Genomic DNA, 55,319 nt, shown 5'->3' with positions numbered 1-55,319 from the left:
GTCACGCACGACCAGCTGGAAGCGGCCGAGATCGCCGATCGCACCGCGCTGCTGCTCGACGGGCGCATCGCGCAGGCCGGAACGGCGGCTGACCTGCACTTACGTCCTGTGTCAGCGACGGTGGCGAGGTTTATGGGCCCTGCACTGCTGGTGCCCGGCCGCAACGACGACGGGGTGTTCACCGGCTCGCTGGGCGCGGTCCCGGTGCCACCCGGCGCGCCACGCGGTGACGTGCTGCTCGTCGTGCGGGACACCGCTGTCCAGCACGATCCCCACGGCGATCGCACCGCGACCGTGACCGCTGTGCATGACCTCGGCAGCGCCATTCGGGTGCGGCTGCGCGCCGCAGACGGAAGGGAATTGACGACCACCGTGCGACCGGGAGCAGAGCTGCCAGGGGTCGGTGCGGCCATGACCTACCGGTTGGGCCCGCACGCACTATGGACCGTCCCCGCTGAACACGGCGCCCCGTCCGACACCAGCCACCTGGAGCCGGCACTGATCGAGCACTCATCCGGACGAAGGAGCTGATCGTGGCCACCACAGCACGTCGTCACATCCGGCGACTCACCACACTGGCCCGGCGATTGATGGAAACGTTGAGGGGATGGGAGATCGCCACCCGCGCGGTGAATCCCGAGGCGGCCGACGCGCTGTCCCGGCGCTGGGTGGAACTGCCCGAATCCGTTCGTACCCCGGCGCAGACTCTCGGCCGGCACGCGATCGGCTGCGAGGGTACGCACGGGGTCTTCCCGAAGTGCAACCTGACCTGCAGTCCGTGCTATCACTCGCGCGACGCCAACAAGGTCCGCGTCGACGGCGCACACACCGCCGCGCAGATTGAGCAGCAGATGGCCTACCTGCGGCAGGTTCGCGGACCTCGCGCGCACGCCCAGCTCATCGGCGGCGAAGTCACCCTGCTCTCACCCGAGGACCACGCCGAATCCTTGCTGATCATGCGCCGCTACGGCCGCGAACCGATGAGCATGACCCACGGCGATGTCGACTACGAGTACCTGCGGGCACTGGCGATCGGCGAGGACGGGCAGCCCCGGTTGCGCCGTCTGTCGTTCGCGGCGCACTTCGATTCCCTGATGCGCGGCCGACGCGGTATTCCGCGCCCGCGCACCGAGGCGGAGCTCAACCCCTATCGTCAGCAGTTCTGTGATCACTTCGTCCGCCTGCGCCGTGAACACGGCATCCGCAACTACCTCGCCCACAACATGACGGTCACCCCCGCCAACATCTGCCAGGTCGCGGACGTCATCAGAGACTGCAAGGACATGGGATTCTCCATGTTCTCCTTCCAACCCGCCGCCTTCATCGGCGACGACCGCCGCTGGAACGAGGACTTCCGCGACCTCGGCGCGGACGAGGTATGGCGAGAACTGGAGGCCGGTGTGGGCTGCCGGTTGCCGTGGCGCGCTGTGCAGTTCGGCGACGAACGTTGCAACCGCACCGCGTTCGGCTTCTTGCTCGGCCCACGCTGGGTGCCGCTCATCGACGACGAGTCACCCGCCGATCTAGCCGCCCGCGACGCCTTCTACCGCCACCTCGGGGGAATGCAGTTCACCGGCGCCCCGGTGCCGATGGTGGTGCTGCGGCTGCTGCGCGTGCTACTGCGGCATCCCGGTATAGCCGTGGTCGCCACGCGCTGGGTCAGCACGCTGCTGCGCCGGGCAGGTGGGCTCACAGCCATGCTCCGTCACCGGATCAGGCCCATGACCTTCGTGATGCACAGTTTCATCGACGCCGAACAGGTCCGCCCGGCGTGGCAGCTCATGCAGCAAGGCCGCATCAGCAGCGATCCCGCGATCCGAGCTGCCCAGGAACGGCTACAGGCCTGCTCCTACTCCATGGCACATCCCGAGACAGGACAACTGGTCCCAGCGTGCGTGCAGCACTCCGTGCTCGATCCGGGTGAGAACGCGGCCCTGCGCAACCTGCTCCCGATCGTGGAGGTACGCACGCCTGGAAACGCGCGCGGCTAGTAGTGCTGTGTCCGTGAACGTTGGCAGGGTTGGCGACACACAGGTCGCCATTCGGGCCTGGTGATCCTGGGCGGACGAGTGTGGGCGCAGCAGTTCGAGCGCGACGGCTGACCGATCAAGAAGGTCAGCGACTGCGAAGATCGTGCGACGAAGCACCGATCCGGCTGCGACGTGCGATGACCATCATGGCCTCGGTCGGCGGAAACACCGGTCCCGCCATCGCTCGCCTGGTCCGGGGAGAAAGTCAGTGACCCCCGGTGAGTTCGCCGGAAAGCTTGCCGTGCATCGTCGCGCTGGGAATGTTCAAGCCGATGATATCCACGGACTTGCCGCGGCGTTCGTATCTGGTGGTGATGGCGTCGAGCGCGGCGACCGAGGAGGCGTCCCAGATGTGCGCGGCGGTCAGGTCGATCACGACCCGCCCTGGGTCGTTCGTGTAGTCGAATTGGTAGACGAGGTCGTTGCTGGAGGCGAAGAACAGTTCGCCGGTCACGGTGTAGACGACCTGTTCGCCGTCGGGGTCGAGCAACGCGCTCACGTTGACCAGGTGCGCGACGCGGCGGGCGAAGATGACCATCGCGGTGATGGTGCCGACCACGACGCCGATCGCGAGGTTGTCGGTCGCCACGACGACGGCGACGGTGATGACCATGACGCTGATCTCCCCGGTGGGCATCCGTTTGAGGGTCGCGGGGGCGATGGAGTGCCAGTCGAAGGTGCCGAATGCCACCAACATCATCACCGCGACCAGCGCGGCCATCGGAATGTCGGACACCAGCGGGCCGAACGCGATGCACAGGATCATCAGGAACGTTCCGGCGAGGAAGGTCGACAGGCGGGTACGGGCGCCGGAGGTCTTCACGTTGATCATGGTTTGGCCGATCATGGCGCAGCCGCCCATGCCGCCGAAGAACCCGGTGACGATGTTGGCGATGCCCTGGCCGATGGACTCGCGGGTCTTGTTCGAGTGGGTATCGGTGATGTCGTCGACGAGTTTGGCGGTCATCAACGATTCCATCAGGCCGACCAGCGCGAACGCGAGCGCATAGGGAGCGATCAGGGTCAGCGTCGCCCCGGTGAACGGCACGTCCGGAATTCCTGGCACGGGCAGGGACGACGGGAGTGTGCCCTGGTCGCCGACGGTGGGCACGGCGATCCCGGCGCCGATGGTCAGCGCGGTCAGCGCCACGATGGACACCAGCGGCGCGGGGACGATCTTGGTGAGTTTCGGGAAGAACACCATCAGCAGCAGGCCGCCTGCCAGCAGCGGGTAGACCGCCCATGGCACGTCGATCAGCTGGGGCAACTGGGCGATGAAGATGAGGATGGCGAGGGCGTTGACGAAGCCGACCATGACGCTGCGCGGGACGAAGCGCATCAGCTTCGCGACGCCGAGCGAGCCGAGCACGATCTGGATCAGGCCGCCGAGGATGACCGTGGCGATCAGGTAGCCGAACCCGTGCTCGCGGGCAAGCGGTGCGACGACCAGGGCGATAGCTCCGGTGGCCGCGGAAATCATCGCCGGGCGGCCACCGACGATGGAGATGACCACGGCCATCGTGAACGAGGCGAACAGCCCGACGCTGGGATCGACTCCGGCGATGATGGAGAACGAGATCGCCTCGGGTATCAGCGCGAGCGCGACCACCAGCCCGGCGAGGACCTCGGTGCGCAGCGTCTTCGGGGCCGGCCACGTGGGGCGAGTCAGCCGGAGGCGGATGGACGGGGAACTCGGTGAGGTGGTCAAGAACAAGCCTGTCGTGCTCGGGCCGTCCCTCTCCGGGGCGGCGGGTGGACCTGCGGATGCTCAGAGCCGGAGGTGAACACGCCAGCGGTGGCTCGTGTCTGACAAGGTGGGTACTGAAACCGGTACTGGCTCCGTCGCCCAGGGGCGGCCGCGATCGCAGCAACCGGCCAAACCTTACCCTTACGTTAGAGTAGAGATCGTCCAGGGCAAACGACGTGTGACCGGAGGCACCGCTCTCCGCGACGAGAATGAGAATGGCATGACCGGCGAGCACATGCACATCGGCGAGGTCGCCACCCGCACGGAACTGTCGCTGCGCACCATCCGGCATTACGACGACGTGGGCCTGGTCGTGCCTTCGGCTCGCAGCCAAGGCGGTTTCCGGCTCTACACCGAAGTCGATGTCGCGCGCCTGATGGTCATCCGCCGGATGAAACCCCTCGGGTTCACCCTTGAGCAGATGCAGGAACTACTCGCCGCCACCGACCGTCTCGACAGCGGCGCGCTGATCGACACCGCCGAACGACAGGTGCTGACCACGACCCTGCGCGAGTTCGAACACGTCGCGCAGCAGCGCTGTACTGACCTGCGCACGCAACTTGGGCGCGCCGAGGAGTTCGCGGACACCCTGCGCCGACGGCTTGGCGACATCGCGGCACCCAGCCGCGCGCTGCTTTGCTGACTGGGAAGCCACCTCTGTTCACGTGCGGACGTCCGGCGTGACACCGTCCGTCCACACCTACCGCGCTCCAAAGTCAGTGGTGCCCGCGAGTTCTTCGGGGAGCTTGTCGCGGGGGCCTGGGTCGGTCACCGTGGCTGCCGTTCGGCGAGGGCGACGAGCATCTCGTTGTCGGCGTCAAGGGCCGCTGGGTCGTCGTCGACGTCGTCGCTGACGGCGATGGCCTTTTGCGCAGCGGCACCCGGACCCGTGCGGGCCAACGTGGTGCGTCGAGCGGAGTTCAAGAACTGGCCGAGGTCATTGCCTCGCACGGCATCGCCCAGCCACTGGTTGATGACGAGCACGGCCAGGGCGGCCATCAGGGCGTCACCACCCACCCACATGGCGGCGCCGCCCCAGTGCAGGTCGTCGAGCAAGGACGGACCCCACGCGCGATGTTGTGCCGCGTACGCGGGGAACGGTTCTGTGGTGGTCATCAGGAGCGTGACGCCGACGACGGTGTCGACGACCATGCCGATGAGCAGGATCGCGAGGCGCAGCAGGTAGGGAACCCGCCAGCGCAGTGGCTCGTGTGCCAGCAAGGGGAGCAGGAACAGGTAGCCGCTGCCGAGGTAGAGAAGCGTTTCGACGTGGTGCAACCACGGATGGAGAAGCATCACCTGCATGAACGGCGTCAGATGGGTGCCGACCAGGACCGCCGTGTACCCGGCCAGCGCGACGAGCGGATGAGTCAGCACAGCGACCGCCGGGCTACCGCGTAGGGCCGCCAGGGTGTGTCGCCGTCGTGGGGAACTCGCGCGGCGCAGCAGTTCCAGCGGTTGCCCAAGCACGATCAGCGCCGGGATCACCGTGATCAGCAGCAGGTGCTGCGCCATGTGCATCGAGAACAGCACCGGAGCGTAAACGCCCACCGCCCCGTTGAGTGCGAGCACGAGGATGGACAATCCGAGCAGGAACCATGCTGTGCGCCGCCAGGCCCACTTCGGAGATCTGCTGGCAAGTCGCAGGTACAGCACCGCGGCGATGAGGATCGCGATATCGGCTACTGGTCTGAACGTCCACGCCGTCATCGCAGTGTCCCCAGGACAGCGGAGTCGATGGAGGTGTCACGACGAGGGGATCCTCGGGCTGAACGCGACCGCGCGCAGTCGCTCCGCGAGCTCGCGCCACGCTCGCTCGTCGGGGTCGCGCGGTGCTCCGATGAGCGGGGACAGCCGTTTCCACAGATGTGGGTGCGCAATTCGGTAGTTGCTCAGAAGCCGGACAGTTTCATCGAGACCGAGTACGCGGTGTGCCGGTGCGTGCCAGGTGTGCGCACCGATCCGGACTTCGTCGGCAGGGGCGGCTTCGAGGTTTCGATACCAGTCGCTCGACGACCCCCGGCCCGAGACCACGACGACTTCTTGAGCCGAGGGATCGTAGCGATCGTCTCGAGGACGGTTTCGCGGCGTCGTCCGCTTGAGCGTCCGATGTGGACGATGCGGACAAGACGGTGCCCGATGACCCTGCCCAGCCCGACGCGGTAGAGCGCGATAGGGGCACGGAAGATCAGGTGCAACCACAACGGCGGCTTTTCGTTGAGCAGGCCCATGTTCAGTCCACCTTCGCCGTGGTCGCTGGTTGCAGGGTGGTGAGGATGGTCTGGTGGGTAATCCAGCCGACGAGCGCGTGTGTCCCGGGGTCGAGAACGGGAAGCCCGTTGCCCTGGTCCGCGACGAGGGCGGACAACGCGGCGCTCAGGGTGGAACCTGTGGTCACCAGCGGTGGCAGCTCGGCGAGGTCCGCGATCGTGCGCGTGGCCGTCTGCTCGTCGTCGAGGGATTCGGCGACGGCGCGGGCGGTGACGCAGCCGTGGTAGCGGCCGTCGGCGCCGGTGACCGGCAGGATCCCGTGGTCGGACCGCGCGAGCGAGCGGGCCGCGTCGTCGAGCGTAGTGTGTTCGTCGAGCGGTTCGGGCAACGGCTCAAGCACGGTGCCCACCCGCGTCCCGTCGAGGCGGGGCGAGCCCTTGGGCTTGTCGAGGTCGATACCGCGACGGCGGAGTTTGAGGGTGTAGATGGTGTCCCGGGACAGTGCTTTGCTGGTGAGCGTGGCGATGACGATCGCGGTGAGCATCGGCAGGATGATCGTGTACTGCCCGGTGAGTTCGAACAGGACGATCACCGCGGTGATGGGTGCGCGGGCCGCCCCCGCGAAGGCCGCGCCCATCCCGATCAACCCGTAGACTCCTGGTGACGCGGTCATGCCGGGCAGCCAGGCGTGCACGAGGATCCCGAACGCGGTGCCCGCCATGGCCCCGAGGAACAGCGACGGCGCGAACACCCCGCCGGAGCCGCCGATGCCGATGGTCAGGCTGGTCGCGATCATCTTCCCGATGAGGAGGACCAGCAGGAACCAGAACACGTACTTGCCTTCGACGGCGTTCTCCAGCACCGGGTAGCCGACGCCGTACATCTGGGGCAGCACCAGCAGAACGACACCCAGTAGCAGGCCCCCGGCCGCGGGGCGGAGCCATTCGGGGCCGCGCCAGGCCCAGTCGCAGGCGTCTTCGATCCAGTAGAGCACCCGAGTGAACAGGACGCCGACCACGCCGACTACCACACCGAGCGCGACGAACAGCAGATATTCGACCGGGCTGCGCAGAGTGAACGGCGGCAGGTTGAGGAAAGCGGCGCTGCCGAGTACCGCGCGCCCGACGACGCTGGCCGCGACGCTGGAGAGCACGACCGCGCCGAAGGACTCCATCGCGAAGTCCCGCAGGATCAGCTCCATCGCGAAGAACGGCCCGGCGAGCGGCGCGTTGAACGTCGCCGCGATCCCGCCCGCGGCACCGCACGCGACGAGCACCCGCAGGCGTGACTCCGGCAGCCTGGTGAGGCGTCCCAGCGTTGAGCCGAGTGCCGAGCCGATCTGCACGATCGGGCCTTCGCGGCCGACTGAGCCGCCGGAGCCGATGCACATCGCCGACGCGATCGCTTTCACGACCGTGACCTGCGCTGGAATCCGGCCGCCACGTTCGGCCACCGCGTACATCACCTCGGGGACCCCATGACCGCGTGCTTCCGGGGCGAACCTGGCCACGAGTGGTCCGTAGACCAGACCGGCCAACACTGGTGCGATCAGGACGAACCACGGCCCCAGCGCGGGTAGCCAGGGGTGGGCGTCGCCGCCGGCATCGGAGTAGTCGGCGTGACCCGAGAACAGCTGGGTGAAGGAGCCGATCAACCAGCGGAACGCGATCGCGCCGAGTCCGGCGCCCGCGCCGATGGTGATCGCGAGGGCGACCAGCCCGGTGGAGCTTTCCCGCAGCCAGCGGCCGATCGGCTGGCGGGCCGGGAGCGGGAGGGACCGTCGCGGTCCAACGTTTGCTGACACCATATGTTGCAGTATGGAACAGTTGCCTAGTGCTTGTATACGTGACACGACATACACGAGCGCGTCCGCCAGGCTGTCCAGGGGATGAACTGAAGCCTGGTTGACTGGGTGTTCAGGCAGGCTTTACCGCGTCGCTCTCGTCGATCGCAAGGTTTTCGCAAGGCGCGAATGCCGATTCGTGTCAAGTCGGCCGATAACCTGGCTGGTGACGGTCGGTGTCGGATTCGACGCTGCCCAGGTGAAGGAGGAGGTCTGAGGCGATGTCCGTTCACGTGACCTCGAGCTTGGTGGAGCAGATGATAGGCAGGATGCTCGTGGAATTTCGCGGGCAGGTGCCACTGGGCGTTGTCGCCGCCACGGTCGAGCGTGCGCACCGGGAGCTTTCTGGTCGGATAGAACCCGAGGCCGCGGAGGACATGCTGGGCAGCCTGTCGCGACATCGCCTGATCCGCTATCGCCGTGCCCGTGCCAACGGCGCGGTCGTCGACGGGCCACTGTGGTTTGACGCGGGCTGGTCGGAATGACGGTTATTTTCGCGGAGAGGGTGTTGTCGGACATGGCTTCCGCACAGTGTCGAGAAGACGCGAAAGGAGCTGTGGTCACCGTGACCGGTGAGATCGACATGATTTCGGCTCCGGATCTGGCGGACCTGTTGAGTGCGCTTCTTCCTGAGTCACGCAAGACTTTGGTGGTCGATCTCACCCGCACCTCGTTTTTCGGTGTTTCCGGGCTTGCCGTTCTTGTCGAGATCCGTCAGGCGGTCAAGGACCGGGGCGCCGGTCTGCGGATCCTCAGCCGAAGCCGGCATACCCGCGGATATCTCTGCCTTGCCGGCCTGGCTTCCGCCGACGATCAGGCTTTGGACGGTGCTGCGTCTTGACGGCCACCCCGGAATCCCGGTCGCCGCTGGTCCTCACCTTCGGGCATGACGAACTGGTGATCCGTCGAAGGTACGAGGCGCTCAGCATCGTCAACGACATCCTGATCGCGATGTGGTTCGTGGTCGGCAGCATTCTGTTCTTCTTCGGCGCGACGACCACCGCGGGAACCTGGTTCTTTCTCGTGGGTAGCGTCGAACTGCTGATCCGTCCGGGTATCCGGCTCACCCGGACTGTCCACCTTCGTCGTATCCAAGGCGAGCCGACGTTCGGTGCTTCCACGGAGTTCTGAGGCACTGAAGAAAAGGTGAGGTGGGGTATGCCGTTCGTGCTGTCCCGGCTGCTCGCCCGTCTTGCCGCGCTGCGCACCTGGCTGACCCCGGCGGCGGTCATCGTGGTGGTGTTCGGGACGAGCTGGCCGTTGATGGCCTTGTTCGAACCCGCGGGAAGCGGGCTCGTGCGGCCGGAAAACTACTGGTGGTATTTCGTCGTCACCGCGGCGACTGTGGGGTACGGCGACTTCGCTCCGGAGACGGGTGCCGGGCATGTCGTGGGTGGCTACGTGATCATTGGTGGCATTGTCGCGCTCACCACGCTGTTCACCAAAATGGTGACCGCGGTCGAGCAAGCGAGAGGACGACGAATGCGAGGTTCCGGTGAGGTGGATTCGACCGATCACGTGGTGCTACTGGGATACACGCCGGGGAGGACGGAACGCATGGTCCAGCAGCTACTCGCCGACGGTGCCTCCACCTTGGTCCTCTGTGCGTGGGAAGAGGTTGTCACCCACCCGATGCCGGACCTGCCGGTCACGTTCGTCCGAGGCGACCTCGCCGCGCGTGACGTCTTGTATCGCGCCGGGGTGGAACGGGCCAAGACGGTGCTGATCGATGTCCGCGACGACAACGAGGCGCTGGCCGTGGCGGTGACCGTCGACCACGTGAGTGTACGGTCGCATGTCGTCGTCACCTTGCGGGACCTGGAAAGAGCGCCTCTGCTGCGTTATGTCGATGAGAACATCCGGTGCGTGCAATGGCACAGTCCTCGGATGGTCACCGAAGAGCTGAGCTCGCCGGGCATCAGCGAGATGTACGCCGAGCTCATGACCCAGGGCGGGGCGAACACGTATTCCGTCACGCTGCCCGAAGCCTTCGGTTCGGTCAGGTTCGGCTTCTGCCAGGCGACGTTGGGTGACAGGCACGGGGTGATCCTGCTCGCCGCCCGTGTCGGCGGAGTGCTGACCGTCAATCCCGGCCGGGATGTCGAACTTCCGCCGGGCGCCGTGCTCTACTACGTCGGCGAGCGACGGCTCATGCCCGAGCAGCTCGAGCAAGCTCTGCGACCCTGATTCGCGCGCTACGTCGTCGCCGCATCCAGGGTGGCGAGGTAGCGGTTCGTGCCGAGCATGGCGATGGCCGCCCTGATGTCGCCGGAACTGCCGGCCAGGATGATGTTCCGGTCGCGCAGTGCGTCGAACCACTGGGTGTGCCCGAGCCAGACGTTGGCCAGCGCGCTGAGCGTGCACTTGATGCGAACCGGTGTGGGCAATCTCGGGTCTTGGTGAGTGGCTGTCGCGTTTCCCCCGATAAGACCAGCCACCACCAGCGAGGCTGGGGTACTTCGGTGAATCGCACGTGCACCGCTGTCGGCCGGTCCGGCCACGCGGGCTGGTCGATTCCGCGGCAGATGTCGTGCAGGAGCAGGCCGGGGTCGAGGTCTCCGACGCGTGGTGGTGGCAACCATCGCCTGCCCCACCGGCCAAGCTGCTCGACCAGCGGCTCGAGTTCACGGCCCGCGGGCGTCAGTTCGTAGCGGGCTTGCCGGGAGGACGGCGATGACTCGGTGACCAAACCCACGTCGCGAAGGCGCCGGAGTCTTGACGTCAGCAGCGCGGCCGACATGCCCGGCACACCCGGCGCGATCTGATTGACCCGCGAATTTCCGTACAGCAGTTCGCGAACCACCAGCAGTGTCCAGGGTTCGCCGAGGACCTCGGTCGCAGTGGCGACGGGACAGTGCTGGGCGTAGCGCATCAGCGGTGCAGCACCACCTTGGACGGGCAGCCCGAGAAGTCCACGGTCACGGTTCTCCCTGGCTAGGTGTGCTGGCCGTTACTCATTCTGGGGGAAGACAGGAAGGTTGAACCTGACGAGTGTCTGACGTTTTCGTCGGCTTTGCCGGTGACGAGGTGCTCGGCGACGCACAGGTGGCCACGGGTTCTGTGCGCTGGGTGATCGTCGGCGACGTGGCGGCGGGAGGTGTGGTCAGCGGCTCGGGTTCGTCCTCGGCGGTCACACCGCATCCCGCTGCGCTCAGAGCGCAGGCGAGCAGACTCGCCACGATCCATCTTCTCATCAGCCTGCCTCCGGCAGCTCTACGACGAAGCGGGCGCCGCCGCCAGGGCGGTCTTCCACCCAGACCGTTCCGTGATGACGTCTGACGTGATCGGCCACGATGGCCAGGCCGAGGCCGCTCCCGGTGTCGGGGCCGCGCCGTCCGGCGAACGCGCCGCGAGCGAACCGTTCGAACACCTGGTCGCGCAGGTCCGGGGGAACTCCGGGGCCGTTGTCGTCGATCTCGATCCTCGCCTTCCCGTCGTCGCGCAGGACGGCTGCCCTGACGGCGCCACCGCCGTAGCGTTCGGCGTTGTCCAGGAGGTTGTCCACGACGCGGTCGAGCCGGCGCCGGTCAGCGGCCACGAGCGGCGGTGGGCCGTCGCTTTGCACCTCGAGATCCGATGCCCTCCTGCTGGCCACGATGTTGCGTACCAGCTCCACCAGGTCGACGACTTCCAGTGAATGGTTCGCCGCCTGCTGGTCGGCGCTCGAGATTTCGAGCAGGTCGACCACCATGCGCCGGAATCGCCGCACCTCCGCCAGTAGCAGCCTCAAGGCGCGTTTCGCCGGGTCGGGCAGCGCTTCTTGGCGACGCTCCAGGACTTCGGCGACGTTGACCATCGTGGTCAGCGGTGAGCGGAGTTCGTGGCTGACGTCGGTGGCGAACCGGGCGTCGCGTTTCACCCGCTGTTCGAGAGCTTCGGCCGTGGCGTTGAACGTCGTCGCCAGCGGTGCCAGGTCCGGGTCCGCCTGCTGCGGTAGCCGAGCGCCGAGGTCGCCGGCGGCGACCCGGGAAGCGGCGGCGGTGAGCGCGGTGAGTGGGCGAAGGGCCCTGCGGCTCGCCCAGGCTCCCAGAACCACGCCGAGCAGCGCGCACGAGAGGGTTCCCGTCACCAGCAGTGTGCTCAGGTAACGGAAAGTGCGATCGAGTTCTAGCAGGGGATAGAGTTCGATGTAGACGCCGTCGTCGGCATTGACGGGAAGGCTGACCGCGAGCACCGGTATTCCGTCCGAGATGAGTCGCTGCCGCGCAGGGCTGCCATGGTGTGCCAGATCCAGCAGCGCGGGCGGAAGTGACGCACTGCCCACTTGACGACCGCTGGTGAGCCACCGACCCCGCCGGTAGAGCAGGATCGTCGAGTCGGGTCCGGTCGCCAAGCCGGTCAGCAGCTCGTCGAGCCCGCTGGACTGGGCGTTGATGGCTCGCTCCACCAGCCGGACGTTGACTTCCGCCTGCTGGGTGGCGCTCTGCTCCCGCTGGGCGAGCATGTATCCCGTGGACAGGTTCCACGTGGCGATCGCGAGGGCGCTCACCACCAGCAGCAGCCCCATGCCGAAAGCGGCCGAAAGTCTCCAGCGCAGTGAAAGCCTGCTCAGCCCCGTCCGGATTCCCCGCCGCATGGCCAGGCTCACGAGTCCATGCTGGTCTTGTAACCGACGCCGCGGACGGTGAGCACGACGACCGGATCGTCGGGATCGGGCTCGATCTTGCGGCGGAGCCTGCGGACATGGACGTCGAGCAGCCGTGTGTCGCCGAAGTAGTCGTGCCCCCAGACCCGCTGCAGCAGCTGCTCGCGAGTGACCACCTGCCCGTCCGCGGAGGCCAGTTCGACCAGAAGGCGGAACTCGGTGCGGGTCAGGTGGATTTCCCTGCCGTCGCGGCGGACCGCTTCCTCCAGCGGGCTGATGCGCAGGCCGCCGACGCGGAGTTCGGCGCGCCGGGCCGGGGCGCTGCGGCGTAACAGCGCGCGGATCCGCGCGGCCAGCTCGCCCGCGATCAGCGGTTTGGTCACGTAGTCGTCAGCGCCCGCCTCGAGACCGTTGATCACGTCGGCGGTCTCGGTGCGAGCTGTGATCACGATGATCGGGAGGTCGCCGCGCGCACGGAGCGTGCGGCAGACGGCCAGCCCATCCATACCGGGGAGCATCAGGTCGAGCAGGACGAGATCCACGGTTTCGGACTCGAGCAGCTTGAGGCCCTGCTCGCCGGTGGCGGCCGGCAGGACGTCGAAGCCCTCGTCGGCGAGGGCCAAGCCCAACGCCTGGCTGATGAGCTCGTCGTCCTCGACCAGCAGGACGCGGACACCGACGCCTGTCTGGTCCATGTTCACTTCAGCCGTCATCGGTCACCTGTTTTCGCCGTCGACTTCGTTGCTGCCGACCAGGCTTCCCGGCACACCTGGTCGCAGTGTAGACCACCGATGGGTGTTGTATGTCGCATCACTGTTGTGAACAATTATTGCATCATGCAAGGGTGAGATCTCGGAGGTCATGACGAAGAGGTGTCGGCCCGCCAAGGAGATGATGACGATGATGAGCAGACGCCCGCTGATGGGGTTGCCTGATCCGTACTGCTTTCTCGCGATCGGGCCGTTGGCGCTGATCGCGGTGGTGACCATCAGCTCGGCTTCGCCGGTGATCGGCTTTGCCGCCATCGTTCTCGCGGTCCTGATCTTACTGTTCGAGTGCTGGGTCAACCGGCCGGAGGTGGCTCCGCCCCGGCCGGTCCGGCGGCATGCCGCGGCGGCGCGGCGCCCGATCGTTCGCGACGGCCGCGGGCCCGCGAACCGGATTCCGCCGGGAATACGCCCGCACCCGCGACGGTGAATTCTGCCTTCTACTACTCGGCGGCCGCGCGGCAATCGTTGCTCTGTGCAATAATCTGTTCGAGCTGTCGGTGATCGGCAGAGGAGGTCACGTGGTTGATCAGCAAGCTGAACGCTACTTGTGGATCGGGCCGGGCACGGACAGTCGCGTCAACCCCAGCCTGCCGAGTTCATTCGTCTTCCTGGACGCACTCTGGCTCGGGTTCGCGCCGTTCGTCTTGCACCACGGCGTGGCCGCGAGCGGTTTCGCCGCCACGAACGACGTGATGATCGCCATCATCGTGGTCGCCTCGGCGCTGGCGCGGATCGTCGCGCCCAAGAACATGCCGTGGCTGAGCCTTCTCAACGCGGCGCTGGGATTGTGGCTGATCGTCGCCGCGCTCGCCCTGCGTCCGGCGGGGATGGGCGTGTCGAAGATCGACGACCTCGTCATGGGAGCGTTGCTGCTCGCGCTCGGCGGTGTGAGCGCGGTACTCACCTACCGGCAGCGTGCCGACGTCGGCCCGCGTTGACCTTCGCCTGGCGTCGACCCAGGTGATCCTGCGCGTTTCGCAAGCAGTTCGTCAGGTACATCCCGGCCCAGATGGTGCATCCTGGTATCAACGCGGGCTGTGAACACCGCGAAAACGGGTGACGGAGGTCGGGGACAATGTCGACAGACGTGAGCGACCAGTTGTCGGTGGAATTCGCCGGCCGCGTTCCGCGCAGCGTCGTCGACCGCACGGTGGAGGCCGCTCGTCACGACCTCGACGGTCAGACTCCGCCGGGTGCGCTCGAGGAACTCTTGCATCGGCTGGCGCACTACCGGCTTGACTTGTATCGGGATACCCAAGGCGAAACCGGGTAGGTCACCACCGGACAGCGACGTCAGGACCAGATGGCCTCGAGGGTGGTTTCCGCCGGTGGCTCGCCGCCTGCTTCGGCGAAGGCGCCGAGGACCTCGACCATGCCGGTTCGCGCGCTCTCCGGCATCTTGGAGACGATCTTCGCGATTTCCTTTCGCCTGCGCGCGGTGACCTGCCGGACCATGCGGGCGCCTTCCGGTGTGAGTTCCAGCGTGATTTCGCGCCGTGACGAGGGATTGTGCTCGCGGTGCACCATCTCGACGGCGATCAGCCGATCGACCATGCGGGTCGCCGTCGAGGGGTTGACCGCGAGGTGTTCGGCCAGTGCCGCGTGCTTGAGTGGCCCGCGGGTGTGCAGGATGACCAGCAACCGGAACTGCGGCAGGGTGATCAGGTCGCCCGCGGCCGAAATCGAGCGGGCGGAGACGGCTACCAGCAGCCGCGACGCGGTCAGCACGGCATCGGTGACGGCGTCGACGTCGGTGGCGGTAGTGCGGGTCATGTCTCCAGTGTGCCTCACGGCCGCCTCGCGCGGGTGACAGGTCGCTTCGCGGTTTCCAGGGCCGACGCCAGTCACGGTGAAGGGCCGGTTGCCGGTTTTCCCGCCGGTTCTCCGTTGTGACGGTGCACAGGGCAACACTTGCCTTGACTGTGATTTTCCGGACTCACGACGGTGCGATCGTAAGGTGGTCGTCAGGTCCGGCCGTCCAGGTTCATGTCAACCTGGACTGGAGCCCATCCCGCTGCGCGCGCTCGGCGACAGACGCGGCGTCGCACCGTTGTGGGCATGGGAACCGGAGAGGTGGAACGTAGTGAAGACCAGCGTTGCCGTAACTGCCGAAGTGTCCATTGTCGACGGGGGCGGCCAAGACACGCGCGGGCATTCGGCGAACGCCGAGCGTGTTCGCGCCATCGCCGCGAAGCACCGGGAAAGCGCGATAGAACTGGCCGCCTGCGGCGATTCGGCAGGTCTGGCGGAGCTGGAGCTGGCCAGGGTCGCCGAGTTGCATGCGATCGCCTACGACGAACTGGCGCTCGCGGCCACGGCTTGTGCTGAGATCCGCCTGCACACGCGTCATTCCCCGCCGTGGATCGACGCGCTGGTTCGTGCGTTCGTGGCGGCCAGGCATGCGGAAGCCAGCCGAGAGCGCGCGGCGGCGATCGTGGCGCCGACCGCCGTCGAGATGCGCCGGCACGAGCAGGCCGCCGCAGCCGCCGAACGGCGCGCTTCGCAGGCCTGGCAAGAACCGTGGGCTGCTTGAGACCTGGCTGGTGGTCGTGGCCATCGCCGTCTCACCCCGCGGGAAGCACCGCCACCGGCCCGGGTGAACGGCGTGAGGACGGTGCGGCTCACTGAGCCGAACAACGCGCGGTGAAGTGCTCCACGGCTGTGGCTGCCCACCACGACCAGTGCGGAGTCCACGGCTCGTGAGATCAGGGCGTCGGCGGGACGCTCGCGGACGAACTCGCACTGAATGAGCACCCCGGGGTAGCGGGTTTGCCACTCGCGTAACTTGTCAGTGAAGACGGTGTGCGCGGGAGTAGCGGTGTTCGCCACGAGTTCGGAGAGTGCCTTGTCCAGCTCGACGTCGGTCCAGGCGTGGACGAGCTGAACCCGGAGGCGGTGTCGTTGGGCGAAGTCGAGAGCGAACCCGACCACCTCGGCACTCGCCTCGGGGTGGTCAACGCCGACCACCACTGGCCGCTTTCGGCCATCGGGGTGAGGCTGAGCCGGATGATCGGTGCGGAGCACCACCAGCGGGCACCGGACGAGCCTGGCCAGTTCCGGCACGATTGTCGCCTGCGTGGGTTTCACCCGCGCAGCACCGCCCTGACGTCCAGGTCGGGCTGGGCATGACGCAGGGCTTCCGCTGTCGCGCGAACGTCCGGCAGTACGAGTTCGCGCTCCGGTCGGGTATCGAAGACCCAGGGTGCGGCGGGGGCCGCGGTCACGGCCGAGGGCCAAGGCTGGTCGAAGACCTGGGCGATCAACAGGGCGGCCTTGCGCCTGCTGCTTCCCCAGCGGCCCAGTGCACTGCTTCCCAGGCGGCTTCCGAGCCGTCGAATCCGGCGATGACCGCGTTGTGCGGGTGGTGGTCGGCCTCGATATCGAACAACTGTCCTCCCTCTGGCACGGCGGCGTTACACACGTCGCCCGGTGCGCTTGCGTTCGAGGACCCCGCTGAGTCCGAGTGACAGCGCGATCGCGCCCGTGACGATGTCGTTCGTCGTTCCGCTCGCCATGGGGGTGTCCGTGTAGCCGACGACGAAGGGGGTGGTGATCAGCCAGGCAGCCAGCGGAATTCTGGCCGGAAACCAGCCGTGGCCGACGCCCGAGATCAGTGATGAGGCACCCAATACGGCCAGGCAAGTACCGACCAGCCCGTCGTTCCAGGGATTGGTGAAATCGTGGTCGAGGTCGATCGTGAACGACGACAGCGCCAACCAGACTCCGACCGCGAAGGTGAGGCCGTCGATGACGGCGAGCACGACGTTGCTTTCGGTCCCGTTGCCGCCACTGGCTTTCGCCGAGCGACGAGTGTGTGCCTCTGTCACTGCTTGCTTCCTTGACTGGGTGGGAATCGCGCTGCCCAGCATCCCGCATTCAGCGCGTGTCGGACCTGACGATCAGCTTGCGATCGCCGGTTCGTCGGTGAAACCGCGGCTATTCGTGTTCGGCGTCGGCGGCGACGTTGCGGATGCCTCGTGGACGGCCGGAGCGGACCCAGAGCCGGTAGAGCACGAAGGAGATGAGCAGCGCTCCGGCGATGGAGATGATCGGGTCGCCCCGGGTGAGGTTCACCGCGAGGGTGAAGCCGACGGCGACAGCGCCGATGACGTTGATGGCGAGAAAGCCGAACCGCTTCTCTCGCAAAGAGAATCGTGACATGGCCAGAAGCCCGGCGAGGAAGCTGACGAACACCGACGCGGCGTAGAACAGGACGAGTTCCTGATCGCGCCCACCGGCGGCGGCCGTGACGATCGCGGCGGCGAGCATGAACACCACGACCCCCCAGTACGGGGTGTGGTGGCTGTTGGTGCGGCCTAGCCAGGTGGGCAGGATGCCGGTGCTGACGCCGTTGGTGTCACGCTGGCGAGCCAGGGCCTTGAACAGGCCTGGGCCCGCTTGGAACGACGAGCTGGCGGCGGAGAGCAGCAGGAGCGCGGTAGTGAGCTGGAAGGCGGCGAAGACCGGGGTGGAAGTGGCTGCCCTGGCAAGTTCGGCGATCTGGGTGGTGTCATCGTGCGGGACGCCGATGCCGAGCCGCACGGCCTGTGCGGTCAGGCCAAGGGTGATGGTGCCGACCACACCGAGGGTCAGCCACAGCGTGACCCGGCCGAAACGCCGACGCCCAGGATCGTCGAGCTGCCCGAGCTGCGCGATCGCCGAGGACGGCGCCTCGATGCCGGTCGCCAGCGCCATCGCCACCGGGAAGGCCAGTGCCACGGCCAGCACCGGGGAGTGCCCGGGATCCGCCGACGAGGCGACAGCCGGGTGAGGCTCGACGAACAGGCCGGAGACGAGCACGGCGACCGCGAGCAGGATGAACCCGACGGTCATCACGGCGAACACGGTCCGGCCGAGGTGCCCGAACCAGGTGCCGCCTGCCACCGCCACGACCAGGAGCACCGCGATCAGGACCCGCCACGGTGCCAGTGCGGGGACGAACGCGATGATCGCGGAGGCCCCGGCGGCGGAGCTGATGGCGATGGTAAGGACGAAGTCGACGATGAGCGCACCGATCGGGATGAACGCGGCACCTTCTCCGAACGCTTCACCGGTCGCCGCCGCGGCGCCCCCGCCCTGGGGGTAGCGGGCGACGAGCTGGTGGTAGTTGACGATGACCAGCACGACGATCGCCACGACCAGGCCCATCGTGGGCAGGAGCAGCGCGAGGTCGCCATGCAAGGCGCGCAGCGCGGCTTCGATCGCGTAGGCCACCGACGAGACCGGGTCTGCCATCACCGCGAACGCGAACGCGAACAGCAGCACGGGGCGGCTGTTCATCAGCCCCGAGCCCTTCGGCGAGTTTGTCACCTGACTCAATGCCCGAACCTCCGTCGATCCTGTGTGTCAACCCGCCGCGTGCCCTGTTTACGCTTCCTTAGCGTCCAGCGCTGGATCACCTTGGCAGAACGTGACCGAGGTCGGTTTGCCCCCGCGCGCCCTTTGCGGCATCTTTACGCGTGGAGCGCCGGGAAGTCTGGTCGGCACCCCGCCTCGGGACCGAGGTGGGGTCACCCGACTTGAGGACGAATTTTCATGGCGCTCGTGCTCGCATTCGGCGTGGTTCTGCTGGTCAGCGTGTCGCTCTCGGGTGTCGCCGCTCGCACGGTCCTCTCAACCGCGCTGCTGTTCCTGCTCGCCGGAGCGCTCATCGGGCAGGGCGGCTTCGGCCTGGTCGGCATCGGCCCACACGATCCGCTGGTCACCGCGCTGGCCGACATCGCCCTGTTCACCGTGTTGTTCACCGACGGCCAGCGCGCGAGCCTTCCGGCGTTGAAGGAAGGCTGGAAGCTGTCCGGCCGGGCGCTGGGTCTTGGCATGCCGCTGACGATGGTCGGTATCGCGGTCCCGGCGCATTTCCTGGTCGGGCTCGACTGGCCGGTCGCGCTGCTGCTCGGCGCCATCCTGTCGCCGACCGATCCCGTGTTCGCCGCGGCGATCGTCGGCCGGACGGACGTGCCGTTGCGCCTGCGGCGGCTGCTCAACGTCGAGTCCGGCCTCAACGACGGGCTCGCCCTGCCGTTCGTGCTGATCTTCCTCGCCACGGCCACGCACACCTCGACGGGGCTCGCGAACATCGGCGTCGAACTGCTGCTCGGCCTGGTTCTCGGCATCGCGGTGCCCGCGCTGGTGAGCTGGGCGTGGCGGCTGAAGGTGCTGACCGCGGAACCCCGGTTGCAAGCGCTGGGTCCGCTGGCGATCGCGGTGATGCTGTACGCGGGCTGCCACCTCACCCACGCCAATCCATACCTGGCCGCGTTCGCCGCCGGGTCGACCTTGGCGACGCTCGACCGCACCGCCGCCGAGCATTTCGAACCACTGGGCGACCTCCTCTCGGAGATCACCAAGTTCGCGGCGCTGCTCGTGTTCGGCGCCCTCATCACCCCGGATCGGCTGTCCCATCTCACCCCCGGCGGGTGGATCCTGGCCGTGGTGGCGATCGTGCTGGTCCGGCCCGCGGCCATGATGCTTTCCCTGCTCAGGACGCCGCTGGGCAAACGAGAGCGGTATGCGGCCGCGTGGTTCGGCCCGAAGGGTTTCGCCTCGGTGGTGTACGGGCTGCTGGCGCTGCAATCCGGCATCGCCGAGAGCCAGCAGGTGTTCGACCTGGTCGCGGTGACCATCGCGCTGTCGATCGTGCTGCACTCCTCGACCGACGTCCCGGTGGCCAAAGCCCTGAGTTTCGAACCTCCCGACAACCTGCCCACCGGACGGCCCGATCGTGGTGACGGGCATCAACAACACGACAGGAGTACGGAATGACCCTCGGCACGACCGCCCGGCGCGTCGTAGCCTGGCCAGATGCACGCAGGAGAGATGGCCGAGGAGTTCCCGGTCGTAGATCTGGATTCCCATGCGCTGGACGCCGCGCGGCTGCTGGCCGAGCATCGGCTCCCCGGCATCGTGGTGACCGACCGGACGGGCTGTCCGCAGTCGATCCTTCCCGCGTCGGAGGTGGTGCAGTTCCTGGTGCCGAGTTACGTGCGAGACGACCCGTCGCTGGCCCGGGTGCTCGACGAGTCCATGGCCGACCGTGTCGCGGACAAGCTCGGGGGCAAGACCGTCCGCAGCCTCCTGCCCGACGAACCGGCCGAGCTGCCGCGGGTCGACGCCGACGACACGATCATCGAGGTCGCCGCGATCATGGCCCGGCTGCGCTGCCCGCTGGTCGCGGTCATGGAGGGCAAGACGCTGCTCGGGGTGATCTCCGCGTCGAGGCTGCTGCAGCTCGCACTCTTACCGCGCTGACGCTCCGCGCGCTGAATGGGCCGGGCGAGCGATGAGCACAGTCGCCGCGATCGCGGTGTTCGTCGTGGCGTACCTGTTCATCGCGACGGAGAAGATCCCGAAGATGGTCGCCGCGCTGGCCGGGGCCGGGATCGTGCTCGCCCTCGGCGTCGTCGGATCGGAAGACGCGTTCTACTCCCACGACACCGGGATCGACTGGGACGTCATCTTCCTGCTGCTCGGCATGATGATCATCGTCGGGGTGCTGCGCAAGACCGGTGTCTTCGAGTACGTCGCCATCTGGGCGGCCAAACGTGCCAAGGGCTCACCGCTGCGGGTGATGATCCTGCTGGTCCTGATCACAGCGGTCGCGTCGGCGTTGCTGGACAACGTCACCACCATCCTGCTGATCGCGCCGGTGACGTTGCTGGTCTGCGACCGCCTCGACATCAACCCCGTCCCGTTCCTCATCGCCGAGGTCCTCGCCTCCAACATCGGCGGTGCGGCCACGCTGATCGGTGACCCGCCGAACATCATCATCGGCAGCCGTGCCGGGCTCACGTTCAACGATTTCCTGGTCAACCTGGCGCCGATCGTGGCGATCGAAATCGTCGTGCTCGTCGTCATCCTGCCGCGCCTGTTCCGCGGATCGTTCACCGTCGACCCCGACCGGGTCGCCGACGTGATGGCACTCAACGAGCGCGAGGCCATTCAGAATCCGCGCTTGCTCCTCAAGAGCGGCCTGGTGTTGCTCGCGGTCTTCGTCGCGTTTGTCGCGCATTCGGTCATCCACATCGAACCGTCGGTGGTCGCGTTGCTCGGCGCCGGAGTGCTGGTGTTGATCTCGAAAGCGCAACCCAAGCACTATCTGGCCAGCGTTGAATGGGAGACGCTGCTGTTCTTCGCCGGTCTGTTCGTGATGATCGGCGCGCTGGTCAAAACCGGGGTCATCGGCGAACTGGCGAAACTCGCCGCCGACGCCACCGGCGGCAACGCACTGCTCGCGGTGATGCTGATCCTCGGGGTATCGGCGTTGTTGTCCGGCGTCATCGACAACATCCCTTATGTGGCGACGATGAGCCCGCTGGTACTCGCGTTGACCAACGACATCCCCGACCCGACACATTCGGAGGCGTTGTGGTGGTCGCTCGCGCTCGGCGCGGACTTCGGCGGCAACATGACGGCTGTCGGCGCCAGCGCCAACGTCGTCATGCTCGGCATCGCCGCCCGAGCCGGCTCGCGGATCTCCTTCTGGGAATTCACCAAGAAAGGCGCCGTCGTCACTGTCGTCACAATCCTGGTTGCGGCCCCGTACCTGTGGCTGCGCTACTTCGTACTCGCCTGACCGGGCACCCGCTGAACCACCTTGTGCCAGCTTCGGCCTGGCCCCCGAAACTACTCACTACCCGGCCGTGAAAGGACGGAATCATGCCGCACCTCGTTCCCGTCATTGTCCTCATCGTCGTGTTCGCGCTAGCCGTTGTCGCCCTGCGCGCGGCCCATCGACGACGAGATCGCTGAGCCGAAGGCAGTGCTGCCTGCCCGTCGTTATCGCGTCGGGACTGTGCGGCGGCCTCCCGGCCACCGGCGCGATCGCCCGCACGGCGGTCAACGCCCGATCCGGAGCACAGACCAGGGTCGCCGCGCTGACCCACGCGCTCCTGCTGGCGGTCATCTACGCCGCATCCGAGCTGGTGGGCAGGATCCCGCTGGTCGCGCTGGCCGGGGTCCTGCTGGTCGTCGCTTACCGCATGGTGGAGCGTCACACCGTCCGGGCCGTCCTCCGCTCCACTCGCGCCGACGCTGTCGTGTTCGTGATGACCGCCGTCTGCACAATGGCTTTCGACCTCATCACGGCCGTCGAAGCGGGGCCGGCCGTCGCGGTGCCTGGTCGTGGCGCGGATGGCGAAGACCGCTCGAGCGGTGCCGGAGTCGTTGAGCCCGACGGCATCACCAGCGACACCGAGCACGCGCTGCTCACCAAACACGTGCCACACCCGAACACACCCGACTCTTGGCCACCGTCGGCACCCTGGCCCCGATTCTCGCCCGTGGCCACGTGTTCGCCACTTTGCCCGAGGCGGTCACACACGCCGCGAGCACGTCACGCGCTGGGTGAACAACCGCCCGCCTGCCGTCTCGTAGTGACAGCCTAGCCATCGCGGGGGTCCGCCCGTACGTCAGTCGCGCGCGCAGCGCTGTCCAGGGAAAGGTCGGTCGGAGCAGCCCTTGCTGACCGTGGAAGTTGCCATCCTCGGTGTCGCGGACGCTGGTGTCCGTCAGCGTCTCCTCGCCCCGGCCGAACATCGCCGACCGCGCCACCGCGATGAGCTTCTTCGCCTGCGGCGCGCGGACCGGAAGGTTCACCGGCCCGATGCAGGCGACCTCAGTTCAGCGCTGAACGACCCGGTCGGTTCGGCATCGCCGAACAGTCCGGCCAGTCGTTCCCGTGCCGTGGTCGCCGTGTTCTTCCGCGGCCAGACTGTAGCGGCGACCGGCGGAGACGCCCGAGCCCGCTCGCTCAATCAAGTGCCGTCGACAGTCCACAGCCGCCGTGGCGTTTTCGACCGCGCCGACCGATAATGTGACCGTGCGTTACCGTCAAGCTGTAGAGAAGCTCCGCTTCCTGGTTGACCGCTCAGCCCGGTACGCGTGGACGGATCACGTGTCGACGTTTCTGGTGGCGCGCCAGCGGTCGATGACGGCGGGCAGTTCGCGCATGACGTGGGCGTAGAAGTCGCGCATGGTGGCCAGCCGACGACCGGCGATGCTGTCCTCGCCGGCGGCCTGGATGCCTTTGTCTGCGGCGTCTTGCATCATCTGCACGACCGTGTTCTGGGTGGACATCAACGTGGCCCAGCCTTCGTCGGGCACGCGGAAGTGCTCGCGGCGGCTGCCGGGCGCCGGGACTCGCTCGATCAGTCCGACGCTGATGAGGGACTTGATGGCGGTCGACACCGATCCGGGGCTGATGCCCAGTCGTTCGGCGATCTCGCCCGCGGTGCCGGTGTCCTGTTCGGCGAACAGGAACGCCGCGAGGACGCGTGCGGTCATCCGCTGCAGGCCGCTCTGTGTCAGCATCAACGCCAGTTGCTCGGCCGCGTCGGTGGTGTCGGACATGCCCCTCCTCGGTTATCTTGACACGATCCTAACAGTTCGCAGTGTTTGGAGATTTGCGAAAATTCAGTACAGTGTGGGGCATGGAATCGGTCATCCGGCTCGACCAGCTCACCAAGACCGGGCGCCGCCGCGGCCTGGCCGGTCTGTCCCTCGACATCGCCCGCGGTGAGGTATTCGGCTACCTCGGCCCCAACGGTGCGGGCAAGTCGACCACCATCCGGCTGCTGGTCGACCTGATCCGGCCCACCGGAGGCACGGTCCGCGTGCTCGGGTCGGACCCGCGATCCGACGCGGTCGCTCCGCAGCGGCGGATCGGGTATCTGGCGGGTGACTTCGTCGTCGACACCCGCCAGACCGTCGACGACTGCCTGACCTTCCTGCCGAACCTGCGCGGCGGCATCGCCCGCACACGGATCGCAGGATTGACCGAACGCCTCGACCTCGATCTCGGTGCACGGATCAAGACGCTGTCGAAAGGCAACCAGCAGAAGGTGGGGCTGGTGCAGGCGTTCATGCACCAGCCCGAGCTGACCTCGGGCCTGGATCCCTTGGTGCAGCAGACGTTCCTGCAACTGGTGACCGAAACCAGGGCGGCCGGTGTTCATGTCCTCGCACATCATGAGCGAGGTCGAACGGGTCGCCGACCGGGTCGGCATCATCCGAGACGGCCGACTGATCACCTTCGACACCGTGGCCGCGATGTATGCGAGCTTCTATCCCCCAGCTCGCAGGTGGCGCCATGGCCGACGTCCTGGCCAACTTTCCCCAGGCACTGCGGGATGCCTTCCGGCTCGACGACATCTCCTCGGCGGCGGGCTACCTGCAGTCCACCGCCTTCGGGCTGCAGGTCCCGCTGCTGAACATGATGTACGGGATCACCACCGGCACCCGCGCCATCGCGGGCGACGAGGAAGCCGGCTACCTCGACGTGCTGATCACCCACCCGATCAGGCGCTCAGCTCGACACCGTGTCGATTGGCGGGTTCGTCGGCCAATGCCTCAACGCCGCACTGCTCGCCATGACCTTCGGTGCACTGGCCCTCGTTCTCGGCGCGGCGGGTGCCCGGCGCGGCCTGGTACCCGGCGCCAGCGCCGTGATCGGCGTGCTGGCCTATGCGGCCAGCACGTTCGGCGCGCAACTCGACGCCCGGTGGGCAGTCAAGCTGCGCGCCGTTTCACGACTACCTCGGTGTTTGAACCGTTGAAGAACGGCGTGCAGTGGGCCGACGCGAGCATCTTGGCCGCCATGACCGCGGTCCTGCTCGCGGTGGCCGTCTGGGCATTCGACCGCCGTGACCTCACCTGAGCAGGGAGATCCACCGATGAAGGTTCTGATCTTGACGTTGGGGACGCGCGGCGATGTCCAGCCGTTCGTGGCGCTGGCACGGGGACTGCTGGCCGCCGGGCACGAGGTGGTGCTTACCGCGCCGCACCGGTTCGGCGGGTTCGTCATCGAGCGCGGGGTGCCGTTCGCCGGAGTGGACGACGGCCCGATGCGGTTGATGGACGACCCGGCGGGTGCGGGCGCCGTGATCGAGGGCGGGATACGTGCCAGGCTCCAGCAGGCACGGACCATGCCGGGAATGTTCACCCAGGTGCTGGAGGATTGCTGGGCTGTCGCGTCGCACGGCGCGGGAGCGGGTGCGGATGTCGTGGTGCACAACGGCCAGATCATCGCCGGGCAACACGTGGCCGAGGCGCTGGGCGTCCCGGCGGTCCTGGCACTACCGATCCCGATGTACGTGCCAACCCGGCAATTCCCCTGGCCGGGGGTGGGTGTCCCGGCGTGGCTGCCCGCAGCGGCCAATTGTGCCACCTTCCTCGGGATGAAGGCCCCGGCGGCGATGTTCGGCCGGGTCGTCGACCGATGGCGCGAGCACACCCTCGGGCTACTGCGCCGGCGCGGACGGCACGATCCCTTGCGCCGATCGGACAACGGCCAGGGTCCGGTGCTGCACGCGTTCAGTCCCGCGGTGCTGCCCCCGCCAGCAGACTGGCCCGACTCTGTGCTTACCACCGGATACTGGGTCCTGCCGCCGTCGGACGAATCGCTGCCCGTGCGGGTCGAGGAGTTTCTCGGTGCCGGTGACCCGCCGGTGTTCGTCGGGTTCGGCTCGATGTCCGGCCAAGACCCCGCTCGCAGCACCGCCACAGTCCTGGAAGCCGCACGTCGAGCGGGAACCCGCCTGGTCATGGGCACCGGATGGGGCGGACTCGCCGGCAGTGCGCACGGCGATGACGTTCTCGTCGTAGACGAGGTCGACTATCAGCAGTTGTTCCCGCGCGTCGCCGCCGCGGTCCACCACGGCGGAGCCGGCACCGCGGGCGTCGCGTTCGCCGCGGGATGCCCGCAAGTGGTCTGCCCTTTCGTCGCCGACCAGCCGTTCTGGGCCCGCCTGGCACACCAGCGCGGCGTCGCGCCCACGCCACTGCCACAACGCCACCTCACGGCCTCCAGCCTCGCCACCGCCATCACGATCGCCCGCACAGATCCGGACATGGCACACACCGCCCAGGAGTTGGGCCAGCGGGTGCGCGCGGAGGACGGGATATCAGCTGCGGTGACCGCGCTGGAGCGCATCGCGTCGGCGCACCACCGGAGGTGACCCGGCTCCCCTTCATCTAGAACGCGAATGACGCGGGATTGGCCACCGCCGCGAACGCGACCAGCGGCACCGGGCCGCTTCGTCGATTCGGTTTGCCCCGGTCGGCATCTACGACATCTTTAAGCACGGAGCGCCGGGAAGCCTGGTCGGCGCTCCGCTTCGACACCGAAGCGGAGTCACCCGACTTGGGGACGGAACTTGATGGCGCTGGTACTCGCGTTCGGCGTGGTGCTGCTGTTCAGCGTGTTGCTGTCAGGCGTCGCGGCTCGAACCGTCCTGTCGACGGCATTGCTGTTCCTGCTGGCAGGCGCGTTGATCGGGCAGGGAGGGTTCGGCCTGGTCACGATCGCGCCGCATGATCCGCTGGTCACCGCACTGACCGACATCGCCCTGTTCATGGTGCTGTTCACCGACGGCCAGCGGGCAAGCGTGCCCGCGCTGCGCGAGGCTGGCGGCTCGCCGGTCGCGCGGTCGGCTTGGGGATGCCGCTGACGATGGTGGGCATCGCGGTCCCGGCGCATTTCCTGGTCGGACTGGACTGGCCGACCGCCTTGCTGCTCGGGGCGATCCTGTCACCGACCGACCCGGTGTTCGCCGCCGCCATCGCCGGCCGCAGCGATGTGCCGTTGCGGCTACGCAGACTGCTCAACGTCGAGCCCAGGGCTCAACGACGGCCTCGCGCTACCGTTCGTGCTGATCTTCCTGGCCACGGCCGCCCACAACTCCTCCAACCTGGGCATCGTCGGCATCGAACTGGTGCTCGGACTCGTGCTGGGGATCGCGGGCCTGGTGCTGATCACCCTCGCGTGGCGACTGAAGGTGCTCACCGCCGAACCCCGACTGCAAGCGCTGGGGCCGCTGGCGATCGCGGTAATGCTCCACGCGGGCTGCCACCTGACCCACGAGAACCCCTACCTCGCGGCGTTCGCCGCGGGCTCGACACTGGCCACCATGGACCGGGTCGCCGCGGAACACTTCGAACCACTCGGCGATCGGCCTCGCACTTCTGTCGGCCGTCGCGGGATTCGGTGGTTGCTTACTGCTCCTGCCCGCGTTCACCGTCCTGTTCGGACTCCGCACTGCCGTCCCGATGCTCACCTTGACCCAGTTGCCCGGCAACGGATCGCGGTTCTGGCTCAACCGTCGCGATTTCCGCTGGTCGATGATCGCCTGGTTCGCCCTGGGCGCCGTACCGTGCGCGATGATCGGCGGGTTACTACTCGCCGATCACCGCTGCCCCTGAAACGGGCATTCGGGGGTTCCTGATCAGCGTCGTGATTCTGGTGTCTTCCGAGACCTGCTCGCTCAGCACGACCTCTCCATCGGGTTGAGGTGAGCGCCGAACCGCGGTGATCGTCCGACCTCACACTCCGGCCTGGACCGGCAGCTGGTCGTAAGCTGGTCGTCCTTGCGAGTCAGCCCGGATGATCGCCACGAGCAGCCTGGAGCGGGCAGCGCCGATACGGAGCTTCTTCCGGAGGGTGTTCGCGGAGATTGGTCGGCGATGCGCATCCCAATGACGTGCGTCCTCCTCCCTCGCCCGCTCAAGCAGATCGTCGTCAATCATCCTGGAAGCTGGCCGATTGCACTGCGTGCCGGCCGAAGTGCAGCCGGGCTTCGCGTCTTCCCTGGACGACTCCGGCGCCGTCTGTCCGAAAGCGGTTGGTTCGCCGGCGCACGGAGTCTGCATCGGCATCGCGTCGTCGGGCGTTGCGTCGGCCGGTCGACTTGCCGTGGTCAGCGCCCTCAGCAGATCTGGGCCGACCTCTGCCCAGCCGATCAGCAGCAGCGGGCCCACGGAGTCGAACGCAGCCTTGCCGTACTCACCGGCTGCGACCGGGTCGGCCACGTTCAGTGCCAGGGTCACCACGCTGGCGAAGATCAGCAGTCGGCGGGCTGGCTGCAGTTGCACCGGTGTCACCCCGGCCAGGGCCAAGTGCCGACTGCCGAGTAGCAGCCCGAGGATTGAGAGATCGACAGCAGGTGCGACGAGTGGAGCCACCCAGACCGGCACGCCAAGACGGAGCGCGAGGTTGAGGACGTTGCCGAAGCCGAACAGGAAGGTCAGGCCGACGACGACGCCCATGATCACGGTGACGGTCTTGACGACAGCAGCCCCTTCTGAAGCTGGCCGAGTCGACATAGCTGCGGGCCGGGTCATCGAAGATCACCTGCTTCGATGCGCGGACGCCCGTGGGTGTCCCGGGTGGGCACGCCGCGTTCACGCAGCTTGTTCAGCACGGTGACGTGGTCGACACCCAGGCGTTGACCGACTCGCGCCAGTGACCAGCCGAGGTTGTAGAAGTGGATGGCATCGTCGACCTGCTCAGGCGAGAGCCCACGGCGGCGCATCGGTACCCCGTGCCGCTGGAGGATGCTGCTGACCGTTCGCCGTTCGATACCGAACCGATCACCCAGTTCGTACACCGTCGAACCGGACTGGTAGCCAGCGATCAGCTCCTGGATCTTGTCGTGGTCGAGTTGCCGGGCACGCCGAGGACGGTCATGTTTAGCTGGCGTCGGTTCGGGCGTATCGAGGCTGGGGAGCTTCTCGCGGAGCTGTTCCAGCACTCTGACCTGGTCTTTCGGGTTGTAATAAGCTCCCCTAAGGTCCACTCCCGTTACAATGCGTAATTGTCTGTTTTTTGGACAGGTACAGACAAAAGTTGTCTAGTTTGTTATCGAGGGTGCCTGGATGGGCTGCTCGTTCGGGCGGCAGTTGGGGTCGTTCATGAACGCCTAGTGGCTGGTGTTGATCAACTGGTCCAGCAGCGATTCGGGGGCGACGGCGTTTTGGGAACAACGGATACCAGTCCACCGGTGACCGGTTGCTGGTCAGCAGCAGCGAACGCCCAGCACGTTCGCTGATCGCCGGCGCACGGGTGGATTCGATGCGACAACACCCACGCTGACCAAACAGGGCTCTGCCCAACAACGTCGACAGCAGGCATCGTCGTTTGGGCATTGTGCCGGGTTGACTCAGTGTGGCTTCGATCAAACTGGCCGATCGATGTCACGTGAACCCCACTGTGTGGTCACGCGTCGGGCATCATTGACCCCATGCCTGACTCTGGCCCCGAAGACAACGCCGCAGTTGATCCGCCCCTGGACAGGGTTCCACGAAGGTCGTGGTGGCATGGGCGCTCGATTCACTGGACTCGGACTGGCTCAGTCGCTGGCGTGGTGAGCGCTGTCCTCACTTTCAGTGGGATTGCCGTGACCATTGCCCTAACACCGTCTAGCCAGACCAGCAACGCCAGTCCGGACAAGCCGTCACAACAAGTCACCGTCTCCTTGCCGCTAACGAGCAGTGGAACGGCGGCGCCGGCCAGTCAGAAGGCGGGTCCAGACTTCGAGGTCGCTTTGGAAGCGCGCGCCAATGGGCAGCGTTTTCAACCTTCGGTGAATGTCCTGCCGGCGACGGGCTTCCAGCTGCGACTGCTGTACAAAAATTCAGGTGACATCACTGAGAACAATGTCCTGATGAAGTTACAATTGCCAGAAGCACTGACATTCTTGTCCGGTAGCACGCACCTTCTCAACTCTAACAACCCCCACGGTGAACCGTTATCTGACGGAATCACCGGAGCAGGAGTCAACATAGGCCACTACTCGCCTGCAGCCAACGCGATCGTGATCGTTTCGGTTGTCTCGTTACGCAATCAGGATCTAGCCTGTCCTCTGCAATTTTTCACGCCGACGCTTTCTGTGGAGACTGCATACGGGACGAGGAGCGCTGGCGCAGAAATTACTCTTGAGCGGTCCGGATGTTAATGAAAGCTCGGTTAGCCGAGCAGCTCACCGTCCTGTCGAATGCCCCCGTTCCTCGTTCCGGTCGCTTGTACGCCCGTTTCAGCACTTGCCTTATGCGCTTCCCCAGGAATTCGCTACCTCCGCCAAAGCTGGATATTCAGAGTATTCTTTATACTCTTCAGGTTCTCGTCCTTCCTGCATCTTCGCTTTGACGTCGATAAGGAACTCCCGAAAGGCTCCGATACGCGCCCCGTCAAGGTGGTTCGCGTCCTGGAACACCACTACGGCAATTTCAGGCATTTTGGATGCATATCGACACTGCGAGTTATCCGCCCAGTTTGACAGCGCCGTACGCAGGTCGTTCGGATCAAGACAGGGCGCATGCTTCAATAGGAGTTGGCCAGCGGACTCGCCGCCGCGCCAACTACCCGCTGTCCGGAGGGCATCAACTACGGTCGGCACGAAGTAGCGCGGGGGCCAGTTTCCCGCGATGGTCATCTGATCGTTTATGTGCAGTCTACCGAAGAATTCTTCGAGCTTGGGCAGCCGTTGCCGTGCCAGATCGAACCGCACCACTGCGAGGTGGAAGAACGCGCCCGCCGTGAGTCTCGTGAGGGGCGGAACCGGGGACTTGGTATTAAAGGAGTCCTTGGAGCCGTGTAGCGAGTGAATCGTCCACCATGTTCCAGAAGTAGTCCTGGCCGCCCAGTCGACTGAGCGTTCCAAGCATGCTGATTGCAAGCGCAAATGGCCGCCAGCCTTCAAGTGATCAAATAGTTCCGATCTTCGCCGCACGCCTCGGTGGCGCCAAGCTGCTCCGCACCTACCTGACCGGAACGGGCCTCGGCACCTCCGTCGGCGTCACAGCGGAGGGTCTTCGAAAGGCGATAATCGACTTGGTCACTTTTCTTCCCTTGGAGCTGGGCGGCCATTCGGCGCGTCCGGCCGGTATTGGTGAGTAACTTGGGTAGATTGACTCGATGAGCGGGAAGCGGCAGAAGACGCGCCGGGCGAGACAGAAGCGTGATAAGGCGCAGCGTCAGCGTGCTGCTGCCCATGCCGTACCAGGCGTGGTCGCCGAAGTCGCCCTGATGGTCGACCGGTTCGCCGAGTACGCCAAAAATTACGATGACTACTCGGGCGCCGCGGAGGCCGCTCGCCGTCAGCTGCGTGAGCTGGCCCGGACGATCGAGCAGCGAGCCTGCGGCTTTGACCTGCTCAAGGCGGTCTCCGCGGTGCGCGTCGGAATGATGATGCGGCAAGGAAACTACGGGATCGAGCAGTCCGCAGCCGCTCTCGAAGTGATCGCGCTGGTGCTGGCGTGTCGCGATCGCTCTGTCGAGCCGGTCGTCGCCCACCAAGACCCCGCACGGTTCACGCCGGATCCGCTGGAGGCAGCCGCTCGGGAGGCTCTGTCGGTGGGCAGCTTGGTCGGCATCTTCGAGTCCCCGCCGAGCAGTGCGGAACAGGCTGTCGTCTTTCGGTCGGTGCAGCGCGAGGTCAACCTGCGAAACCCGGTTTACCCGCACATGCTGCTCGACACGTTGCTGGGGCTGTTCGACGACGCGAAGGTCAACGAGGCCTGTAGTGAGGTGCTCGGTTTCACTGGCCTTGAAGCGGTACGCGTGATGGAGGCAGTACGCACTGCACCAACTTCCGCTATACAGCAACGTTTTTCTCGAATGACAGATGCTCGCGACGCATCGCTTCCTCATCTGGAGGCATTCCGAGCCGAAGAGCGGGATTCCACCTCAGCACCTGATCCCGACGCTGTGCGTGCGGCGCAGGAGATGTTCGACGCCATAAACGACCTGACCACGAATATCTGCGAAGCGACCGTCATCGACGTCAGCGCCGTCGCGTCGTCCACGGGGTACGAGCCGACCGTGGTCGAGGCAGTGTTGGACGTCTTCACGCTCGACAATGAACTCGGACCGGACGAGACCCTGGAACGCTTCTTCCGCGGCGACAATCCACTTCGAACGGCTCCGATCGTGGCCGATCCCGCCGGCCGGCGCATGCTCGTCCACGATGGCCTGGCCCTACCCGCCGTGCGAGAGGTCATCGAAACCCGACTCAAGGCGGCGGGGCGTATGACGGCCTACGAAGACCACCGCGGGCCGTGGGTCGAAAAAGCGGCTATTGACCTCCTTGAACGAGCCCTGCCGAACGCCCGCGTGTACCGGTCACTCAACTACTTCGTCCCCGACCCGCGAGCACCACAGCCGCAGCTCGAACCGACGGATTTCACCAAGCGCGTCGAAGCCGACGGCCTTCTGCTCATTGACGACGTCGCGCTGATCATCGAGGTCAAGTCTGTCTCGCTCACCGGCGAAGCACGCGGTGGCGTTGCCCGCCGGCTCCGCGGGAAACTCCGGGACATCATTACCTCGGCCGCAGACCAAGCCGGCCGTCTTCGCGACCGCATCCTCACCGACAAGCGCCTCCGCCTCGACAACGGCGAATGGCTCGACGTCAGCGGGGTGCGCGAGGTCCACACCATCGCGGTCGGCCTCGAAGACCTGTCCGGTGTCACCACCACCACCCCGGCGCTGCTCGCCGCCGGGGTTCTCCGGCGCGACAACATCCCCTGGACCGTCTCGGTTCACGATCTGCGCGTCGTGTGCGAACTGCTCGACCGGCCGAGCGAGCTGATCCTCTACCTCCGCCGGCGCACCCAGCCGGAAACCACGTGGAAGTACCGGGCAGTCGACGAGCTCGACCTCTTCATGCTGTTCCTCGAAGCCCACTTCTACTTCGAACCCGATCCTGAACGCCTCAACGCGGACCTGCCGTGGTCGCTCGCACCACGGACCGGAGAGCAGCGGCGACATCGGGAACAGGCCCCTCAAGTGGTCGAGAGCAGAACCGAACCGCTCGACGCCTGGTACTACGCCGTAGAAGACGGCAGCAACGCTGCCAAGCCCCGCTACAACGCCAACGACGCCATTCTCCGCTTGGTTGATGCCATCACCGAAGGCGGCGAGGCCGGCTGGCTGGCGACCTGCGTCGCGCTGCTCAGCCTGAACGGTCCGACGCAGAAAAAATTCGGCCGCTTCACCAAGGATCTCGCCAAAGTCGTTCGTCAGGACGGTCAGCACCACTCCATGACGACGCTGTTGGGTGACGACACCGGACTGCACATGCTGCTCGTCTGGGCCTGTCTCGGGCGCCGCGAACAACCGGCCGAAGCAGCCGAGTACCTGGCGCGTTACCTGAAAGCCAAGAAAGGCCAGACAAGCGCTTACCGCGCAGCCTGCTTGATCTTCGACAGCGGCGGTCAGACCCTGCAACAGCTTCTGTACGACAACACGCCAGTGGAGCAAGAGGCAGCACCCGAACCAGCTGCCGGTTTGTTCCCGCTCGAACGGATGAGCCGACGCGTCCCACGCCCAGGACGAGCACGCTGACCGAGGCGGTAACACGACACCGAGCAGAACGCCCTGCCCACACCCCCAGGAGCTCACAGCACGTCGGCCGCAAGTAGGTCCCTGGTGGCATCGGCTGGCCCGTTGTCGCGACCGGGCATGACGGAGACAACGAACGACGACTGGCTCCGTGTCTGGCTGACGTACTGCCGCGGGAACGCCGCGGCGGTGCACCGCGAACTGCTGGCCTAGCAGCTCGGCCGCAGCATCATGCCTCCCGGGAATCGCGGTCGAGCCGGGTAAACAGAACTTCAGCTTCGCTTCGACGACCAGCAGCTCGCGCCGATGGCGGCTACCTCCTGCGCCTCGTCCGCCGTTTCACCGACAGATCACTAGGCAACCACCTGAGCGTCGTACTCGGACCGCACGATCCTGACGAGCTGGCGGGCCCGCGTGGCACCCGCCCCGAGCCGGACGCGCAATGTGTCAGCGGATACCGGCCTCCCGATGATCCCGCGTCTTCCTGCCGCGCCTTGGTCAGAAGTGCGTCCGATGTGCGCCCGATGACTGCTCGTTCGCCATCCCGCGGTGCAACTTCCTCGTCGAGGTGGGCCACCGGCTCGGCATTGTCGAAGTCCTCAAAAACGTCGGCTCGCATTGATCGATCTCGACCGCGGCTCGACTTATCGCACCGATGGCTTGCAGCAGGCCTGGACCTACCTCCGACCAGCCGATCAACAGGAGTAGCCCCACCGCGTCAAAGGCTGCCTTGCTGAACTCGCTCGTGACCAGGGGCTCTGCCACTTTCAGCGCGAGCGTGGCCATGCTCGCGAAGATCAGCAGCCGGCGAGCGAGCCGCAGGACCTCTGCGGACGCCCCAGCCCAAGCCAGGTGCCGCGTGCCGAGCAGCAGCCCAAGGACCGAAAGATCCACCGCCGGGGCAACCAGCGGCGCGACCCAGACGGACACACCGAGCCGAAGCACGAGGTTGGGGAAGTTGCCGAAGCCGGACAAGAAGGTCAGGCCGACAACCACGTCCATGATCACGGTGACGGTCTGCGCGACCGTCGCCCCGTCTGGAGCTGAACGAGTTGAGCCAGCTGCACGCCCTATCAACGCGTACCACCCGCTTCGACACGGGGACGCCCGTGGGTGTCGCGAGTGGCGATACCGCGTTCGCGGAACTTGTTCAGCACGGTGACGGGTCGCCCCCAAGCGGTCTCCGACTCCCGCCAGGGACCAGCCCAGGCTGTAGAGGTGGATGGCGTCGTCGACCTGCTCTGGAGCGAGCCGCGGCGACGAATCGGCACGCCGTGCCGGCGGAGGATGGTGCTGACTGTCCGCCGCTCAACGCCGAAGCGCTCTCCTAAGGCACGCATCGACGCGCCCGAGGTAGCCCGCGATCAACTGCTCGATCTGGCTATCGTCGAGCTGCCGAGCACGCCGGGGCCGAGCGGATTTGGCCGGCGATAGCTTGGGCGCGTCGAGGCCGGGAAGCCTCTCGCGAAACTCTTGCACGGCTCTGAACTGGTCTTTTGTGTTCGATTAAGGAACTCGAAGGTCGACGACAGATTTGGACAGGTGCTGCGGACTTGTGTCTGTTTCGTTATCGAGCTCTCCGATCGGCTCCGCGGTCGGGGAGTGTGTCCAGCGGGCGGAAGTCTGGCCGCAGCGTTGCTGTGCGTCGCGTGCTGCCGAGAGGGGAACGCTGGATCACCGAGCTCGGGCCGTCGACTTGCGCTCAGCCGGTCAATCAACCGTCGGCGCCGGAAGGTGTGACCCAGGCAGAAAATCGAGTTCGGCGATCCTGGTTTCCGGGCCGCTACAGCGCGGCCACCGGCTCACCGGAACCGGCCTGGTCATGGTCGACGAATGCGACGAGCGGATGAGGACGTACGACTCTAACTCACAGGGACGACTTACAGCACAGAGCGTGACGGGCACGGTACGGATCTGGACCGGAATGGCCGAGTGACCACCGCCGATCTCGTTCCTAGCGTGGAATGGGTGGCAGCTCAACGGCGACTTCCCCGAAACCAATATCACTGTTCGACGTGTGGAGGCGCCCACATCTACGGAACCCAGCGCAGCCAGCACTGCGGCCAAACCTCAAGCCGCTCCACGTACCAACGCAGCGCCGTTGCACGAGCCTCGGTCCATCGACCGAACTGGACCGCTCCACCGACTGCGCAGTACACGCCACCGCGATCGCAAGCAACCTCGCCCGCTCGGACACCAAAGCCACCACGCGCGGTCCAGACGAAACGTGACCCGAAAATCGAACGTGGTCAACGCGCCAAAGAGTCGCTGACCCGGGACCCCTTGAACATCGCTGGTGATGTCGTAGCCTACGTCTTCGACGAGAACGGCTTCTACACGCGGCTGGCCAACCGCGCCATTGACAAGGTTCCTTGGCATCAACGGGTGCGTTACCGAAAGCACGGACTCTGCGTGTGCTTGAACAAAGCAGCGAAGGGCCTCGATCCGGGCACATACGCCAAAGGGGCCCAGCTACCGCTCCGGGCCGGGTTGATCCGGGTCGGCTGCCCACAGTTCCTCGCCGAAGTCTTCAGCGCAACGTCCGCGTTCGGGGTCAAGCAGATCCTCGGTACACTTCCGCATTCCCAGCTGTACAAGACGTTGCGGGTCATGATTCCGCTGGTGTGCCCTGACTTGGACGTTTGCCCGGCTCGAACGGACGTCGTGAAGACCTACGCAGCACCCGCGTTCGGCCAAGAGCTGAAGTCGTTCGTCGCAGATCTCCAGCGGGCGGGACTCACCGGATAACCCTGACTCCAACTCACCAGACGTCCCGAGATCTGGGCGACAGCAGCACGCGCGGTCTGGCCGACGTCGACGAGGGTGGCCGAGGCGAAGCCGGCCCAGTCGCCGTAGCCGAGCAGATCAAGTCTGGCCGCGTCGACAGCGCGGGCGCCGTCGGTGGTGACGTGCCCCGCCGGTGGGCTGCAGCGACGCAAGGTGGGTCGGGGCGGCCCGGAACCCAGTGCACCAGATGACGGCGTCGGCTTCGGCTCGGGTGCAATCCGCCTACTCCGGTCCTTCGGGTGCGAGCCGGGTGAACATCGGGCAGGCTGTGTGCGTTTCGGGGTCGTGGGCGGCGCGGACCGGCCGCGATGTCGTCCAATCCGACGACGCCGATGTCGATGTCGCCGCGGTCGAGGGCCTGACGGCGGCGGGCTGCGACGTCGAACAGGGCGTGGCCGTCGACTTCATCGGGTAGTTTCCCGGCGGTCGCGGTCGCCGCGCTATCCAGGTGACCTCGGCAGCGCCGGTGACGGCCACGCCGATGCCGTTTCGGCGCCAGGCACGGTCCCATCTGTCTCCGAACAAGAGTCGCTACAGTAGCCACCGCTCCGCCGGGTGAATTGGCTGCGCAGGCAGCGAGCTCTCGCCAGCAGCCATCTATAGTTGACAATTTCGTCCAAAAACCCGTCAAAACATTTTGCACTCCTATCTTGTTGTTTGATCACCATGTCGTCCGCCATGCACGCACGACAGGTCTCCGACTGGAGCGATCCACGGTGGGCTACGCCGGTACTCAGCGACTCGGCCACGTCGAGGTGATTTCCCATCCGTTTCGGATCATGCCTTCCAACAGCGTCTCCCAGCCCGTGGAGGCTTCTCCGCTATCGTCAGCCTCGCTCTGTTTGAAGGCGTACCAGACCGTGATAGGGAAGTCCTCGCGAGCCATCTGTCGGGCGCGCGCGAACACAGAGCGAAAGCCGTCTTCGAAGAACTCCTTAGCGCCATCCTTACCATTGTGTCGATAGGGGTTGGCGACAAGTTCTTCTGCCTTCGGCACAAGCATTGTCGACAACAGTTCAGGGTGGATTGATCGCAGCGATCGGCGGAGCCACACATAGAAGAAGTCCGACAGATCAGAGTAGCCGATGTTGTCATAGTACGGCGGGTCTGTACTGATCACGGCTCCGTAGCTCCGCGATGCCGCGTCAGCCTGCGTTACATGCCCACCGTCCCGGCTAAGGAGTGCTTCAAGGACCTCGACTTCAGATTGGACAACCGCAGAGAGGCCGCCACCTGATGCGGTGAGTGGGTTGGCTTCCGCGAAGTCCCATGTCATGGGTACCGCCTGTCGTTGGAACGAGCCCCGAATCCGGTCCATTCCTGATTCCCAGCCGCACATTGTGTTGTTGCGTGCAAGTGCCTTACTGACCGAGAAACCCAGATAGGTGGCGACGGCGTCGGCGTACTCGGGTGTGCCACCGTCGGCGACGACGCGGTCGCGGGCCTCGGAGACCGACTCGCTAAAGGTTGTCAGCGCGACAAGTTGGCGGTTTGTGAAAAGGTCCGCCCACGTCGTCATGCCGTAGTTCGGCGTCTTGAAGTCCCTTGGATTACTCGGAAGGTCGCCTGCCGGCACGTCGTCCGGCCGCTCAACCTCGGCGGCGGCTATGTGGTGAGCGCTGGGCGGAAGGTAAACACGCTGGCGGTTGCCCTCGCCTACAATGGTCATCAGCTGCGACCACATTCGACCGGCGCGGCCCTCCGCCCGGAGGTAGTTCAGCGGCACGGCCGTCTCGCATGCGATGCAGTAGCTGCCCGTTCGCCCGACGGTTCCGTCGGCGGAAACAGTCGGTGCACCGGTCTTGTCATGGCCGATGTCGAACTTCACGCGCTGCCCCGAGGGGTGGGTGGGATCGGGGACGACGGAGGGGACGACGTACGCCTCCTTGCCCTTCTTTTTGCCGAGCCACCAGGAGCGGACAAGGGGCATCTCGATTCCGCAGGCGGGGTTGGGGCAGGTGACAGTGCGCGCCCAGATCCAGGCGATGACGGCCGCCTTGGAACCGTCCGGGAGGATGGCTTTCGGGTAGAGATGGCCGATCCGATTCTCGGCCTCGTCGCGCATCCAGGCGCCATAGGCGCGGACGTCGGAAGCGAGGCCCTCGGTGCCCCGCCAGTGCCAGATCTGGGAGTCAGCCAAGCCAGGGAAGACCGGCGACTGGTCGCGGAACTTGGGTGGGATCTCGATGAGCGCCTTGTTGATGAGGACCGCGACCGGGTTGAGGTCCGAGGCGTGTGCCTCCAGACCGAGCCGTTGCGCCTCAAGCGGAATGGTGCCGCCACCAGCGAAAGGGTCGAGGATCGGCGGCGGGTTTCCGTTGGTGGACTTCAGGATTTCCGCGTGAGCCTCAGCCAGCAGTTTCTCATCGCGGATGTTCTCCCACACGACGAGTCGCTCGATAAGGTTGTGCAGCCGTTCCCGCTCCTTGCGCTGAAGTTCCTCCGTCGGAAACTCGTCAGGCCGCGATGACGGGTCGTCGACGAGTTGCGCGAACAACACTGCCCGGGCCGCCGCGAGCGGGCGGCGTGCCCACCACAGATGCAGCGTCGACGGGTGTCCGTGCCGGATCGACTTCTCGCGGGCCGACTCCCGGTTGATAGCCTCCAGTGGCAGGGCCACCTCAATCAGCTTGCGCTTGTACATCTACCTTCTCGACCCTCTGAGTTTGGAGCTGGCTCGACCAAGCGGCATCTCGTCACCGCGACTTGCTCGTTCAAATCTAGCGGCCGGCCAAACGTAATCGACCTGAACCGGGACAAGACTGTCGCGCAGAGCCTCTGCGAAAGGCACATCAGGGTGCGCGCGATAGGTCCATCGTTGCCACCGCGACGGATGTCTCGGCCCGTCGCCTACGTGCCACGCCGGCAGTTCTCTGGCGGCGATTCGGCTGTGTACCCACGTGACCTGTTGGCGGAACTGCAGTCGCGCCTCGCCAGAGGGTGAGGTGGCCCCGTACGCGAGTAAGACGCCGTCACCCGCGTCAAGGCAGGTCTCCAGCGAAGCTCTCGCCGCCAGCCATCCATCCTCGGCGGTCCCAAGTTCAGTAATGGCACCGGTCCGATGTGACGGGACTGAGAAGAGGTTCGCCACCGCGACGTCGTCGAAGCCGAGCAGCTCGGCCGCCAGGGCCACCCGACGCAGGGTCCGCTTGCCATCGGTCAGGGGCGGGTTGGCTAGAACCGCGACGAGCGTTCCGGGGGTAGTTGTCGGCATCAGAAGGGCACCGTTCCTTTGGCCCACATCTTGGCCCAGTCGCCGCGAATTCCGGTGGCCTCGAAATTGCCGAGGTCGGTGGTGGCGAAGGGGTTGTCGAGGTACCGGACCGTGTCGTGCTGGGGCCCGCGCGGGTCGACCCGCACGAGGGCGAGGCGGTAGTGGGGCACGGCGTTCTTGCCGGTCATTACTTCGTTGTGGGTGACGAAGAAGTCCGTGGCGCCGTCCAGGCGGGCTTTGACCTCGATCCGGTAGGTGTCGCCGTTCAATGCCGTGGACAAGATATCGAAGCCCTTGTTGTTGAACGGCTGCTCGACCGGTCGTCGGCCGAGTTCCCGCTCACGGGCCAGCACCAGGTCGACGCCGCGGCGTTCGACCTCTTTGGTCTCCTTGGCGTGGATGGGGGCGTTAGCCGGGAGGTCGTCTTCCAGCAGACCAATCGGCAGGACGAGCGCCGCGGTGACGATGAGCGGCGGTTTTGTCGACATAAGGCTCTGCTGGTCAAGCAGAGCGAGTCGGCGGCGTAATCGCACCTCGAGCTCAGCAGCCTTGCGGCTGAGGCTGTCAGAGGTCTCCTTCGGTTTCTCACCTTTGTGTTCTTTCTCGGCGGCGACCACGGCCTCGAGGAGCAGGCGTTCGTTTTCGGATGCGAGCCGCTTGGTGACCAACGTCCGTGTCCTGGTCAGTTCCGCCAAGCGCCGAGGCTGAACCTCGGCTAGATGCTCCGGCAGCTGGTGGGCGATGATCCAACTGATGGCTTTGTCTTCCGCCTCCGCCAGCCACGGCAGGGCACGAGCCGTCGGGACTGCGGGCGTTTCCGGGGCGTCGACACAGTCAAGATAGGGCGCGGGACCGGCTGCGAACACGGTGCCGAGGCTGTCGACGAACGCATAGCCGAAACGACGGGCCACGCTGGCGCCGGTCGCATCCGCGACCTCCTCGATCACGCCCACCATCAGGTGCGGCTCGTCGAGGGTCGAGGACACCAGCACGGTTCCCGAGTTGAGAGTGCCACCGAACTGTTTGATGGCCTCGTCCATGACCGTGTCGTGCAGCGGATGACCGGGGGCGAGGAGATCGGCGCGGACGAGGCCGTCTTCCGGGGCGACCCGGGCCAGATCGAAGGTGACACGGTCATAGCGGGTCGCGATCGGCCCGTACTTGCTGGCCCGGAGATGAGCTGGCACGTTGGCGACCTCGTAGCGTCCACGTTCACGCCGGGCGATCCGGCCACCGAGGCGGGTGAACGCTGCTTTGAAGGCCAATTCGATGTAGTGCGGCTGCAGGCGGCGGGCGCGGGCGTCGTCCATCGCCGCACGCAGCGCCGCCAGGTCAGCCTCGGCGAGGTTGTCGGCGGCCAAAGCCCGTTCCTCCAGCAGTTCTTTGACGCCGTCGCCGACGCTGGCGTCGATGACCTTGTGCATCTTCGCCCGAACATCGGGGCGTTCGCCGTACTGGATCGCCTCCTTCAACAGGTCCCGGAGCGGGGTCTCAGTGAACGCCTCGCCGAGCACGTCGAAGACCTTTCCACCATAGGCCTTGCCCATCTCCTCAAGCTTCGAGAGCAGGCGGGTGAAGACCTCGCCCTCACGCGTGTTGGAAGCGACCAGGTTCCACAGCCGGCAGACCTCTTCCTGGCCGATGCGGTGGATCCGGCCGAAGCGCTGTTCAATCCGGTTCGGATTCCACGGCAGGTCGTAGTTGACCATCAGGTGGGCAGCTTGCAGGTTCAATCCCTCGCCCGCAGCGTCGGTGGCGATGAGGATCTGGCAGTCGTGGCTCTTGGTGAACTCCTCGGTGATCTGCCGGCGCTCGCCGCGGCGCACGCCACCGTGGATGGTTCGGACGGCAGCCGGGCGGCCCAGCAGCGAGCTAATGCGGCCCCGGAGGTAGTCGAGGGTGTCGCGGTGTTCGGTGAAGATGATGAACTTGCGAGGCCATCCGTCGTGGTCAGTCGTGAGGGCGTTGTCCTGCAGGATCGCCGATAGCTCGGTCCATTTGCGGTCCGTGCCCGTGTCTCGGACCTGCTTAGCGAGAGCGGTCAACTCGGCCAGTTCGACCAGCTCCGCGTCGAGCTCTTTAACGGTGCGTGCCGCAGTCGCCGCGTCGAGGAGTTCTTCCTCCAGCGCCTCGACCTGTTCGGCGTCGTATTCGCCCGCGTCGAGGTCGTCGAAGTCGATCGTGGGCTCGGTCTCCCGGAACGTGCCGTTGAGGATCTCGTGCTTCTTGCGCTCCAGGCGCCCGGAGCGGCGGACCAAGCTCTGGTAGATCGCATCCGGGCTGGAGGCGAGACGGCGCTGTAGCACTGTGAGGGCGAAGCCGACGGTGTTCCGCCGCTTGCCGTCAAGCTTGTCCGCCCGGTTCATCCCGGTACGGACGTACTGGGTCACCCGCTCATACAGGTGGTACTCGCTGGCGGTGAGCTCGTAGGGAACGGTTGCGGCGATCCGCTCGGGGAACAGCTTCTTGCCCTCGAAGGTGAGCAGGTCTTCCTTGACCATCCTGCGCATGATGCCGCTGGTGTCGGTGCTGACCTTGTGCTTGCCTTCGAACCTGTCACGGTCTAACAGGGTGAGAAAGAGCTGAAAGTCCTCCTCTTTGCCCGAATGAGGGGTGGCCGTCATCAGCAGCAAATGGCGAGTGACCTCGCCGAGGAGTTCACCGAGTTGAAAACGCTTCGTCTTCTCCAGCTTGCCGCCGAAGTAATGCGCCCCCATCCGGTGGGCTTCGTCGACAATGATCAGGTCCCACTCGGTCTCCTTCAACCGCGCCCGCAGTTCCTCATTGCGGCTGAGCTGGTCCATCCTGGCGATCAGCAGCGGGTTGGTCTCGAAGACGTTGAAATTGACGTTCGCGTCGATGAGCTGGTTGGTCAGCAGATCGAAGCGTAGGCCGAACTTGAAGAACAACTCGTCCTGCCATTGTTCCACGAGGCCGCCGGGTGCGATGATGAGGCAGCGCTGCACGTCGTCGCGAAGGATCAGCTCCTTGATGTAGAGCCCAGCCATGATCGTCTTACCGGCGCCGGGGTCATCGGCCAGGAGGAACCGCAGCGGCGTTCGCGGGAGCAGTTCACCGTAGACGGCGCGGATCTGGTGCGGCAGCGGCCGGACATCGCTGGTCGCCACCGCGAGCATGGGATCGAATAGGCCGGCGAGCGTGATCCGCTGGGCTTCGGCAACGAACTTGAAGTCGTTGGCCGGAGCGTCGAAGGCGCGGCTCCCAGCCTGGGCGATGGATAGCGTGTCCGCGTCCTGCCGGAACATCACCTGTTGCCCGAGCCCACCTGCGGTGGTCTTGTAAGTCAGTTCCAGAGCGTCGGCACCATGCCACTGCGCCGCGACGACGGTGATCACCTCGGCCGGAATGAGCCCCTCGAGGCGCAACCCGGGTTTGACCTCCTCAAGCCGCACCTATCGACCTCCTCGCCAACAGCCCACCAACGTTCGATCGAGAGGCTCGGCCTTCGCGTTACAACCCGCGGTAGCCTGGTTCGCCGGTCCTCACAGCACCGGCGACGGACCTTGAGGGTAGTCGACTAAGCCGGACGGCCGCAGTTCCGTACGGTCGCGGCCGGTTGCTCGCAGTGGTCGCCACTCCACTTGGTCTGTCACGTCTGGTCACAGCGGTCAACGGGCAGAGGAGCACCTGACCGCGAAGATCGACGCAACACGTCAAATAGACGCGCTGGACTGCCGCCACACCAGACCCAGCTGCCGGCCTGGCGGTTCGGGCGATGCGCCGACCGATTATCCGGGGGAGGTGAGTCGCCAGTTGCCCCTCATCGGGTCGCGGGCTTCGAGGTGTCGATCATCTGACTTCACCCCTTAACGCGGGCTGCCATCTCGTATGGAGCTGATCGTTGTCGTGAGTCGGCCCGGATGATCGCTACGAGGAGCCTGGAGCGGGCTGTGTCGATGCGGAGCGTCCTGTGGAGTGTGTCTGCGGAGATCGGTCGGCGATGCTCGTCCCAATGACGTGCGTCCGCGCGCCTCGCGCGCTCCAGCAGGTCGTCGCCAAGCATGCTGAAAGTCGCAGGACTGCTCTGCCTGTCGGCCGGAGCGCTATTGGGCTTCGTGTCTCTGCACGACTCGGACGCTGTGTGCCCGGCAGTCGTCGGTTCGTCGGCGAACAGGGCATCCGTCCGTCTCACGCTGTCGGATGGTTTAAGTGTATTGGTCAGCGCCCTGAGCAGGTTCGGGCCGACCTCCGCCCACCCGATCAGCAGCAACGGCCTTACAGCGTCGAACGCAGCCTTGCCGTTCTGGCCCGCGACGATTGGGTCAGCCATATTGAGTGCCAGGGTGACCGCGCTGGCGAAGATCAGCAGGCGGCGGGCTGGTCGCAGTTGGGCTGGCGTTGCTCCGGCAAGGGCCAGTTGTCGACTGCCGAGGAGGAGTCCGAGGATTGTGAGGTCGACGGCGGGGGCGGCGAGGGGAGCGACCCAGGTGGGCACCCCGAGGCGGAGGGCGAGGTTGAGGACATTGCCGAAGCCGAAGAGGAAGGTGAGGCCGACGACGATGCCCATGATCACGGTGACGACTTGAACGACAGCAGGGCTGTTCGAACCTGATCCGGTTGGCACGGCGGTTGCGGGCTGGGTCATCGTGGGCTGCCCGCTTCGATATGCGGGCGTCCGTGGGTGTCACGCATGGTGACGTCGTGTTCGAGCAGGCGTTTGCGCACGGTGCCGGCCGTGACGTCCATCCGGGCGCCGATCCAGGCGAGCGACCAGCCGAAGTTGTAGAGGTGGATCGCGTCGTCGACCTGCTCGGGCGTGAGGCCGCGGCGGCGCGTCGGCACGCCGTGCCGGCGGAGGATGGTGCTGACTGTTCGTCGTTCGATGCCGAAGCGATCGCCGAGTGCGCGGACTGTGGCGCCGGAGCTGTAGCCGGCGATCAGCTCTTGGATGTGTTCGTCGGCGAGTTGCCGAGCACGCCGGGGTCGGTTCCGTGTGGCTGGGGTCGGCTCGGGGGCGTCGAGGCGGGGGAGCTTCCCGCAGAGCTGCTCAAGGGCTCTGACCTGGTCTTTCGGGTTGTAATAAGCTCCCCCAAGGTCCACCGACGTATTTTGGACATGCGATGCCGGATTGAGTCGCTTTCGTTATGTACCACTGGAATGTCACGTTGTAGTGCGCCCTGGCCAAACGCTGAGGTCGAGTGATCTTCGATCGGCTCGGTGTCAGCGGGTTTGATAGCGCGGATGATCACGAAGTGCACTTCGTCTACGACCGTGGGATCGGGTGATCTAGATGTCGGCGAACCCGGCAATGGCGATGCTGGTACTGCGCCTGCATGGTCGTGCCGCCGGCCCCGCCCATGCTGGCGACCCCACCAACGGAACTCATTTCGCTGGTGGCGGGGGGTAACAGCGGGCTGTCGGCGAGCGGGGTTGGCCGCGATCGTCTAGTGCGCGGCGACTGCGGTGTACGGAAGCGCGGGCAACGCGGTGAGCACGACGACGAGGCTCATGGGCCTTGTTGAGAATGACCGTGCCCAGCGCGGCGAAGCCGAACAGCCCGATCAGCCCACCGAGAACGTCGATGGCAGCACCCGCGGCGAACGGCCATCGACGGGGACGAGCGCCGGCGGCCCACCGATGTCGCAGCCTGCGGGCTGGTGTCGTCCGTGCGGCGTTCCAGCGCGTGACACGACCCACGGCTCGTGCGTGAGGGCCAGCAGCTGTGCCGGGCTCAGTCCGCTTGGCCGGACGAGTCGAGCAGTTGCCTGCGGCGGCCATCGCTCACTCAGCACCTCCAACGTAGACACAGCTTCGTTGACCTGGGCATTTTCATTCCGGTGAGCTCGATCGTCTACTCGGTACACGGCGCCGAAACCGAGGAGGAGAACGATGCCGAACACCAATGTTCCGCATGGACAGAACGACGAGCAGGCCGGCCACGGCGGCAACAACCACCCGTTCCACGTGACCGTCCGGACGCTGGCGGGCCACCAGGTGCGGGAGACGGTCAAGCCGGACGACAAGGTCGCGGACCTGACCCGCAAGGCGGTGAAGTACTTCGTCCAGAAGGGCGAGCTCGTCGACGGCGAGTACGCCCTGACCCTGCCCCGCGGCGGCGAAGGCGAGCTCGACCCCACGTCGACCCTCCAGCACGCGGGTGTGCGCGAGGACGACGTGCTCGTCCTGATCAACCGCAAGCCGCAGGTCGACGGCTGATGGCCCTGCACCCCCGGGTGCTGGCCGACCTGCTCGACATCGAGGTCGAGCAGGCGCAGGCACGGCTGGGCCCTCGCGCCGGGGACCTCCGCCGCGAGGGTTCCAGCCTGCTGATGACGCTGCGGCCGCCCGCCGGCGGCACGCGGACGTTGCGGTTGGACGGCTCCCGGTACGACGCGGAGCCGTTCGACGTCGCCCTCGTCGACGACGCGGGCGACGTGCTTCCGCTCGACCAGTGGATTCCCGGGTTCGCCCACGGCATCCACAGCAGCCTCGGCGTGCCCTGGGTCTGCGTCAGCGGCACCCGGGCCTACTACGCCCACGAGAGCCATTACGGAGAAAGGTGGGACGCGGTGCGATACGCGCTCCGAGCGGACAGTCTCCTGGACCGCCTCCTGACCAAGGTGGGGCTATGAACCCCCTGGTCCTGCCGGTGCAACTGCTGGCCGACGCGCGAATGTTCTTCGAAGATCGCGGCGCCCGCGGTCACGAGGGCACCGCGATGATCAAGAGCGGCCCGAACGGCGCGGCGCTCGTCGTTCCGCAGCAGCAGCCGTGGCGGGGTGCCAGCGGCGGAGTGTCCGTGGAGGTCACCCGGGCCGGGCAGATCGAACTGGCCTTGGCCCTCGAACCCGGAGAGCTTTACGTCGCCCGGATCCACTCCCATCCGGCAGAGGCATTCCATTCACCTGCCGACGACGCGAACCCCGTCCTGACCCACGAAGGCGCACTTTCCATTGTCGTTCCGTTCTTCGGTCTCGGGTTGCGCCTCGGCCTCGACGCCTGTGCAGTTCTGCGCCGCGAATGCGATCGGTGGCGGTCCCTGCCCCCCGGGAGCGAACGGGACCTTCACCTCCGCGTGGACCCGGAGGTGGAGGTCTGATGACTGATCCGCGCCTGAGGCTCCTTGGCACCGCCGACGAATCGGCCGCGGTTGAGCTCCTGCGTGCCCTGGACGACGTGCGGGTGGTGATCCGCGCCGGGGCGGACGTGATCGGCGGGGCGGCCACCGCGCTGGCGGCGTTCACCGGCATGGCGGCACGCCTGTTCGGTGACATCGCCATCGCCCCTCCGGTCGCCTTGCCGCCCAACTGGTGGGGCGCCAGAGACAGCGCCACCCTGCTGACCGCGCTGGACTACGTACGTCCTCAACCCGCGGACGCACCGCAGCGGAACGTCGTGGTCACCTTCGGGATCCAGGTGGGGGCCGGCGCCCTCGGCGTGGGCGGCGACGATTACACGGTCCGTCTCGGCCTGGCTCCGCAGCCCTTAGGCGCCGTGACGACGCACGCGCTCGGCGTGCACGCGGCGGCGTGCCTGGCGGTGAGTCAGCTCCTGATCCGCGTGCTCGGACCGCTCGGGTTCTCGGGCGTTCCGGTGGACGTGCCGTACGTGACGAACTTGATCGACTACGGGTTGACCGCGGCGCCGGTGATACCTGTGCTCCCGTCGGACCGCGATCGCCTGAAGCTCGCCGTTGCGGGAGTCGGCTCGGTGGGCACGAGCAGCCTCGCCCTGCTCGCGACGGCGTTCGCGCCGCAGCTCACCGGGACGTTGAGCACGGACGCTCTCGAGGAGATCACGGTCATCGACTCCGACATCTTCGACAGGACACGAAACCCTTTCCGCTATCCGGCGCTCCTCGGACCGGAAACAGGGCCGAAGGCCGACTACATGGCCTCGAAGCTCACGGAGCTCGGCCTGGGGGCGCGTCCGGTCTCCACGAGCGTCGCCGACTGGGTCGTCAACCGGGAGAATCCGGGCTTCGACGGGTTGGTGTTGTCGTCGGTCGACACCCTCACGGGCCGGTTGGAGGTAACCGACGTGCTGGCCCGGTCGACGTTGTCCCTCGGCGTGTCCGGCCTCTCCTTGCACGCCCAGCGAGAAAGGTTCGGCGACGGGTTCGCGTGTCCGTTCTGCGACTTCGTCAGCGCCCAGCCCCCGGCCACCCAAGCGGGTGTCTACGCCGAGACCACTGGGTTGTCCGTCCAACGGGTGCTCGCGCTACTCCAGGACGGAGCCCAGCTGACCACCGCGGACGTCGACCAGGCCGTCGCGGCGGGCAAGCTGCCCGCACATCGGCGAGACGCGCTCGTCGGCCGGACGATCAACGACCTGGTCCGGCAGGCGTACGCCGAAGCCGAGGTCCGCATGGGCGCCGCCGGCGGTCAGGAGGTGGTCGCCGTGGCCGCGCCACAGGTGTCCTGGTTCGCCGGGGTACTGGCGGCAGCGGAGATCGTGAAACAGATTCACGGCCTACCGGTGCTGACCGGTCGGGTTGACGTCGACCTCAGTGGACTGCCGCCCGGGCTGGTCCGCCGAGTGCCGTCCGACCGCACCGGCCGGTGCTTGTGCCGCTCGGGAACGCGGCTCCAGTGGTACCAGCAGTTGTACGGCGATCAGGTACCGGTCGAGGTCGCGCACGGTGCGTCATGAACCCTCTTACCGCCATTCGGCGCATACTCCTGCTGTGAGCGCTGGTCAGGAAGCGGGCGAGACGCCGGGGTCGACCGACGGCCCGGCGGCCGATCCCGGCGCACTCTACCTGCGCTACCACGAGACACTGCGCCGGTACGCGGTGACGAAGCTCCCCGCCCGGCTGCGGAGCGAAGCCGATACCGCGCTCAGCATCGTCTTCACCCGTCTGGTGAACTGCCACAAGGAGAACCAGATGCCCCGGCCGGGCAACTGGGAAGCCTACTTGCACGGCGCGGTCCACAACGCTTGCAAGGACCTGGTGAAAGCGCGGCAGCACGAGGAGGTCGACGACGGTGATCCACGGATCCACCGCGATGCACCGCACGACCCGACTGCCGACTCCGTCGTGGAACAAGACGAGCATCTCGAACAGGCGGAGCGCGCAGACCGCGCCAAGGCTGCACTGGACGCACTCGACGAACGGTCCCGTGCGATCGTCATCGCCAAGCACGCCCGCTGCCGGACCAACAAAGAAATCGGCGAAGACCTGAACCTGACCGGCCAACGAGTAGGCCAGCTGTACAAGGAAGCATTCCAGCGGCTCAAAGAGGAGGTGAATCGTCCGCGTGACCGGCAACCCTGATGACGGTTACAAGCAACGCACCGACGACGACCAAGCTCCGGACATGCACGACGAGATGGATCCCTGGCTCGACGCTGTGAACGTCGCCGCCGAACTCGCCGCGGAAGAGCAGGACCGAAGCGGCCCTCCGACTCGCGAACCCGTCAGACACGACGACCCCGTCGCCCTGATGCTCGGCCTCGTGCCCGATCCGGACGTACTCGTCGACGGACGCAAACTCGCGGCCGCGCGCAAACGCTTACGGCTGGACCTCCGTCAGCTCGTCGCCCGCCTCAACGCTCGCGGGTGGGAGGTGACCATGCAGGAAGCGTTCAAGTGGGAGCTCGGCCGTCCAGCACTGGCCCCCGCGCTCATCACGGCGATCGCCGAAGAGCTGTCTGTCGGAGATGATGCGCTTCTCACCGCGGCGAAGCCAGCCAGTGGCGTGGACGACCTCTTCGACGACCAGAGAATCCAAGCTTTCCTCTCGGACTGGGCCGCCGAAGCCGGCGTCCAGCCGACGGTGCTTCGCCAGCGCGCGACGTCCACGTTGGCCGGAGCCGCCCATCGGAACCGCACCGGCGGCTCGGTCGAAGCTCTGCTCGGCGTCCTCCGGCAGTTTCGTTCGATACCCGGCTTCCTGGACAGATCATGACGAGGAGAGGACAGGTAACCAGACTGTTGCGGGCACTCACCTCATCTCTTCGCGAGGCCCTTCGCCGAGCGCCCCTCGAAGCGATGATCGGGACCGGCCTCACCGTTCGCGCAGTTGAGCAGTTGACTTCGCGCCGTGGCGCGCACGGGATCTGCGACGGAATGTCGTTCAGCGAGCACAACACTGTGCTCTACTCGCCCACCGATTCGCGGCGCGAGAACTTCACCCTCCTGCACGAGTACGGGCACCTGCTGGTGATGCAGGACGAGGAAGCTGTGAACTGGATCGCCGACCAGGACGAACCAGCCATCGAACTGGAGAAGCTCTGCGACGAGATCGCCGCCATGCTCCTCGTGCCAGACGAAGTTCTGGACGCGATCGTCGGCAAAGGGCCAGTCACCGGGAAGCAGCTGCTCGACCTGTTCCTGACGACTGAGGCCAGCCAAGTCGTGTGTGCCATCGCCCTGGCCCGCCGTCTCACTTGCACAGGCGCGATCGTCATCACGGACCGCACCACCCAAAAGGTCGTCTACGCCAGGTTGGTCGACCGCCCCGCCGTCTACCCCAGCTCCGGTCAAGGTGTCCCCAGCGACCACCCTTTGGCCCGCCTGCAACCCGGCCAGCAGCTCGTCCGAAAGTCGTTCTGGTCCACGCCGTGGGGTACTCGGAACACCTACTACCTGAATGCGGCGGCGTCTCCGAAACGCACATACGCCGTTCTCGCCGAACTCGACCTCTGGAACGTCGACAACCTTCACGTGACCGGCCCGGAACACGAGCGAATCGACCGCGCCCGCACGACCTTCGCCTGCTCATGCGGCTTCAGTGGCGGCACGACGGGGTTTCCCTGCCCCGCCTGCGGGAAACAGTTCTGCCCAAGATGCGGGCGTTGCGACTGCCAGCGGCGGCAGTCGCTGACTGAAGCCTGCAAAACATGTTTCGCGCAGTCTCCTAAGAATGATCTTCAGAATGGCGTTTGCAGTGACTGCCACTAACAACTATCCGGCAAAGTGCGACGAGCGCTGATAGGGTAGTTCGGAGCTTTCCAGAGCGAGCCCAGCGAGTTGGTCCTTGTCCGAGGACAGCGAGAGCGCTCTGAGGTTCCCCCGGTTGCCCGGAGACTTCCAAACCAGGTTTGATCTTGCGAACCGAGGAAGGAAGTCATCGTGCCTGCCCCCAGGAAGTACCCGGATGAGCTGCGACCCCAAGCCGGTGATCCGACAGTGGTCGAACTGCTCAACGTCCATCACGAGGCCTGCGGAACTGGATCCGCCAGGAAGAGGCCGACCGCGGCGAGCATGATCGGTCGAGCACCGACATGGTCGAGGAGAACCGGCGGCTCAAGCGGGAGAACGCCGAGCTCAAGCGGGCTGCGGGCAGCCAGCGCCTATTTCGCCTCCGAGATCGCCCCGATCCGGAGGATGTCATGAGCTTCATCGACGCGGATGAGTTCTCGGTCGATCTCGCACACAACGCCTGTCGAATTTCCCTGTTCCTCGTTCCGGTCGCTTGTAAGCCCGTTTCAGCACTTGCCTTATGCGCTTCCCCAGGAATTCACTACCTCCGCCAAAGCTGGATATTCATAGTATTCTTTATACTCTTCAGGTTCTCGTCCGTCCTGCATCTTCGCTTTGATGTTGATAAGGAACTCCCGAAAGGCTTCGATACGCGACCCGTCAAGGTGGTTCGTGTCCTGGAACACCATTACGGCAATTTCAGGCATTTTGGAGGCCTCTCGACACTGCGAGTTATCCGCCCAGTGTGAAAGCGCCGTACGCAGGTCGTTCGGATCAAGATAGTGCGCATGCTTCAATAGGAGCTGACCAGCGGACTCGCCGCCGCGCCAACTACCCGCTGTCCGGAGGGCATCAACTACCATCGGCACGAAGTAGCGCGAGGGCCAGTTTCCTGCAATGGCCATCTGATCATTTATGTGCAGTCTACCGAAGAATCCTTCGAGCTTGGGCAGCCGTTGCCGTGCCAGATCGAACCGCACCACTGCGAGGTGGAAGAACGCGCCGTGAGTCCCGTGAGGGGCGGAACCGGGGAGTTGGTGCTCAAGGAGTCCTTGGATCCGCGTAGCGAGTGAATTGTCCACCATGTTCCAGAAGTAGTCCTGGCCGCCCAGTCGACTGAGCGTTCCAAGCATGACTGTGCTTTCAGCCAGTGCGAAGCGTTCGCGCTGGTCTGCCATGACCGCCATGACTAGTGCCCGGTTCCGGTGTGCGAAAGCGTCAAGCGCGATCGCCATTCGGTCAGCATGCTGTGCGGCGTCCATCCTGCCGTTGGGGTCTAGTTGGAGCACAGCATGCTTGGCTGCAAACCTGACCACTGTGTGCCTCGTCGCTGTGCGAACGCGGTCGAAGAAGGTGGCCTGGATGTGCGGGAGAGCAGGCACGAAGAAGGGGTCGCAGATGTAGTCAACGAACTCGGCGAGAACCTTGCGCCCCTGAGTTGGTGGGTGCACGAGCAATGCGGACAGCGCTACGGCGAGGTGACTGCGGGCTACTTCCGGGCGTGGCTCGTAGACGTCGCCGAGATTTCGCAGCGAGGGGTGGACGCAGAGGTTTCGGTCCTGTCGGATACGTACGAGTTCGCGTGCGCCGATTGAGTCGACCAACTCGAACTCGGTGGCCTTGTCGAGTAGCTCAGACTCAATATTCTGCATCGCACGGACGCCCTGGCCTTCTAGACCTTGGCGCTGTGCTTCAAGAATCTTGTCACGGAAGGGGGCCACGGCGTTGTCGCCGTCGTCGGCCAGCCTGATCAGCTTGGTGATAACGTCGGCGGTGACTGCCGTCCATGTCGCAGCAATGCTCGCGCGTACTGCGCCAGCGTTGTAGCAGCGCCATGCTTCCTCGGCGAGAGGCCGGACATCCGGGCTCCACACTTGAGCGATCATGGTTTCGAGGTCGGTCACCGCATCATCTTCCCGCGCGAGGCACGTCCGGCTCATTCACCCCTATAAGGACGCTGGCTGCGGCGATCGATCCGCCATCACCCTCCAGCGTGGGTCGCCACCTCGACTTGAGCTGATCGTCCTTGCGAATCAGCCCGGATCATCGCCACGAGCAGCCTGGAACGGGCAGCACCGATGTGGAGCTTCCGCCGAAGCGTCTCTGCGGAGATCGGTCGGCGATGCGCATCCCAATGACAGGCGTCCTCCACTCTCGCCCGCTCAAGCAGATCGTCGTCAACCAACCTGGAAGCTGACCGATTGCTCCGTTCATCCGCCGCAGTGTCATCGGGCGTCGCGTCCCCAGACGACTCCGACGCCGCTTGTTCGATCGCGGACGGTTCGTCGGCGTACGCGGCCTGCACCGGCTTCACGTCATCGAATGCCACTTCAGCTGGCCGACTTGCGGTGGTCAGCGCCCTAAGCAGATCCGGGCCGACCTCAGCCCATCCGATCAGCAGCAACGGGCCAACGGCGTCGAACGCGGCCTTGCCATAGTCACCAGCTACGAGCGGGTCAGCCACGTTCAGTGCCAGGGTCACCACGCTCGCGAAGAGCAGCAAGCGGCGGGCTGGCCGCAACTGCGTCGACGGCACCCCGGCGAGGGCCAAGTGCCGACTGCCAAGCAGGAGCCCGAGGATTGAGAGATCGACAGCAGGGGCGACGAGTGGAGCGACCCAGACGGGTACGTCAAGGCGGAGGGCGAGGTTGAGGACGTTGCCGAAGCCGAACATGAAGGTGAGGCCGACGACGATGCCCATGATCACGGTGACAGCCTGAACCACAGCGGTCCCGTCCGAAGCTGACCGCGTCGACACAGTTACACGCCTGGTCATCGAGCACCACCTGCCTCGACGCGCGGACGCCCGTGGGTGTCTCGGGTGGGGATGCCGCGTTCGCGGAGTTTGTTCAGCACGGTGACGTGGTCGACATCCAGGTGCTGGCCGACTCGCGCCAGTGACCAACCGAGGTTGTACAGGTGGATGGCGTCGTCGACTTGGTCGGGTGCGAGGCCGCGGCGGCGCATAGGCACGCCGTGCCGGTGGAGGATGCTGCTGACCGTCCGCCGTTCGATGCCGAATCGCTCACCGAGCTCGTACACAGTCGCGCCGGACCTGTAGCCGGCGATCAGCTGCTCTACTTGATCGCTGCCGAGTCGCAGGGCCCGCCGCGGCCGGTCCCGCTTGCCCGACGTCGGTTGGGGTGCACCAAGGCTGGGGAGCTTCTCGCGAAGCTTTTCCAGTGCCCTGACCTGGTCTTTCGGGTTGTAATAAGCTCCCCCAAGGTCCACAACACGACAGACCCGTTGGTTTGGGAATCTTCCCAGGCCAGCGGGTCTTTTTCGTTGCGCCGAAAAACCGTCCACAGTGGATCTCGCTTCAGTTACCGTTCAGTAGGTGGAGCAAAACTGGAGCAGGGCGTGACCCCATTCGATAGGGGGTCACCAAAAGTGCTCCAGGCGGTTCACCCTGCTGGGTTGTTCCACCAAGGTTTCCTGCTGCCTGGCGGCAAGCCCATCCAGGTCAAATGCAGGGCGACCCAACCGGCGGCTGATCGCAGCCAGCGACAGACCTTCCGCGCGAAGTTGCTGCACCGCGATGAACCGTTCTCGGGTGCGCACCACCAGCCGACGTTCCCGGCCGCAGGCATCGAGCACGCCGTCCGGCACGGGCAACGGCATGTCCGATGCCAGCGCTGCGGCCTCGACTTCGGGATTGTCGGGTTCGAGTTCCCGTAAGCATGCGCGGTGCCCGACGACGGTGGCTTTGTCACCGAGTTGACGGTCAACATCCGGACCGCGACCAGTGCACTTTGCATCACGCCCTAATCCGCGAGCTCGACGGCGAGACCCCCCGGGGGTGATGCGTCAGGGGCGGCCACGACGAGCGGGCCGCCGAGGTGGTGAGGGTGTCGCGGCGCTGAGGCTGGCCCCGGCATCAGCCCTGCATGGCGGCGACCCGGTCACGCGAGACGTGGCGTTGATGACATCATTGACTCGCGAACTGGCCCTCGATACCGCGCGGCGGGCGCGGTTACTCGACCTGGGGCTTGTCGGTCGAGGACGCATTGGCCGACATTGACATCAACATCAGCCTTGCCGTGCCAGCCGGTCTTATCGACCTGCCCTGGGCCTACTAGTGTCGCGTGATGCTGTTTAGTTTACGTGTGGTTTACTTGTCGGGTGGCCTTGATCGCGATAGGTGGGCAAGGCCGAGTGGACGGCGAGGCACACAGCCTGCGTGCCGTCGTACGCCTGTCAGCGGCCAGCTGAAATCCCCCGGAGGGGCCCGCGAAGAAGGCCATCGTGGTTCCCCACCGGCGGCCAGTTGCACGCTCGGTAAGCATCTCCACGAGCTACCGGCCGTCGCCGAGACGCGGTTCAAGCGCCGGACGGGGACATCGCCCGAACGTGTACGCCCCGACCTGAGCGATCGAGCACTGCCGAAGCGAAGCACGCGGAGGCCATGCCCGTCGTTTCGGCTTCGGCTCTGCCTCGGCACGCTGGCAGGGTTCAGCGTTCCATGGCGGTGGGGCAGGCGCGGGTCAGCTCCCGGATCGTCATGCCAGCACGCCCTAAGGCTTTCTTCCACTCGATCTTCAGGCCACGACCTTGAACGCGCCCTGCCTCGGCCGCAGGCCTGCGCGTCGACGGGTCCAGCGCGTTCACCCCAATCGCCAGGCGTGACGCCTCGTCCGGCTCGACCACCGCGACCTCGACACCCCGCACACGCAGTTCCTCGACGGCCTGTACCAACGGTTTCTCGCTCGGCAACAGTGAGACCTGCCCCATCGGCACGACCACCACTACTCGTGACGCTCCGGCAGCGTAGTCGGCATTCGCATGGGAACGCACGCCGCCATCGAGGTACCGGTGCTCTCCAATAGTCACTGGGGGCCACACGCCGGGCACGGCACAACTCGCCGCGACAGCGTCGACCAGGCTCACACCTGACGTACGATCGAACACACGTGGCTCACCGCTCTCGGCGTCCACCGCGACGATCTTCAACGCGCGTGCCGGCCACTCGTGGGACGGCAGGCGCGACTCGATCACCGCACGTCTCTCAGGTTCCGGCACGGTGTCGGCCTCCAATGCAAGCCGGCCCACAGCGCGCCGAATCTCCAATTCAGACGTGGCAGTCTGCATAATGGCCGCAATCCCCGAACCTAGGTTCGCCAAGTCCACCTCG

The 55,319-nt window shown here is 66.0% G+C and carries 62 protein-coding genes and 3 pseudogenes (2 of these 65 only partly in view); 36 read left to right on the top strand and 29 right to left on the bottom strand.

The window, feature by feature from the left end; all coding sequences use genetic code 11:
- Together QMK34_RS11175 and QMK34_RS11170 are read left to right on the top strand one after the other, a co-directional pair.
- Window positions 1-531: the end of an ABC transporter ATP-binding protein gene (locus QMK34_RS11175; protein ID WP_326413668.1), read on the top strand. Its footprint begins 576 nt before the window's first position; 531 of the gene's 1,107 nt are visible here — the last part of the coding sequence; its start codon lies off the left edge, out of view; its stop codon occupies window positions 529-531.
- 2 nt (window positions 532-533) lie between these two features.
- Window positions 534-1,991 (top strand): hypothetical protein, encoded by a 1,458-nt coding sequence (locus QMK34_RS11170; RefSeq protein WP_326413667.1) that lies wholly within the window; start codon window positions 534-536, stop codon window positions 1,989-1,991.
- 244 nt (window positions 1,992-2,235) lie between these two features.
- Here the strand turns inward: QMK34_RS11170 and QMK34_RS11165 are convergent, their stop codons facing one another.
- Window positions 2,236-3,738, bottom strand: a complete 1,503-nt coding sequence (locus QMK34_RS11165) for a SulP family inorganic anion transporter (RefSeq protein ID WP_442785130.1) — start codon at window positions 3,736-3,738, stop codon at window positions 2,236-2,238.
- Between the two features lie 259 nt (window positions 3,739-3,997).
- Between QMK34_RS11165 and QMK34_RS11160 the strand changes: the two genes are divergently transcribed.
- Entirely contained in the window at window positions 3,998-4,420 is a 423-nt protein-coding gene (locus tag QMK34_RS11160) for a MerR family transcriptional regulator (protein ID WP_442785133.1), read from the top strand.
- Between the two features lie 125 nt (window positions 4,421-4,545).
- Here the strand turns inward: QMK34_RS11160 and QMK34_RS11155 are convergent, their stop codons facing one another.
- From QMK34_RS11155 to QMK34_RS11145, 3 genes are all read right to left on the bottom strand, one after another.
- Window positions 4,546-5,487, bottom strand: coding sequence for a cytochrome c oxidase assembly protein (locus QMK34_RS11155; protein WP_326413665.1), 942 nt, complete (start codon window positions 5,485-5,487; stop codon window positions 4,546-4,548).
- A 36-nt stretch (window positions 5,488-5,523) separates the two neighbouring features.
- Window positions 5,524-5,811 carry a nitroreductase/quinone reductase family protein gene (locus QMK34_RS47780; RefSeq protein WP_442785129.1) on the bottom strand — a complete coding sequence of 96 codons (288 nt, stop codon included), beginning with the start codon at window positions 5,809-5,811 and terminating at the stop codon, window positions 5,524-5,526.
- A 199-nt stretch (window positions 5,812-6,010) separates the two neighbouring features.
- Window positions 6,011-7,795, bottom strand: a complete 1,785-nt coding sequence (locus QMK34_RS11145) for a chloride channel protein (protein WP_326413663.1) — start codon at window positions 7,793-7,795, stop codon at window positions 6,011-6,013.
- A 257-nt stretch (window positions 7,796-8,052) separates the two neighbouring features.
- On the opposite strand from QMK34_RS11145, the gene QMK34_RS11140 reads away from it, so the two are divergent.
- From QMK34_RS11140 to QMK34_RS11125, 4 genes are read left to right on the top strand one after another with little or no spacing between them, the layout of a single operon-like run.
- A complete protein-coding gene (locus QMK34_RS11140; protein ID WP_326413662.1) occupies window positions 8,053-8,316 on the top strand; it encodes a hypothetical protein in 264 nt (87 codons plus the stop codon).
- Window positions 8,313-8,672 (top strand): STAS domain-containing protein, encoded by a 360-nt coding sequence (locus tag QMK34_RS11135; protein ID WP_326413660.1) that lies wholly within the window; start codon window positions 8,313-8,315, stop codon window positions 8,670-8,672. The genes QMK34_RS11140 and QMK34_RS11135 overlap by 4 nt, the downstream gene beginning before the upstream one ends.
- Complete coding sequence (locus tag QMK34_RS11130; protein ID WP_326413659.1) at window positions 8,669-8,962, top strand: YrhK family protein; 294 nt, start codon at window positions 8,669-8,671, stop codon at window positions 8,960-8,962. Before QMK34_RS11135 ends, QMK34_RS11130 begins: the two co-directional genes overlap by 4 nt.
- 27 nt (window positions 8,963-8,989) lie before the next feature.
- Window positions 8,990-10,018: an ion channel gene (locus QMK34_RS11125; protein ID WP_326413658.1), complete on the top strand. Its 1,029-nt coding sequence runs from the start codon at window positions 8,990-8,992 to the stop codon at window positions 10,016-10,018.
- A gap of 8 nt (window positions 10,019-10,026) precedes the next feature.
- Here the strand turns inward: QMK34_RS11125 and QMK34_RS11120 are convergent, their stop codons facing one another.
- A complete protein-coding gene (locus QMK34_RS11120; protein WP_326413711.1) occupies window positions 10,027-10,218 on the bottom strand; it encodes a hypothetical protein in 192 nt (63 codons plus the stop codon).
- A gap of 86 nt (window positions 10,219-10,304) precedes the next feature.
- Here QMK34_RS11120 and QMK34_RS11115 point away from each other — a divergent pair, with 86 nt between their 5' ends.
- The gene (locus QMK34_RS11115) at window positions 10,305-10,508 is read left to right on the top strand and encodes a hypothetical protein (protein ID WP_326413710.1); all 204 of its coding nucleotides are present in this window, start codon (window positions 10,305-10,307) and stop codon (window positions 10,506-10,508) included.
- Here QMK34_RS11115 and QMK34_RS11110 read toward each other — a convergent pair.
- From QMK34_RS11110 to QMK34_RS11095, 4 genes and pseudogenes are all read right to left on the bottom strand, one after another.
- Window positions 10,461-10,703: pseudogene (locus QMK34_RS11110) on the bottom strand (winged helix-turn-helix transcriptional regulator); the annotation flags it as partial. The gene QMK34_RS11115 and the pseudogene QMK34_RS11110 overlap by 48 nt on opposite strands.
- A 321-nt stretch (window positions 10,704-11,024) precedes the next feature.
- On the bottom strand, window positions 11,025-12,407 hold the full coding sequence (locus QMK34_RS11105; protein ID WP_326413705.1) for a sensor histidine kinase: 1,383 nt from the start codon (window positions 12,405-12,407) through the stop codon (window positions 11,025-11,027).
- Between the two features lie 8 nt (window positions 12,408-12,415).
- Window positions 12,416-13,129, bottom strand: a complete 714-nt coding sequence (locus QMK34_RS11100) for a response regulator transcription factor (protein WP_326413657.1) — start codon at window positions 13,127-13,129, stop codon at window positions 12,416-12,418.
- Between the two features lie 3 nt (window positions 13,130-13,132).
- On the bottom strand, window positions 13,133-13,441 hold the full coding sequence (locus QMK34_RS11095; protein ID WP_326413655.1) for a hypothetical protein: 309 nt from the start codon (window positions 13,439-13,441) through the stop codon (window positions 13,133-13,135).
- Window positions 13,442-13,704: 263 nt separating this feature from the next.
- On the opposite strand from QMK34_RS11095, the gene QMK34_RS11090 reads away from it, so the two are divergent.
- Complete coding sequence (locus QMK34_RS11090) at window positions 13,705-14,124, top strand: SPW repeat domain-containing protein (RefSeq protein ID WP_326413654.1); 420 nt, start codon at window positions 13,705-13,707, stop codon at window positions 14,122-14,124.
- Window positions 14,125-14,273: 149 nt separating this feature from the next.
- Window positions 14,274-14,459: a hypothetical protein gene (locus QMK34_RS11085; RefSeq protein WP_326413653.1), complete on the top strand. Its 186-nt coding sequence runs from the start codon at window positions 14,274-14,276 to the stop codon at window positions 14,457-14,459.
- A gap of 20 nt (window positions 14,460-14,479) precedes the next feature.
- On the opposite strand, the gene QMK34_RS11080 is transcribed toward QMK34_RS11085, so the two are convergent.
- A complete protein-coding gene (locus QMK34_RS11080) occupies window positions 14,480-14,959 on the bottom strand; it encodes a MarR family winged helix-turn-helix transcriptional regulator (protein ID WP_326413652.1) in 480 nt (159 codons plus the stop codon).
- A 310-nt stretch (window positions 14,960-15,269) separates the two neighbouring features.
- Here QMK34_RS11080 and QMK34_RS11075 point away from each other — a divergent pair, with 310 nt between their 5' ends.
- The gene (locus QMK34_RS11075) at window positions 15,270-15,719 is read left to right on the top strand and encodes a hypothetical protein (RefSeq protein ID WP_326413650.1); all 450 of its coding nucleotides are present in this window, start codon (window positions 15,270-15,272) and stop codon (window positions 15,717-15,719) included.
- Between the two features lie 134 nt (window positions 15,720-15,853).
- On the opposite strand, the pseudogene QMK34_RS47775 reads toward QMK34_RS11075, so the two are convergent.
- A pseudogene (locus QMK34_RS47775) lies at window positions 15,854-16,117 on the bottom strand (hypothetical protein); the annotation flags it as partial.
- On the opposite strand from QMK34_RS47775, the gene QMK34_RS11070 reads away from it, so the two are divergent.
- The gene (locus QMK34_RS11070) at window positions 16,058-16,315 is read left to right on the top strand and encodes a hypothetical protein (RefSeq protein WP_326413649.1); all 258 of its coding nucleotides are present in this window, start codon (window positions 16,058-16,060) and stop codon (window positions 16,313-16,315) included. The pseudogene QMK34_RS47775 and the gene QMK34_RS11070 overlap by 60 nt on opposite strands.
- On the opposite strand, the gene QMK34_RS47770 is transcribed toward QMK34_RS11070, so the two are convergent.
- From QMK34_RS47770 to QMK34_RS11055, 4 genes are all read right to left on the bottom strand, one after another.
- Window positions 16,270-16,449 carry a hypothetical protein gene (locus QMK34_RS47770; protein ID WP_442785128.1) on the bottom strand — a complete coding sequence of 60 codons (180 nt, stop codon included), beginning with the start codon at window positions 16,447-16,449 and terminating at the stop codon, window positions 16,270-16,272. The genes QMK34_RS11070 and QMK34_RS47770 overlap by 46 nt on opposite strands.
- Complete coding sequence (locus tag QMK34_RS11065; RefSeq protein WP_326413648.1) at window positions 16,446-16,574, bottom strand: hypothetical protein; 129 nt, start codon at window positions 16,572-16,574, stop codon at window positions 16,446-16,448. Before QMK34_RS11065 ends, QMK34_RS47770 begins: the two co-directional genes overlap by 4 nt.
- Window positions 16,575-16,599: 25 nt before the next feature.
- A complete protein-coding gene (locus tag QMK34_RS11060; protein ID WP_326413647.1) occupies window positions 16,600-16,947 on the bottom strand; it encodes an SPW repeat domain-containing protein in 348 nt (115 codons plus the stop codon).
- Between the two features lie 175 nt (window positions 16,948-17,122).
- Window positions 17,123-18,496 (bottom strand): amino acid permease, encoded by a 1,374-nt coding sequence (locus tag QMK34_RS11055; RefSeq protein ID WP_326413704.1) that lies wholly within the window; start codon window positions 18,494-18,496, stop codon window positions 17,123-17,125.
- 225 nt (window positions 18,497-18,721) lie between these two features.
- On the opposite strand from QMK34_RS11055, the gene QMK34_RS11050 reads away from it, so the two are divergent.
- The 5 genes from QMK34_RS11050 to QMK34_RS11030 all read left to right on the top strand — a co-directional run bounded on the left by QMK34_RS11050 (window position 18,722) and on the right by QMK34_RS11030 (window position 22,814).
- Complete coding sequence (locus tag QMK34_RS11050) at window positions 18,722-19,948, top strand: cation:proton antiporter (RefSeq protein ID WP_326413645.1); 1,227 nt, start codon at window positions 18,722-18,724, stop codon at window positions 19,946-19,948.
- Between the two features lie 39 nt (window positions 19,949-19,987).
- Entirely contained in the window at window positions 19,988-20,434 is a 447-nt protein-coding gene (locus QMK34_RS11045; protein ID WP_326413644.1) for a CBS domain-containing protein, read from the top strand.
- Between the two features lie 31 nt (window positions 20,435-20,465).
- Complete coding sequence (locus QMK34_RS11040; protein WP_326413643.1) at window positions 20,466-21,758, top strand: ArsB/NhaD family transporter; 1,293 nt, start codon at window positions 20,466-20,468, stop codon at window positions 21,756-21,758.
- A 67-nt stretch (window positions 21,759-21,825) separates the two neighbouring features.
- Complete coding sequence (locus QMK34_RS11035; RefSeq protein WP_326413642.1) at window positions 21,826-22,569, top strand: SulP family inorganic anion transporter; 744 nt, start codon at window positions 21,826-21,828, stop codon at window positions 22,567-22,569.
- Between the two features lie 101 nt (window positions 22,570-22,670).
- Window positions 22,671-22,814, top strand: coding sequence for a hypothetical protein (locus QMK34_RS11030; RefSeq protein WP_326413641.1), 144 nt, complete (start codon window positions 22,671-22,673; stop codon window positions 22,812-22,814).
- A gap of 260 nt (window positions 22,815-23,074) precedes the next feature.
- Here QMK34_RS11030 and QMK34_RS11025 read toward each other — a convergent pair whose 3' ends face one another.
- Window positions 23,075-23,533 carry a GbsR/MarR family transcriptional regulator gene (locus QMK34_RS11025; RefSeq protein WP_326413640.1) on the bottom strand — a complete coding sequence of 153 codons (459 nt, stop codon included), beginning with the start codon at window positions 23,531-23,533 and terminating at the stop codon, window positions 23,075-23,077.
- Between the two features lie 80 nt (window positions 23,534-23,613).
- Here QMK34_RS11025 and QMK34_RS11020 point away from each other — a divergent pair, with 80 nt between their 5' ends.
- From QMK34_RS11020 to QMK34_RS10995, 6 genes and pseudogenes are all read left to right on the top strand, one after another.
- A complete protein-coding gene (locus QMK34_RS11020) occupies window positions 23,614-24,393 on the top strand; it encodes an ABC transporter ATP-binding protein (RefSeq protein WP_326413639.1) in 780 nt (259 codons plus the stop codon).
- A 108-nt stretch (window positions 24,394-24,501) separates the two neighbouring features.
- Window positions 24,502-24,738 carry a hypothetical protein gene (locus QMK34_RS11015; RefSeq protein WP_326413638.1) on the top strand — a complete coding sequence of 79 codons (237 nt, stop codon included), beginning with the start codon at window positions 24,502-24,504 and terminating at the stop codon, window positions 24,736-24,738.
- 117 nt (window positions 24,739-24,855) lie between these two features.
- Window positions 24,856-26,139 carry a glycosyltransferase gene (locus QMK34_RS11010; RefSeq protein WP_326413637.1) on the top strand — a complete coding sequence of 428 codons (1,284 nt, stop codon included), beginning with the start codon at window positions 24,856-24,858 and terminating at the stop codon, window positions 26,137-26,139.
- A 201-nt stretch (window positions 26,140-26,340) separates the two neighbouring features.
- Complete coding sequence (locus QMK34_RS11005; RefSeq protein ID WP_326413636.1) at window positions 26,341-26,631, top strand: cation:proton antiporter; 291 nt, start codon at window positions 26,341-26,343, stop codon at window positions 26,629-26,631.
- Window positions 26,622-26,726: pseudogene (locus QMK34_RS11000) on the top strand (hypothetical protein); the annotation flags it as partial. The gene QMK34_RS11005 and the pseudogene QMK34_RS11000, both read left to right, overlap by 10 nt.
- A 103-nt stretch (window positions 26,727-26,829) precedes the next feature.
- A complete protein-coding gene (locus QMK34_RS10995; protein ID WP_326413709.1) occupies window positions 26,830-27,405 on the top strand; it encodes a hypothetical protein in 576 nt (191 codons plus the stop codon).
- A gap of 97 nt (window positions 27,406-27,502) precedes the next feature.
- On the opposite strand, the gene QMK34_RS10990 is transcribed toward QMK34_RS10995, so the two are convergent.
- A complete protein-coding gene (locus QMK34_RS10990; RefSeq protein WP_326413635.1) occupies window positions 27,503-28,300 on the bottom strand; it encodes a hypothetical protein in 798 nt (265 codons plus the stop codon).
- Window positions 28,297-28,710 carry a hypothetical protein gene (locus tag QMK34_RS10985; protein WP_326413634.1) on the bottom strand — a complete coding sequence of 138 codons (414 nt, stop codon included), beginning with the start codon at window positions 28,708-28,710 and terminating at the stop codon, window positions 28,297-28,299. The genes QMK34_RS10990 and QMK34_RS10985 overlap by 4 nt, the downstream gene beginning before the upstream one ends.
- A gap of 612 nt (window positions 28,711-29,322) precedes the next feature.
- Here QMK34_RS10985 and QMK34_RS10980 point away from each other — a divergent pair.
- Entirely contained in the window at window positions 29,323-29,913 is a 591-nt protein-coding gene (locus QMK34_RS10980) for a hypothetical protein (RefSeq protein WP_326413633.1), read from the top strand.
- A gap of 90 nt (window positions 29,914-30,003) precedes the next feature.
- Here QMK34_RS10980 and QMK34_RS10975 read toward each other — a convergent pair whose 3' ends face one another.
- Window positions 30,004-30,465, bottom strand: coding sequence for a hypothetical protein (locus tag QMK34_RS10975; protein ID WP_326413632.1), 462 nt, complete (start codon window positions 30,463-30,465; stop codon window positions 30,004-30,006).
- A gap of 155 nt (window positions 30,466-30,620) precedes the next feature.
- Between QMK34_RS10975 and QMK34_RS10970 the strand changes: the two genes are divergently transcribed.
- A complete protein-coding gene (locus tag QMK34_RS10970; protein WP_326413630.1) occupies window positions 30,621-30,854 on the top strand; it encodes a hypothetical protein in 234 nt (77 codons plus the stop codon).
- 18 nt (window positions 30,855-30,872) lie between these two features.
- Window positions 30,873-33,302 (top strand): hypothetical protein, encoded by a 2,430-nt coding sequence (locus QMK34_RS10965; protein WP_326413629.1) that lies wholly within the window; start codon window positions 30,873-30,875, stop codon window positions 33,300-33,302.
- Between the two features lie 495 nt (window positions 33,303-33,797).
- On the opposite strand, the gene QMK34_RS10960 is transcribed toward QMK34_RS10965, so the two are convergent.
- Window positions 33,798-34,307, bottom strand: coding sequence for a hypothetical protein (locus tag QMK34_RS10960; protein ID WP_326413628.1), 510 nt, complete (start codon window positions 34,305-34,307; stop codon window positions 33,798-33,800).
- Between the two features lie 210 nt (window positions 34,308-34,517).
- On the opposite strand from QMK34_RS10960, the gene QMK34_RS10955 reads away from it, so the two are divergent.
- The 3 genes from QMK34_RS10955 to QMK34_RS10945 all read left to right on the top strand — a co-directional run bounded on the left by QMK34_RS10955 (window position 34,518) and on the right by QMK34_RS10945 (window position 36,501).
- Entirely contained in the window at window positions 34,518-34,733 is a 216-nt protein-coding gene (locus QMK34_RS10955; protein WP_326413627.1) for a hypothetical protein, read from the top strand.
- Between the two features lie 849 nt (window positions 34,734-35,582).
- Entirely contained in the window at window positions 35,583-36,047 is a 465-nt protein-coding gene (locus QMK34_RS10950; RefSeq protein WP_326413626.1) for a hypothetical protein, read from the top strand.
- Window positions 36,048-36,273: 226 nt separating this feature from the next.
- On the top strand, window positions 36,274-36,501 hold the full coding sequence (locus tag QMK34_RS10945) for a hypothetical protein (RefSeq protein ID WP_326413625.1): 228 nt from the start codon (window positions 36,274-36,276) through the stop codon (window positions 36,499-36,501).
- Window positions 36,502-36,819: 318 nt separating this feature from the next.
- On the opposite strand, the gene QMK34_RS10940 is transcribed toward QMK34_RS10945, so the two are convergent.
- The 4 genes from QMK34_RS10940 to QMK34_RS10925 all read right to left on the bottom strand — a co-directional run bounded on the left by QMK34_RS10940 (window position 36,820) and on the right by QMK34_RS10925 (window position 44,361).
- Entirely contained in the window at window positions 36,820-38,730 is a 1,911-nt protein-coding gene (locus QMK34_RS10940; RefSeq protein WP_326413624.1) for a DUF1156 domain-containing protein, read from the bottom strand.
- A gap of 569 nt (window positions 38,731-39,299) precedes the next feature.
- Window positions 39,300-42,713, bottom strand: coding sequence for a helicase-related protein (locus QMK34_RS10935; RefSeq protein ID WP_326413623.1), 3,414 nt, complete (start codon window positions 42,711-42,713; stop codon window positions 39,300-39,302).
- A gap of 407 nt (window positions 42,714-43,120) precedes the next feature.
- Entirely contained in the window at window positions 43,121-43,906 is a 786-nt protein-coding gene (locus QMK34_RS10930; protein WP_326413622.1) for a hypothetical protein, read from the bottom strand.
- Window positions 43,903-44,361 (bottom strand): hypothetical protein, encoded by a 459-nt coding sequence (locus tag QMK34_RS10925; RefSeq protein WP_326413621.1) that lies wholly within the window; start codon window positions 44,359-44,361, stop codon window positions 43,903-43,905. Before QMK34_RS10925 ends, QMK34_RS10930 begins: the two co-directional genes overlap by 4 nt.
- Window positions 44,362-45,150: 789 nt before the next feature.
- On the opposite strand from QMK34_RS10925, the gene QMK34_RS10920 reads away from it, so the two are divergent.
- From QMK34_RS10920 to QMK34_RS10890, 7 genes are all read left to right on the top strand, one after another.
- On the top strand, window positions 45,151-45,477 hold the full coding sequence (locus tag QMK34_RS10920) for a hypothetical protein (protein WP_326413620.1): 327 nt from the start codon (window positions 45,151-45,153) through the stop codon (window positions 45,475-45,477).
- Complete coding sequence (locus QMK34_RS10915; RefSeq protein WP_326413619.1) at window positions 45,477-45,893, top strand: hypothetical protein; 417 nt, start codon at window positions 45,477-45,479, stop codon at window positions 45,891-45,893. The genes QMK34_RS10920 and QMK34_RS10915 overlap by 1 nt, the downstream gene beginning before the upstream one ends.
- The gene (locus tag QMK34_RS10910) at window positions 45,890-46,360 is read left to right on the top strand and encodes a hypothetical protein (protein ID WP_326413618.1); all 471 of its coding nucleotides are present in this window, start codon (window positions 45,890-45,892) and stop codon (window positions 46,358-46,360) included. Before QMK34_RS10915 ends, QMK34_RS10910 begins: the two co-directional genes overlap by 4 nt.
- Window positions 46,360-47,913: a hypothetical protein gene (locus QMK34_RS10905; RefSeq protein ID WP_326413617.1), complete on the top strand. Its 1,554-nt coding sequence runs from the start codon at window positions 46,360-46,362 to the stop codon at window positions 47,911-47,913. Before QMK34_RS10910 ends, QMK34_RS10905 begins: the two co-directional genes overlap by 1 nt.
- Entirely contained in the window at window positions 47,903-48,538 is a 636-nt protein-coding gene (locus QMK34_RS10900) for an RNA polymerase sigma factor (protein ID WP_326413616.1), read from the top strand. Before QMK34_RS10905 ends, QMK34_RS10900 begins: the two co-directional genes overlap by 11 nt.
- Entirely contained in the window at window positions 48,522-49,172 is a 651-nt protein-coding gene (locus tag QMK34_RS10895) for a hypothetical protein (RefSeq protein WP_326413615.1), read from the top strand. The genes QMK34_RS10900 and QMK34_RS10895 overlap by 17 nt, the downstream gene beginning before the upstream one ends.
- A gap of 83 nt (window positions 49,173-49,255) precedes the next feature.
- Complete coding sequence (locus tag QMK34_RS10890; RefSeq protein ID WP_326413614.1) at window positions 49,256-50,167, top strand: ImmA/IrrE family metallo-endopeptidase; 912 nt, start codon at window positions 49,256-49,258, stop codon at window positions 50,165-50,167.
- A gap of 539 nt (window positions 50,168-50,706) precedes the next feature.
- Here QMK34_RS10890 and QMK34_RS10885 read toward each other — a convergent pair.
- The 5 genes from QMK34_RS10885 to QMK34_RS10865 all read right to left on the bottom strand — a co-directional run.
- Window positions 50,707-52,092 carry a hypothetical protein gene (locus QMK34_RS10885; protein WP_326413613.1) on the bottom strand — a complete coding sequence of 462 codons (1,386 nt, stop codon included), beginning with the start codon at window positions 52,090-52,092 and terminating at the stop codon, window positions 50,707-50,709.
- A gap of 77 nt (window positions 52,093-52,169) precedes the next feature.
- A complete protein-coding gene (locus tag QMK34_RS10880; protein WP_442785127.1) occupies window positions 52,170-52,895 on the bottom strand; it encodes a hypothetical protein in 726 nt (241 codons plus the stop codon).
- Between the two features lie 65 nt (window positions 52,896-52,960).
- Window positions 52,961-53,419 (bottom strand): hypothetical protein, encoded by a 459-nt coding sequence (locus tag QMK34_RS10875; protein WP_326413612.1) that lies wholly within the window; start codon window positions 53,417-53,419, stop codon window positions 52,961-52,963.
- Between the two features lie 150 nt (window positions 53,420-53,569).
- Entirely contained in the window at window positions 53,570-53,809 is a 240-nt protein-coding gene (locus QMK34_RS10870) for a hypothetical protein (RefSeq protein WP_326413611.1), read from the bottom strand.
- An 831-nt stretch (window positions 53,810-54,640) separates the two neighbouring features.
- Window positions 54,641-55,319, bottom strand: partial view of a patatin-like phospholipase family protein gene (locus QMK34_RS10865; RefSeq protein WP_326413610.1) — the 3' portion only. 227 nt of this gene lie beyond the right edge of the window; only the last 679 of its 906 coding nucleotides appear in the window; its start codon lies beyond the right edge, outside the window; the stop codon is at window positions 54,641-54,643.

It is taken from the genome of Amycolatopsis sp. H20-H5 (genome assembly GCF_035828755.1).
In the GTDB taxonomy this organism is placed as follows: domain Bacteria; phylum Actinomycetota; class Actinomycetes; order Mycobacteriales; family Pseudonocardiaceae; genus Amycolatopsis.
This window is presented reverse-complemented; position numbering and strand designations above follow the sequence as displayed.

What these genes read in the sequence shown, in the direction of transcription:
- QMK34_RS11160 (WP_442785133.1), top strand. Translation starts at nt 3,998, where the DNA reads ATGACCGGCGAGCACATGCACATCGGCGAGGTCGCCACCCGCACGGAA.
- QMK34_RS11105 (WP_326413705.1), bottom strand. Translation starts at nt 12,407, where the DNA reads ATGCGGCGGGGAATCCGGACGGGGCTGAGCAGGCTTTCACTGCGCTGG.
- QMK34_RS11025 (WP_326413640.1), bottom strand. Translation starts at nt 23,533, where the DNA reads ATGTCCGACACCACCGACGCGGCCGAGCAACTGGCGTTGATGCTGACA.
- QMK34_RS11100 (WP_326413657.1), bottom strand. Translation starts at nt 13,129, where the DNA reads ATGACGGCTGAAGTGAACATGGACCAGACAGGCGTCGGTGTCCGCGTC.
- QMK34_RS10905 (WP_326413617.1), top strand. Translation starts at nt 46,360, where the DNA reads ATGACTGATCCGCGCCTGAGGCTCCTTGGCACCGCCGACGAATCGGCC.
- QMK34_RS11040 (WP_326413643.1), top strand. Translation starts at nt 20,466, where the DNA reads ATGAGCACAGTCGCCGCGATCGCGGTGTTCGTCGTGGCGTACCTGTTC.
- QMK34_RS10965 (WP_326413629.1), top strand. Translation starts at nt 30,873, where the DNA reads ATGAGCGGGAAGCGGCAGAAGACGCGCCGGGCGAGACAGAAGCGTGAT.
- QMK34_RS10870 (WP_326413611.1), bottom strand. Translation starts at nt 53,809, where the DNA reads ATGCCGTTGCCCGTGCCGGACGGCGTGCTCGATGCCTGCGGCCGGGAA.
- QMK34_RS10970 (WP_326413630.1), top strand. Translation starts at nt 30,621, where the DNA reads ATGCTGATTGCAAGCGCAAATGGCCGCCAGCCTTCAAGTGATCAAATA.
- QMK34_RS11095 (WP_326413655.1), bottom strand. Translation starts at nt 13,441, where the DNA reads ATGGCGGCAAAGCCGATCACCGGCGAAGCCGAGCTGATGGTCACCACC.
- QMK34_RS10890 (WP_326413614.1), top strand. Translation starts at nt 49,256, where the DNA reads ATGATCGGGACCGGCCTCACCGTTCGCGCAGTTGAGCAGTTGACTTCG.
- QMK34_RS11155 (WP_326413665.1), bottom strand. Translation starts at nt 5,487, where the DNA reads ATGACGGCGTGGACGTTCAGACCAGTAGCCGATATCGCGATCCTCATC.
- QMK34_RS11080 (WP_326413652.1), bottom strand. Translation starts at nt 14,959, where the DNA reads ATGACCCGCACTACCGCCACCGACGTCGACGCCGTCACCGATGCCGTG.
- QMK34_RS11125 (WP_326413658.1), top strand. Translation starts at nt 8,990, where the DNA reads ATGCCGTTCGTGCTGTCCCGGCTGCTCGCCCGTCTTGCCGCGCTGCGC.
- QMK34_RS11005 (WP_326413636.1), top strand. Translation starts at nt 26,341, where the DNA reads ATGGCGCTGGTACTCGCGTTCGGCGTGGTGCTGCTGTTCAGCGTGTTG.
- QMK34_RS10990 (WP_326413635.1), bottom strand. Translation starts at nt 28,300, where the DNA reads ATGACCCGGCCCGCAGCTATGTCGACTCGGCCAGCTTCAGAAGGGGCT.
- QMK34_RS10930 (WP_326413622.1), bottom strand. Translation starts at nt 43,906, where the DNA reads ATGACCCAGCCCGCAACCGCCGTGCCAACCGGATCAGGTTCGAACAGC.
- QMK34_RS11045 (WP_326413644.1), top strand. Translation starts at nt 19,988, where the DNA reads ATGCACGCAGGAGAGATGGCCGAGGAGTTCCCGGTCGTAGATCTGGAT.
- QMK34_RS11020 (WP_326413639.1), top strand. Translation starts at nt 23,614, where the DNA reads ATGGAATCGGTCATCCGGCTCGACCAGCTCACCAAGACCGGGCGCCGC.
- QMK34_RS11050 (WP_326413645.1), top strand. Translation starts at nt 18,722, where the DNA reads ATGGCGCTCGTGCTCGCATTCGGCGTGGTTCTGCTGGTCAGCGTGTCG.
- QMK34_RS10920 (WP_326413620.1), top strand. Translation starts at nt 45,151, where the DNA reads ATGCCGAACACCAATGTTCCGCATGGACAGAACGACGAGCAGGCCGGC.
- QMK34_RS11145 (WP_326413663.1), bottom strand. Translation starts at nt 7,795, where the DNA reads ATGGTGTCAGCAAACGTTGGACCGCGACGGTCCCTCCCGCTCCCGGCC.
- QMK34_RS10940 (WP_326413624.1), bottom strand. Translation starts at nt 38,730, where the DNA reads ATGTACAAGCGCAAGCTGATTGAGGTGGCCCTGCCACTGGAGGCTATC.
- QMK34_RS11135 (WP_326413660.1), top strand. Translation starts at nt 8,313, where the DNA reads ATGACGGTTATTTTCGCGGAGAGGGTGTTGTCGGACATGGCTTCCGCA.
- QMK34_RS11140 (WP_326413662.1), top strand. Translation starts at nt 8,053, where the DNA reads ATGTCCGTTCACGTGACCTCGAGCTTGGTGGAGCAGATGATAGGCAGG.
- QMK34_RS11010 (WP_326413637.1), top strand. Translation starts at nt 24,856, where the DNA reads ATGAAGGTTCTGATCTTGACGTTGGGGACGCGCGGCGATGTCCAGCCG.
- QMK34_RS10945 (WP_326413625.1), top strand. Translation starts at nt 36,274, where the DNA reads ATGACGGCGTCGGCTTCGGCTCGGGTGCAATCCGCCTACTCCGGTCCT.
- QMK34_RS10915 (WP_326413619.1), top strand. Translation starts at nt 45,477, where the DNA reads ATGGCCCTGCACCCCCGGGTGCTGGCCGACCTGCTCGACATCGAGGTC.
- QMK34_RS10910 (WP_326413618.1), top strand. Translation starts at nt 45,890, where the DNA reads ATGAACCCCCTGGTCCTGCCGGTGCAACTGCTGGCCGACGCGCGAATG.